Annotated in this window: 54 protein-coding genes (2 of these 54 cut by a window edge); 37 read left to right on the top strand and 17 right to left on the bottom strand. The window is 66.7% G+C overall.

Annotated elements, in window-relative coordinates:
• From sdhA to AC07M1_RS17325, 7 genes are all read left to right on the top strand, one after another.
• Window positions 1–566, top strand: partial view of a succinate dehydrogenase flavoprotein subunit gene (sdhA, locus tag AC07M1_RS17355; protein WP_495163878.1) — the end only. 1,237 nt of this gene lie to the left of the window's left edge; only the last 566 of its 1,803 coding nucleotides appear in the window; its start codon lies beyond the left edge, outside the window; it ends in the stop codon at window positions 564–566.
• Between the two features lie 83 nt (window positions 567–649).
• The gene (locus tag AC07M1_RS17350; RefSeq protein WP_495163877.1) at window positions 650–1,633 is read left to right on the top strand and encodes a C13 family peptidase; all 984 of its coding nucleotides are present in this window, start codon (window positions 650–652) and stop codon (window positions 1,631–1,633) included.
• A 112-nt stretch (window positions 1,634–1,745) separates the two neighbouring features.
• Entirely contained in the window at window positions 1,746–2,528 is a 783-nt protein-coding gene (locus AC07M1_RS17345) for a succinate dehydrogenase iron-sulfur subunit (protein WP_495163876.1), read from the top strand.
• Complete coding sequence (locus AC07M1_RS17340) at window positions 2,525–3,478, top strand: MBL fold metallo-hydrolase (RefSeq protein ID WP_495163875.1); 954 nt, start codon at window positions 2,525–2,527, stop codon at window positions 3,476–3,478. Before AC07M1_RS17345 ends, AC07M1_RS17340 begins: the two co-directional genes overlap by 4 nt.
• Entirely contained in the window at window positions 3,475–3,930 is a 456-nt protein-coding gene (locus AC07M1_RS17335) for a PaaI family thioesterase (protein ID WP_495163874.1), read from the top strand. The genes AC07M1_RS17340 and AC07M1_RS17335 overlap by 4 nt, the downstream gene beginning before the upstream one ends.
• Before the next feature lie 10 nt (window positions 3,931–3,940).
• Entirely contained in the window at window positions 3,941–5,050 is a 1,110-nt protein-coding gene (gene zapE / locus AC07M1_RS17330) for a cell division protein ZapE (RefSeq protein ID WP_495163873.1), read from the top strand.
• 9 nt (window positions 5,051–5,059) lie between these two features.
• Window positions 5,060–5,488 carry a hypothetical protein gene (locus AC07M1_RS17325; RefSeq protein WP_495163872.1) on the top strand — a complete coding sequence of 143 codons (429 nt, stop codon included), beginning with the start codon at window positions 5,060–5,062 and terminating at the stop codon, window positions 5,486–5,488.
• On the opposite strand, the gene AC07M1_RS17320 is transcribed toward AC07M1_RS17325, so the two are convergent.
• A complete protein-coding gene (locus AC07M1_RS17320; RefSeq protein ID WP_495163871.1) occupies window positions 5,478–6,023 on the bottom strand; it encodes a winged helix-turn-helix transcriptional regulator in 546 nt (181 codons plus the stop codon). The two genes, AC07M1_RS17325 and AC07M1_RS17320, sit on opposite strands and share 11 nt — an antisense overlap.
• A gap of 58 nt (window positions 6,024–6,081) precedes the next feature.
• Here AC07M1_RS17320 and AC07M1_RS17315 point away from each other — a divergent pair, with 58 nt between their 5' ends.
• The 10 genes from AC07M1_RS17315 to AC07M1_RS17270 all read left to right on the top strand — a co-directional run bounded on the left by AC07M1_RS17315 (window position 6,082) and on the right by AC07M1_RS17270 (window position 19,093).
• Window positions 6,082–6,495, top strand: a complete 414-nt coding sequence (locus AC07M1_RS17315; protein WP_495163870.1) for a VOC family protein — start codon at window positions 6,082–6,084, stop codon at window positions 6,493–6,495.
• Between the two features lie 232 nt (window positions 6,496–6,727).
• Window positions 6,728–7,690 (top strand): malate dehydrogenase, encoded by a 963-nt coding sequence (mdh, locus tag AC07M1_RS17310; RefSeq protein ID WP_495163869.1) that lies wholly within the window; start codon window positions 6,728–6,730, stop codon window positions 7,688–7,690.
• Window positions 7,690–8,271 (top strand): hypothetical protein, encoded by a 582-nt coding sequence (locus tag AC07M1_RS17305; RefSeq protein WP_495163868.1) that lies wholly within the window; start codon window positions 7,690–7,692, stop codon window positions 8,269–8,271. Before mdh ends, AC07M1_RS17305 begins: the two co-directional genes overlap by 1 nt.
• A complete protein-coding gene (sucD, locus tag AC07M1_RS17300) occupies window positions 8,272–9,156 on the top strand; it encodes a succinate--CoA ligase subunit alpha (protein ID WP_495163867.1) in 885 nt (294 codons plus the stop codon).
• A gap of 88 nt (window positions 9,157–9,244) precedes the next feature.
• On the top strand, window positions 9,245–12,211 hold the full coding sequence (locus AC07M1_RS17295) for a 2-oxoglutarate dehydrogenase E1 component (RefSeq protein WP_495163905.1): 2,967 nt from the start codon (window positions 9,245–9,247) through the stop codon (window positions 12,209–12,211).
• Window positions 12,212–12,231: 20 nt separating this feature from the next.
• Entirely contained in the window at window positions 12,232–13,461 is a 1,230-nt protein-coding gene (gene odhB, locus AC07M1_RS17290; RefSeq protein WP_495163866.1) for a 2-oxoglutarate dehydrogenase complex dihydrolipoyllysine-residue succinyltransferase, read from the top strand.
• 42 nt (window positions 13,462–13,503) lie between these two features.
• Window positions 13,504–14,898, top strand: coding sequence for a dihydrolipoyl dehydrogenase (gene lpdA, locus AC07M1_RS17285; protein ID WP_495163865.1), 1,395 nt, complete (start codon window positions 13,504–13,506; stop codon window positions 14,896–14,898).
• Window positions 14,899–15,036: 138 nt separating this feature from the next.
• On the top strand, window positions 15,037–16,125 hold the full coding sequence (locus AC07M1_RS17280; protein WP_495163864.1) for a serine hydrolase domain-containing protein: 1,089 nt from the start codon (window positions 15,037–15,039) through the stop codon (window positions 16,123–16,125).
• Window positions 16,126–16,311: 186 nt separating this feature from the next.
• Window positions 16,312–17,955, top strand: coding sequence for a GGDEF domain-containing protein (locus AC07M1_RS17275; RefSeq protein WP_495163863.1), 1,644 nt, complete (start codon window positions 16,312–16,314; stop codon window positions 17,953–17,955).
• Between the two features lie 160 nt (window positions 17,956–18,115).
• Entirely contained in the window at window positions 18,116–19,093 is a 978-nt protein-coding gene (locus AC07M1_RS17270) for a CAP domain-containing protein (RefSeq protein ID WP_495163862.1), read from the top strand.
• A 14-nt stretch (window positions 19,094–19,107) separates the two neighbouring features.
• Here AC07M1_RS17270 and AC07M1_RS17265 read toward each other — a convergent pair whose 3' ends face one another.
• Window positions 19,108–19,977, bottom strand: a complete 870-nt coding sequence (locus AC07M1_RS17265; RefSeq protein ID WP_495163861.1) for a sterol desaturase family protein — start codon at window positions 19,975–19,977, stop codon at window positions 19,108–19,110.
• 95 nt (window positions 19,978–20,072) lie between these two features.
• Between AC07M1_RS17265 and AC07M1_RS17260 the strand changes: the two genes are divergently transcribed.
• Entirely contained in the window at window positions 20,073–20,705 is a 633-nt protein-coding gene (locus tag AC07M1_RS17260; RefSeq protein WP_495163860.1) for a trimeric intracellular cation channel family protein, read from the top strand.
• A gap of 34 nt (window positions 20,706–20,739) precedes the next feature.
• Here AC07M1_RS17260 and AC07M1_RS17255 read toward each other — a convergent pair whose 3' ends face one another.
• The 5 genes from AC07M1_RS17255 to AC07M1_RS17235 all read right to left on the bottom strand — a co-directional run bounded on the left by AC07M1_RS17255 (window position 20,740) and on the right by AC07M1_RS17235 (window position 26,339).
• Window positions 20,740–21,126, bottom strand: a complete 387-nt coding sequence (locus tag AC07M1_RS17255) for a hypothetical protein (protein WP_495163859.1) — start codon at window positions 21,124–21,126, stop codon at window positions 20,740–20,742.
• Window positions 21,127–21,198: 72 nt separating this feature from the next.
• Window positions 21,199–21,756: a GNAT family N-acetyltransferase gene (locus tag AC07M1_RS17250; RefSeq protein WP_495163858.1), complete on the bottom strand. Its 558-nt coding sequence runs from the start codon at window positions 21,754–21,756 to the stop codon at window positions 21,199–21,201.
• Window positions 21,753–23,645: a signal peptide peptidase SppA gene (gene sppA / locus AC07M1_RS17245; RefSeq protein WP_495163857.1), complete on the bottom strand. Its 1,893-nt coding sequence runs from the start codon at window positions 23,643–23,645 to the stop codon at window positions 21,753–21,755. Before sppA ends, AC07M1_RS17250 begins: the two co-directional genes overlap by 4 nt.
• A gap of 249 nt (window positions 23,646–23,894) precedes the next feature.
• Entirely contained in the window at window positions 23,895–25,478 is a 1,584-nt protein-coding gene (locus AC07M1_RS17240) for a ShlB/FhaC/HecB family hemolysin secretion/activation protein (RefSeq protein ID WP_495163856.1), read from the bottom strand.
• A 57-nt stretch (window positions 25,479–25,535) separates the two neighbouring features.
• A complete protein-coding gene (locus AC07M1_RS17235) occupies window positions 25,536–26,339 on the bottom strand; it encodes a hypothetical protein (RefSeq protein ID WP_495163855.1) in 804 nt (267 codons plus the stop codon).
• 285 nt (window positions 26,340–26,624) lie between these two features.
• Here AC07M1_RS17235 and groES point away from each other — a divergent pair, with 285 nt between their 5' ends.
• Both groES and groL read left to right on the top strand, forming a co-directional pair.
• Complete coding sequence (gene groES, locus AC07M1_RS17230; RefSeq protein WP_066579595.1) at window positions 26,625–26,912, top strand: co-chaperone GroES; 288 nt, start codon at window positions 26,625–26,627, stop codon at window positions 26,910–26,912.
• 78 nt (window positions 26,913–26,990) lie between these two features.
• Window positions 26,991–28,634, top strand: coding sequence for a chaperonin GroEL (gene groL / locus AC07M1_RS17225; RefSeq protein WP_495163854.1), 1,644 nt, complete (start codon window positions 26,991–26,993; stop codon window positions 28,632–28,634).
• 75 nt (window positions 28,635–28,709) lie between these two features.
• On the opposite strand, the gene AC07M1_RS17220 is transcribed toward groL, so the two are convergent.
• Genes AC07M1_RS17220 through AC07M1_RS17205 form a run of 4 tightly spaced genes read right to left on the bottom strand, consistent with a single transcriptional unit; the run spans window position 28,710 to window position 30,777 of the window.
• A complete protein-coding gene (locus AC07M1_RS17220; protein WP_495163853.1) occupies window positions 28,710–29,417 on the bottom strand; it encodes a PA4824 family protein in 708 nt (235 codons plus the stop codon).
• Window positions 29,414–30,346 (bottom strand): CorA family divalent cation transporter, encoded by a 933-nt coding sequence (locus tag AC07M1_RS17215; protein WP_495163852.1) that lies wholly within the window; start codon window positions 30,344–30,346, stop codon window positions 29,414–29,416. The genes AC07M1_RS17220 and AC07M1_RS17215 overlap by 4 nt, the downstream gene beginning before the upstream one ends.
• A 3-nt stretch (window positions 30,347–30,349) precedes the next feature.
• A complete protein-coding gene (locus AC07M1_RS17210) occupies window positions 30,350–30,529 on the bottom strand; it encodes a hypothetical protein (RefSeq protein WP_075151290.1) in 180 nt (59 codons plus the stop codon).
• Between the two features lie 17 nt (window positions 30,530–30,546).
• A complete protein-coding gene (locus tag AC07M1_RS17205) occupies window positions 30,547–30,777 on the bottom strand; it encodes a hypothetical protein (protein WP_495163851.1) in 231 nt (76 codons plus the stop codon).
• A gap of 327 nt (window positions 30,778–31,104) precedes the next feature.
• On the opposite strand from AC07M1_RS17205, the gene AC07M1_RS17200 reads away from it, so the two are divergent.
• Genes AC07M1_RS17200 through AC07M1_RS17190 form a run of 3 tightly spaced genes read left to right on the top strand, consistent with a single transcriptional unit; the run spans window position 31,105 to window position 34,219 of the window.
• Window positions 31,105–32,301, top strand: a complete 1,197-nt coding sequence (locus AC07M1_RS17200) for a GNAT family N-acetyltransferase (RefSeq protein ID WP_495163850.1) — start codon at window positions 31,105–31,107, stop codon at window positions 32,299–32,301.
• Window positions 32,298–33,182 (top strand): cupin-like domain-containing protein, encoded by an 885-nt coding sequence (locus AC07M1_RS17195; protein WP_495163849.1) that lies wholly within the window; start codon window positions 32,298–32,300, stop codon window positions 33,180–33,182. The genes AC07M1_RS17200 and AC07M1_RS17195 overlap by 4 nt, the downstream gene beginning before the upstream one ends.
• Window positions 33,179–34,219, top strand: a complete 1,041-nt coding sequence (locus tag AC07M1_RS17190; protein WP_495163848.1) for a GNAT family N-acetyltransferase — start codon at window positions 33,179–33,181, stop codon at window positions 34,217–34,219. The genes AC07M1_RS17195 and AC07M1_RS17190 overlap by 4 nt, the downstream gene beginning before the upstream one ends.
• A gap of 41 nt (window positions 34,220–34,260) precedes the next feature.
• Here AC07M1_RS17190 and AC07M1_RS17185 read toward each other — a convergent pair whose 3' ends face one another.
• Window positions 34,261–35,028, bottom strand: a complete 768-nt coding sequence (locus tag AC07M1_RS17185; RefSeq protein WP_495163847.1) for a hypothetical protein — start codon at window positions 35,026–35,028, stop codon at window positions 34,261–34,263.
• Between the two features lie 29 nt (window positions 35,029–35,057).
• Window positions 35,058–37,148, bottom strand: a complete 2,091-nt coding sequence (locus tag AC07M1_RS17180) for a TonB-dependent receptor domain-containing protein (protein ID WP_495163846.1) — start codon at window positions 37,146–37,148, stop codon at window positions 35,058–35,060.
• 194 nt (window positions 37,149–37,342) lie between these two features.
• Here AC07M1_RS17180 and AC07M1_RS17175 point away from each other — a divergent pair, with 194 nt between their 5' ends.
• The 8 genes from AC07M1_RS17175 (at window position 37,343) to AC07M1_RS17140 (ending at window position 48,203) form a co-directional block, all read left to right on the top strand.
• Window positions 37,343–38,959, top strand: a complete 1,617-nt coding sequence (locus tag AC07M1_RS17175; protein WP_495163845.1) for a DUF6311 domain-containing protein — start codon at window positions 37,343–37,345, stop codon at window positions 38,957–38,959.
• 156 nt (window positions 38,960–39,115) lie between these two features.
• Window positions 39,116–40,504, top strand: coding sequence for a TIGR03013 family XrtA/PEP-CTERM system glycosyltransferase (locus AC07M1_RS17170; protein ID WP_495163844.1), 1,389 nt, complete (start codon window positions 39,116–39,118; stop codon window positions 40,502–40,504).
• A 4-nt stretch (window positions 40,505–40,508) separates the two neighbouring features.
• Entirely contained in the window at window positions 40,509–42,545 is a 2,037-nt protein-coding gene (gene prsK / locus AC07M1_RS17165) for an XrtA/PEP-CTERM system histidine kinase PrsK (protein ID WP_495163843.1), read from the top strand.
• Window positions 42,542–43,891, top strand: coding sequence for a PEP-CTERM-box response regulator transcription factor (gene prsR, locus AC07M1_RS17160; protein ID WP_495163842.1), 1,350 nt, complete (start codon window positions 42,542–42,544; stop codon window positions 43,889–43,891). Before prsK ends, prsR begins: the two co-directional genes overlap by 4 nt.
• A complete protein-coding gene (locus tag AC07M1_RS17155; protein WP_495163841.1) occupies window positions 43,875–46,025 on the top strand; it encodes a tetratricopeptide repeat protein in 2,151 nt (716 codons plus the stop codon). Before prsR ends, AC07M1_RS17155 begins: the two co-directional genes overlap by 17 nt.
• 58 nt (window positions 46,026–46,083) lie before the next feature.
• The gene (locus AC07M1_RS17150) at window positions 46,084–46,893 is read left to right on the top strand and encodes an ATP-binding protein (RefSeq protein ID WP_495163840.1); all 810 of its coding nucleotides are present in this window, start codon (window positions 46,084–46,086) and stop codon (window positions 46,891–46,893) included.
• A gap of 30 nt (window positions 46,894–46,923) precedes the next feature.
• Window positions 46,924–47,820, top strand: a complete 897-nt coding sequence (locus tag AC07M1_RS17145; RefSeq protein ID WP_495163839.1) for a diacylglycerol/lipid kinase family protein — start codon at window positions 46,924–46,926, stop codon at window positions 47,818–47,820.
• A 35-nt stretch (window positions 47,821–47,855) separates the two neighbouring features.
• On the top strand, window positions 47,856–48,203 hold the full coding sequence (locus AC07M1_RS17140; protein ID WP_495163838.1) for a gamma-glutamylcyclotransferase family protein: 348 nt from the start codon (window positions 47,856–47,858) through the stop codon (window positions 48,201–48,203).
• Between the two features lie 2 nt (window positions 48,204–48,205).
• On the opposite strand, the gene AC07M1_RS17135 is transcribed toward AC07M1_RS17140, so the two are convergent.
• Window positions 48,206–49,984 carry an ABC-F family ATP-binding cassette domain-containing protein gene (locus AC07M1_RS17135; protein WP_495163837.1) on the bottom strand — a complete coding sequence of 593 codons (1,779 nt, stop codon included), beginning with the start codon at window positions 49,982–49,984 and terminating at the stop codon, window positions 48,206–48,208.
• 132 nt (window positions 49,985–50,116) lie between these two features.
• Between AC07M1_RS17135 and AC07M1_RS17130 the strand changes: the two genes are divergently transcribed.
• The 3 genes from AC07M1_RS17130 (at window position 50,117) to AC07M1_RS17120 (ending at window position 52,578) form a co-directional block, all read left to right on the top strand.
• Window positions 50,117–50,428, top strand: a complete 312-nt coding sequence (locus AC07M1_RS17130; protein ID WP_495163836.1) for a hypothetical protein — start codon at window positions 50,117–50,119, stop codon at window positions 50,426–50,428.
• 22 nt (window positions 50,429–50,450) lie between these two features.
• Window positions 50,451–51,125, top strand: a complete 675-nt coding sequence (locus AC07M1_RS17125) for a response regulator transcription factor (RefSeq protein ID WP_495163835.1) — start codon at window positions 50,451–50,453, stop codon at window positions 51,123–51,125.
• A 145-nt stretch (window positions 51,126–51,270) separates the two neighbouring features.
• Entirely contained in the window at window positions 51,271–52,578 is a 1,308-nt protein-coding gene (locus tag AC07M1_RS17120) for a sensor histidine kinase (protein WP_495163904.1), read from the top strand.
• A 58-nt stretch (window positions 52,579–52,636) separates the two neighbouring features.
• On the opposite strand, the gene AC07M1_RS17115 is transcribed toward AC07M1_RS17120, so the two are convergent.
• Complete coding sequence (locus AC07M1_RS17115) at window positions 52,637–52,804, bottom strand: hypothetical protein (protein ID WP_495163834.1); 168 nt, start codon at window positions 52,802–52,804, stop codon at window positions 52,637–52,639.
• A gap of 123 nt (window positions 52,805–52,927) precedes the next feature.
• Window positions 52,928–53,917, bottom strand: a complete 990-nt coding sequence (locus AC07M1_RS17110; protein ID WP_495163833.1) for an LLM class flavin-dependent oxidoreductase — start codon at window positions 53,915–53,917, stop codon at window positions 52,928–52,930.
• Between the two features lie 128 nt (window positions 53,918–54,045).
• Here AC07M1_RS17110 and AC07M1_RS17105 point away from each other — a divergent pair, with 128 nt between their 5' ends.
• Together AC07M1_RS17105 and dapD are read left to right on the top strand one after the other, a co-directional pair.
• Window positions 54,046–54,711, top strand: coding sequence for a pyrimidine 5'-nucleotidase (locus AC07M1_RS17105; protein WP_495163832.1), 666 nt, complete (start codon window positions 54,046–54,048; stop codon window positions 54,709–54,711).
• Window positions 54,708–55,526, top strand: coding sequence for a 2,3,4,5-tetrahydropyridine-2,6-dicarboxylate N-succinyltransferase (gene dapD, locus AC07M1_RS17100; RefSeq protein WP_495163831.1), 819 nt, complete (start codon window positions 54,708–54,710; stop codon window positions 55,524–55,526). The genes AC07M1_RS17105 and dapD overlap by 4 nt, the downstream gene beginning before the upstream one ends.
• On the opposite strand, the gene AC07M1_RS17095 is transcribed toward dapD, so the two are convergent.
• Entirely contained in the window at window positions 55,523–55,879 is a 357-nt protein-coding gene (locus AC07M1_RS17095) for a VOC family protein (RefSeq protein WP_495163830.1), read from the bottom strand. The genes dapD and AC07M1_RS17095 overlap by 4 nt on opposite strands.
• Before the next feature lie 160 nt (window positions 55,880–56,039).
• Here AC07M1_RS17095 and AC07M1_RS17090 point away from each other — a divergent pair, with 160 nt between their 5' ends.
• Window positions 56,040–56,362 carry the 5' portion of a TetR/AcrR family transcriptional regulator gene (locus tag AC07M1_RS17090; protein ID WP_495163829.1) on the top strand. 187 nt of this gene lie beyond the right edge of the window, so the window shows 323 of its 510 coding nt (coding positions 1–323); its start codon is at window positions 56,040–56,042; its stop codon lies beyond the right edge, outside the window.

Below are 56,362 nucleotides of genomic sequence, written 5' to 3'. Positions count from 1 at the left end.
TGTTCGGCCGCGCCACCGGCCTGCGCCTCAAGGAGACGCTCAAGCCCAACACGCCGCACAATCCGCTGCCCAAGGGTTCGGAGGAGTTCGCGCTCACCCGCCTCGACCATTTCCGCAACGCCAAGGGCGGGTCGTCGACGGCCGATATCCGCAAGGACATGCAGAAGACGATGCAGCGCCACTGCGCCGTGTTCCGCGACAGCGCGCTGCTGTCCGAGGGCGTTACCCACATGGACCAGGTCTACAAGCGGATGGAGGACATCGACGTCACCGACCGCTCGCTGATCTGGAACACCGACCTGATCGAGACGCTCGAGCTCGACAATCTGATCGGCCAGGCGCTGGTGACGATCAAGGGCGCCGAGAACCGCAAGGAAAGCCGCGGCGCGCACATGCACGAGGACTTCCCGGATCGCGACGACGCGAACTGGATGAAGCACAGCGTCGCCACCTTCGAAGGCTGGGGCGGCAAGGGCGGCGCGACGTCGATCGACTATCGCCCGGTCCATGAATACACGCTCACCGACGAGGTCGAGTACATCAAGCCGAAGAAACGGGTATACTGATCGGGCGCGGGCGCCTGTCCGCGTCACCTTGACGATCCCACAGGACGCACTCACTTTCCCCGGAACATCTCCGGGGGAAGTCGATGCGTTCGATGTTGCTGCCGTTGGTCGCCTTGCTGACGCCGCTTTCCGCGGCCTCGCAGCAATATACCCCGCCACAGCACACCGCCCCACCCCCGCCCGGCATCGCCCGCTCGACGCCGTGGGAGGTCGTCCAGCAGGCCGATGGCGGCACCCAGATCGAGCGTGACCGCCCCGCCCGCCATGCACTCGCCGAGCACCGCCGGCTGAGCAAGGCGCTCGCCCCGCTGCTCCCGCAGCGCAAGGGCGTGGTCGACGCCTATGTCCTGTCGGTCGCGCTCGACAGCGATCCGGTGTTCGGGCGGGAGGCGCGGGAAGCAGCCAGGGTATTGGCGCGCCGCTACGACGCCGCGGGCCGCACGATCACGCTGGGCGGCACCGACGGATCGGCACCCAGCCCGCTGCCGATGGGCTCGCCGGTTCATGTCGAAGCCGCGCTCGCCCGCATCGCCGAGCTGATGAACCCGGCCGAGGATGTTCTGATCCTCTATGCCACCAGCCACGGCGCGCCCTATGGCGTAGTCTATAATGACGGGGACCAGGGCTATGGCGCGATCTCCCCCACACGGCTCGCCAGACTGCTGGATACGCTCGGCATCCACCGGCGCCTGCTGATCGTCAGCGCCTGCTATTCTGGCGTGTTCGTGCCCGTCCTGTCCGGTCCGCAGACGATGATCGTCAGCGCAGCCTCCTCCGACCGCCCCTCCTTCGGCTGCGCTGCCGAGAATGACTGGACTTTCTTCGGCGATGCACTGGTCAACCGTGCGCTGCGCAAGCCCCAACCGCTGGGACCGGCCGTCACCGAAGCGCTCGGGCTGATCGCGGGTTGGGAACAGCAGGCCAATCTCCAGCCATCGCTGCCGCAGCAGAGTATTGGCGACGAGGTGAAGCGGTGGCTCGCCCCGCTCGAGGCGCGGATGCCGAAGGCCGCAACCCAACCCGTCGGGCGCCCTTCCGCGGAGGGTTTGGCGGCACTGCGGCGCTGATCTTTGACGGCTCCGCTATCGAAGCGTTTGCAGCACCGCCCCCGCTTATGTATCTGACCCCCAAATTCGAGAGGCAGCACCGCGCCTCCGCAGACACGGTACGGGGTTTCACATGGCTGATTTCGCTCTTCCCAAGAACAGCAGGATCACGAAGGGCAAGAGCCACCCGGCACCGGCCGGCGCGAGCCACACCAAGACCTTCACCATCTATCGCTACGATCCCGACTCGGGCGAGAATCCGCGCTACGACAATTTCACCATCGACCTCGACGATTGCGGCCCGATGGTTCTCGATGCGCTGATCAAGATCAAATCAGAGGTCGATCCGAGCCTGACCTTCCGCCGTTCGTGCCGTGAAGGCATCTGCGGCTCGTGCTCGATGAACATGGGCGGCAAGAACGGCCTCGCCTGCACCACCGCGATCGAGGACATCAAGGGCGACATTCGCATCACCCCGTTGCCCGCGATGGACGTGATCAAGGATCTGGTCCCCGACTTCACCCATTTCTACGCGCAATACGCGTCGATCCAGCCCTGGCTGAAGACCGTGTCGCCCCCGCCCTCGGGCAAGGAGCGGCTGCAGTCGCCGGAGGATCGCAACAAGCTCGACGGCATGTACGAGTGCATCCTGTGCGCCTGCTGCTCGACCAGCTGCCCGAGCTATTGGTGGAATAGCGACCGCTTCCTCGGCCCGGCGATCCTGCTCCAGGCCTATCGCTGGCTGGCCGACAGCCGCGACGAGGCGACCGGCGAGCGTCTGGACGAGTTGGAAGATCCCTTCCGCCTCTATCGCTGCCACACGATCATGAACTGCGCGAATGTATGCCCCAAGGGCCTCTCGCCCGCCAAGGCGATCGCGGAGATCAAGAAGATGGAAGCCGAGCGCATCGTTTGATAGCGCGCGCCGCCCTCGCCCTGCTGGCCGCGTTCGCGGTTCCCGCCGCGGCGCAGGAGGCCAAGCCGGTCGCACCCGGCATCTGGCTGATCGAGGGTGGCTATGAGCCGGGCCGCCAGCCCGACGGCAATTCAGTGCTGATCGAGGGACGGGACGGGTTGCTGCTCGTCGATACCGGCCGCCACGCCAGCCACACGGCGAAGGTCGAGGCCGCAATCGCCGCGCGCAGCAAGCCGCTCAAGCGGATCGTCAACACCCACTGGCACCTCGATCATGTCAGCGGCAACCTCGCCCTCAAGGCAAAACATCCCGGCGTTCGCGTCTCGGCCAGCGATGCGATCGACGAAGCCCTGACCGGCTTCCTCAAGCGCAGCGCCGACTCGGCCCGCCCCGCGCTCGCGTCCGGCAAGATCCCCGAACCGATGGCAAGTGAGGTACGCGGCGATCTGGCGACGTTCGAGCGCGGCAAGGAACTGCGCCCCGACGATGTTGTCCGCCAGGACGGCGCCATCGATGCGGGCGGACGAAAGATCGAACTGCATCTGGCCCGTCACGCCGCCACAGCGGGCGACGTGTGGCTCTACGATCCGAGGAGCAAGGTCCTGATCGCCGGCGATCTGGTTACCGACCCCGTCCCTTTCCTCGACACCGCCTGCCCCGACGGCTGGCGCAAGGCACTCAAGACGATCGGTGCCGTACCATTCACCATGCTGATCCCGGGGCATGGCACACCAATGAACCGCGGCGGCTTCGATGCATGGAAGCAGCGGTTCATTCGCCTTCTCGATTGCGCGCGCGGCAGCGAAAAGGCGACCTATTGCGCCGATCGGTGGCAGGACTGGCACCCCGATGGCACACCGCCTGCCGACAAGCTGCGCGTACTCTCCATGATCCCCTATTATGTCGAGCGCATCCGCAGCGGCGAACTGGACAAGAACTGCCCCAAATGAGCCAAGAGCCGCATTTCACCTTCACCGACGATCCCGAGCATCCCGGCTGGAAATGCTGGGAGCTGCGCGATCCCACCCGGTTCAACGCCTTTCTCGGCCCGATCCTGACGCGGATCGAGGACGGTAAGGCGTTGGTACGGATGGTGCCGGGGCGGGAACATTCCAACCTGCGTGATTCTACCCATGGCGGCGCGCTGCTCGGTTTCATGGACGTGGCGCTGTTCGCGGCGGCGCGCAGCTTCGGCGTGATCTCCGCGGGCGGTGCGGTGACACTCGATCTGTCGGCACAGTTCATCGGCACCAGCACCATCGGCCAGCCGATCGTCGCCGAGGTCGAGCTGCTGCGCGAGACCGGCCGGATGCTGTTCATGCGCGGGCTGGTCAAGCAGGACGCCAATGTCCTCGCCAGTTTCTCCGGTACCGTCCGCAAATCCTCGCCCAAGGCATCATGATCCGCAGCAAATGACCAAGGTTCTCGAAAAATATCACGCTCTCGTCGCCGCGGGCGAGCTTCGCGCCGATCCCGATCAGGCCACCGCCGCGCGCCGGCTCGACCATCTCGCGCACGAGCTGGAAACGGGTCCGCGCAAGGGCAGCGTGCTGTGGCGCCTCGCCCGTCGCGCGCCCGAAGCGCCCAAGGGCGTGTACATGTGGGGCGGTGTCGGGCGCGGCAAATCGATGCTGATGGACCTGCTGTTCCAGACCGTGAAGATCGACCGCAAGCGCCGCGTCCATTTCCACGAGTTCATGATCGAGGTCCACGCCCGCATTGCCGAGGAGCGCAAGAAGGAAGCGGGCGACCCGATCGTACCGGTCGCCAAGGCCCTGACCCATAATCTCCGCCTGCTCGCGTTCGACGAGATGGTGATCAATAATGCCGCCGACGCGATGATCCTCTCGCGCCTGTTCACCGCGATGATGGCCGAGGGGCTGACGGTGGTCGCGACCTCCAATCGCCCGCCCGACGATCTCTACAAGGACGGGTTGCAGCGCGATTCCTTTCTGCCCTTCATCGCGCTGCTCAAGGACAAGCTCGACGTCCTGCCGTTGAACGGCCCGACCGACTATCGCCGTGACCGCCTCGGCCTGATGGACATGTGGCTGGTCCCGAACAGCCCGGCCAACACCGCAACCCTCTCCGCCGCCTTCTTCCGCCTGACCGACTATCCGGTCGAGGACCGCGCCAATGTCCCGTCCGAAGATCTCGAGGTGCAGGGCCGCACGCTGCACGTGCCGAAGAGTCTCAAGGGCGTCGCCGTCTTCTCGTTCAAACGGCTATGTGGCGAGGCGCGCGGCGCGGCCGACTATCTCGCCATCGCGCGTCGCTATCACACCGTGATCATCGTCGGCATCCCGCGCCTGGGGCCGGAGAACCGCAACGAAGCAGCGCGCTTCGTCACGCTGATCGACGCGCTGTACGAGCACAAGGTCAAGCTGCTGGCGATGGCCGATGCATCACCGATGGACCTCTATGCGGAAGGCGACGGCAAGTTCGAATTCGAACGCACCGTCAGCCGCCTGATGGAGATGCAGTCCGAGGATTATCTGGCGCAGGGGCATGGGAGCGCGTAGCATCGCATCATGCTCGGCCGCGCCATTGCGATCATCTCAATGCTGGCGATCCTGACGGGTCTGTCCGGCTGCTCAAAGGCAACGATCGTGCAGGCGCGATTTATCGACGGACGCCTGGCATTCGTCGGCGTCGAACGAGAACTGGGGTGCATCTACGGCATCGAAGTTCGGGAACAATTGACCGGAGAGCTGGTCTGGCAGGTTGAAGAGGACTTCACGGACAGGAAATGCCTCGGCGACGATCCGCACTATTACGGCAAGGCACATCGGCAGGCGAGGACGACAGTCGCTCCGGCGAAGCTTCGCCTCGGCACAGCCTATGAAGTGAACGGCACCGCGGAGGGCTCAGACTATTTCGGCGGCGCGTTCAGGATCACGCGCGACTCACGCTACCGCATCGAGGATCTGCCGATGAAACCGCACGGGCTCACAGAGTAATCGCCGCCGCCAACTCGCCCCCCCGCCCCGTCAGGCCGTAGAGCGGCACCGGCGGAAACCGGTCCTCCAGCCGCCGTCGTACCAGATCCTGCCCGATCATCGTCTGTAGCGTGAGCGATAGCGCACGCGGCGTCACTGGCGACAGCCGCGTCTGCAGCGCGTTGAACCGCGTCCATTCGTCCTCCAGTCCGCCCGCGACCGGCAGCGTCCAGCGAGACAGATCAGGCGCCTCCAGCCCCAGTCGCACCCGCACCCCCTCGATCCGCTCGCACGCCGCGCCGATCGCGCGCCCGGCATCGCTCAGCACATATTCGGGGCGCAGCGGGTGGCCATGGCCGGGATTGGGCATCACCCAGCCCTGTTCGCGCAGATAGGCGAGCGTACGCGTCAGGCTGTTGCGCGACAGGGCGAAACGCCGCTCGATCACCGCGAAGCGCGACCCCTGCTCGCGGCTGAGCAGCGCCAGCACCGGGATCGCCCAACGGCTGGCGCTGAGCAGGTGCAGAACCGCAGGCGAAAGGACCGGATCGTTCACGGGCTTGACCATATCACAATCTACTATACAAATGGAACCATAATCAATGGAGGATGACATGGCAAGTTCCGCAACCGCCGAAACCACGGCCACTTCGGCTATCGCCTATGACGGCGGCCTCGCCTGCGCGATCAACGTCACCAGCTTCGATCGCTCGATCGACTGGTACACCAATGTGCTCGGCATGAAGCTGCTCTACCGCATGGACGAGATCGCCTGGTGCGAGCTGGAAACCAGCGTGGCCCGCGTCACTATTGGCCTCTCCCAGGTCCAGAACGTACCTGCCGGCGGCGGCGCCACCCTCACCTTCGGAGTCGTCGACATCGAGGCGGCGAAGGCGGCACTCGATGCGGCTGGCGTGCGACAGGACGGCCCGATCGCCGACGTCCCAGGCATGGTCCGCTACCTCACCTTCTTCGACCCCGACAATAACGCGCTGATGTTCTACCAAGATATGGCCGGCACCGCCTGAGCGGTCCAAACAACGACCCGACGCGGATCGCGTTACCCCACGCGATCCGCGTCGGGTTTGATCCAGGGGCACAGCCAAACACTCTTTATTGCAACTAATTCGCAAGTGCAAAGATTTCCTTGACAGGGTCGATTCGACGGTTGCCGCACGGAAGCAAAGCGCCTAATGCGCCTGCGTTCCCTGCGGCCCGGAGAGTCATTGGAGCCGCCCAACCTTGTTTAGGGAGGCTCATTTGGCCCGCAAGAAGATCGCCCTTATCGGCGCCGGCAACATCGGCGGCACGCTCGCTCACCTCGCCGCGCTCAAGGGCCTCGGTGATATCGTCCTGTTCGACGTGGTCGAGGGTGTTCCCCAGGGCAAGGCGCTCGACCTGTCGCAGTGCGGCCCGGTCGAAGGCTTCGACGCCAAGATCACCGGTTCGAACGACTATGCCGACATCGCGGGCGCGGACGTCATCATCGTCACCGCCGGCGTCGCCCGCAAGCCGGGCATGAGCCGCGACGACCTGCTCGGCATCAACCTCAAGGTCATGAAGGCCGTCGGCGAGGGCATCGCCGCCAACGCCCCCGACGCCTTCGTCATCTGCATCACCAACCCGCTCGACGCGATGGTGTGGGCGCTGCGCGAATTCTCGGGCCTTCCGCACAACAAGGTCGTCGGCATGGCTGGCGTGCTCGACAGCGCGCGCTTCAGCCACTTCCTCGCGGAAGAATTCCAGGTGTCGGTCAAGGAAGTGAACAGCTTCGTGCTCGGCGGCCATGGCGACACGATGGTGCCGGTGGTCGAGTATTCGACCGTCGCGGGCATCCCGATCCCCGACCTCATCAAGATGGGCCGCTCGACCCAGGAGCGTATCGACGCCATCGTCGCGCGCACCCGTTCGGGCGGCGGCGAGATCGTCGGCCTGCTCAAGACCGGCTCGGCCTTCTACGCCCCCGCCACCAGCGGCATCGCGATGGCCGAGGCCTATCTCTACGACCAGAAGCGTCTGCTGCCCTGCGCCGCACACCTGACCGGCCAATATGGCGTCGATGACCTTTATGTCGGCGTCCCGGTCGTGATCGGCGCCGGCGGCGTCGAGCAGATCGTCGAGATCGAACTGAACGAGGAGGCCAAGGCCAACCTTCAGGTCTCGGTCGACGCGGTCAAGGAACTGCTGGTGGCCTGCAAGAGCATCGACAGCTCGCTCGGCTGATGTCGGCATTCGCCGCCTTTGGAATGATCGCAGCGACGGTCGGAACGGCGCAGGCATTGCCTGCGCCGTCGCCGTTGTTCGGCGCGTTCAGGGCGGCATGCTTCGACGTACAGAAATTCGACGGCGTCGCCGCTGCGGCGACGGCAGCCGGCTGGACCGAAGTCGCAGAGGCTCAGGCCGATCCGCGAGTCATGGCGATCGTCGCCAAGGGCCGGGTCGCGATGCGCAAGGAAGCGCCTGAGGCAAAGCTATCAGGCCAGATGTTCCGCCAACGTCTTGATGGCCGCGACGTGTGGCTGGTCACCAGCCGGATTGAAGCAGGCAAGGACCGGTGGGCCAATGGCTGTCGCGCCTATGATCTCGACGCCCCCGCCGCTCCGTCACGCGAAACGCTCGACGCTTGGGTCGGAAAGGCGCCGACAAGCGTTCAGGCGAACGGCACCGCCAGCAGGCGGCTCTGGCGGCCCTGGCAACCGGGCGTCAGCCTCGAAATCACTTACGTGCCGCGCGGTCATCCGCTCGGCGCATCCTATGGCATCCAAGGGCTGATCTTTGTCAGCCAATCAACCGGAGGTTTCTGAATGTCGATTCTGATCGACCGCAACACCAAGGTCATCACCCAGGGGATGACCGGCGACACCGGCACCTTCCATACCCAGCAGGCGCTGGCGTACGGCACGCAGATGGTCGGCGGCGTCACCCCCGGTAAGGGCGGCACCACCCATATCGGCCTGCCCGTGTTCGACACCGTCGCCGAGGCGAAGAGCAAGACCGGCGCCGATGCCTCGGTCATCTATGTTCCGCCGCCCTTCGCCGCCGACTCGATCCTCGAGGCGATCGACGCCGAGATCCCGCTGGTGGTCTGCATCACCGAAGGCATTCCCGTGCTCGACATGGTCAAGGTCAAGCGCGCGCTCAGCGGCTCGAAGACGCGCCTGATCGGCCCGAACTGCCCCGGCGTGCTGACCCCGAACCAGTGCAAGATCGGCATCATGCCAGGCAGCATCTTCTCTGAAGGGTCGGTGGGCGTTGTTTCGCGCTCGGGCACGCTTACCTATGAAGCCGTGTTCCAGACCACCAATGCGGGCCTTGGCCAGACGACCGCGGTCGGCATCGGCGGCGACCCCGTCAACGGCACCAACTTCATCGACGTGCTCGAGCTGTTCCTGGCGGACGAGGCGACCAAGTCGATCATCATGATCGGCGAGATCGGCGGCGACGCCGAGGAGCAGGCCGCCCAGTTCCTGATCGACGAAGCCAAGCGCGGCCGCAAGAAGCCGATGGCTGGCTTCATTGCGGGCCGCACGGCGCCTCCGGGCCGCCGCATGGGCCATGCCGGCGCGATCGTGTCGGGCGGCAAGGGCGATGCCGAGAGCAAGATCGCGGCGATGGAAGCTGCGGGCATCCGCGTTTCGGCCAGCCCGTCCGAGCTCGGCTCGACGCTGGTCGAAGTGCTGAAGGGCTGACGAACACGCCGGCGCCCCGGTTCGCGCCGGGGCATCGTGCGGTTGAAGATCCCGGCACCGGCCGGGTGACGAAGGAATGAAGAAGATGGTGGGCGCTGAAGGCCTGGATTTCGCAGACATCGCCGGGGGCGTGAGCCCCGCGTTCGTCGAGACGCTGTACGCCAAGTGGAAGGCGGACCCCGCGTCCGTCGAAGCCGGCTGGCGCGAGTGGTTCGACGGACTCGAAGGCACCGTCAACGGTCCGAGCTGGGAGCGTCCCAACTGGCCGCTCAGCGATACCGACGCGCTCACCGCGGCGCTCGACCCCACCCAGATGGAGCCGGCGCCCAAGCCCGCTCGTGGCGGCGCGGCCCCTGCCCCGGCTCCGGCGCCCGCCGCCTCGTCGGCCGACATTGCGCGCGCCGCGAACGATTCGATCCGCGCGATGCTGCTGATCCGCACCTATCGCGTGCGCGGGCACCTTGCCGCCAATCTCGATCCGCTCGGCCTGTCGCATCAGAACCTGCCCGCCGATCTGACGCCCGAGTATCATGGCTTCACCGCCGCCGATCTCGACCGTCCGATCTATCTTGGCGGCACGATGGGGCTTGAGAAGGCGACGATCCGCGAGCTGGTCGAGATCCTGCGCCGCAATTACTGCGGCAATGTCGGCCTTGAGTACATGCACATCGCCGATGTCGAGGAGCGCCGCTTCCTGCAGGACCGCATGGAAGGCAAGGACAAGGCGATCGAATTCACGCCCGAGGGTAAGAAGGCGATCCTGTCCAAGGTGATCGAAGCCGAGCAGTGGGAGAAATTCCTGGGCCGCAAATATGTCGGCACCAAGCGCTTCGGTCTCGACGGCGGCGAATCGATGATCCCGGCGATGGAAGCGATCATCAAGTACGGCGGCGCACAGGGCGTGCGCGAGATCGTTTATGGCATGGCGCATCGTGGCCGCCTCAACATGCTCGGCACGGTGATGGCAAAGCCCTATCGCGTCATCTTCCACGAATTCGCCGGCGGCTCGGCAAACCCCGACGACATCGGCGGTTCGGGCGACGTGAAATATCACCTCGGCACCAGCACCGACCGTGAGTTCGACGGCATCAACGTCCATATGTCGCTGGTCGCCAACCCCTCGCACCTCGAAGCGGTCGACCCGGTCGTGCTCGGCAAGGTCCGCGCACAGCAGACCAACCGCAACGACCTTGAGGATCACGAGCAGGTCCTTCCGGTGCTTATCCATGGCGACGCGGCATTCGCGGGCCAGGGTATCGTGTGGGAGTGCCTCGGCTTCTCGGGCATCCGCGGCTACAATACCGGCGGCTGCATCCACTTCATCATCAACAACCAGATCGGCTTCACGACCAGCCCGCAATTCGCGCGCTCGTCGCCCTATCCGTCGGACGTAGCCAAGGGCGTCCAGGCGCCGATCTTCCACGTCAATGGCGACGATCCCGAAGCCGTGACCTTCGCGTGCAAGATGGCGATCGAGTTCCGCCAGACATTCAAGCGCGATATCGTCATCGACATGTGGTGCTACCGCCGCTTCGGCCACAATGAAGGCGATGAGCCGTCATTCACCCAGCCGCTGATGTACGCCAAGATCAAGGGCCATCCGGGCGTCGCCGACGTCTATGCCAAGCGCCTCGAGGGCGAAGGCGTGATCGACGGCGAATTCGCCAAGGCTCAGGCAGCGGCCTTCACCGCGCATCTCGAGGACGAGTTCACCGCGGGCGCGAGCTACAAGGCGAACAAGGCCGACTGGTTCGGCGGCCGCTGGCAGGGCCTCAGCGCGCCGATGGACGCGGAGACTGCACGCCGCAACGTCGAGACCGGCATCGACAAGAAGCTGTTCGACAGCCTCGGTCGTACGCTAACCACCGTCCCCGGCGACCTGACGCCGCACAAGACGCTCAACCGCGTACTCGACGCCAAGGCGGCGATGTTCAAGTCGGGCGCCAATTTCGACTGGGCGACCGGTGAGGCTCTGGCCTTCGGTTCGCTGCTGTCGGAAGGCTATGGCGTGCGTCTGTCGGGCCAGGATTCGGGCCGCGGCACGTTCAGCCAGCGTCATGCCGTCTGGGTCGACCAGACCGACGAGCACAAGTACGTCCCGCTGAATGAGATTCCGCACGGCCGCTTCGAGGTGCTCGACAGCCCGCTGTCCGAGTACGGCGTGCTCGGCTTCGAGTACGGCTATGCGCTCGCCGATCCCAAGACCCTGGTGCTGTGGGAGGCGCAGTTCGGCGACTTCGTCAACGGTGCGCAGATCATGATCGACCAGTTCATCTCGTCGGGCGAAGCCAAGTGGCTGCGCGCCAACGGCCTCGTGATGCTGCTCCCGCACGGCTATGAAGGCCAGGGTCCCGAGCACAGCTCGGCACGCCCCGAGCGCTTCCTCCAGTCGTGCGCGGGCGACAATATGCAGGTCGCGAACGTCACCACGCCGGCCAACTACTTCCACCTGCTGCGCCGGCAGATGCACCGCAACTTCCGCAAGCCGCTGGTCATCATGACGCCGAAGTCGCTGCTCCGTCATAAGATGGCGGTCTCGACGGCGGCCGACTTCCAGGGCGATACGCACTTCAAGCGCATCCTCTCGGATCCTTCGGCTCCGGCGGACAAGGATGTGAAGCGGGTCGTGCTGTGCACCGGCAAGGTCGCCTATGACCTGATCGAGGCACGCGACGCCGCGGGCGACAAGAACACCGCGATCATCCGCATCGAACAGCTCTACCCCTTCCCCGGTGAGCCTCTGGTCGCACGCCTCGCGCGCATGACCAATGTCGAGGAAGTGGTGTGGGCGCAGGAAGAGCCGAAGAACAACGGCTACTGGTTCTTCGTCGAACCCTATGTCGAGGCGTGCATGGTCGAAGCGGGCATCACACCGCAGCGTCCGCGCTATGCGGGCCGCGCCCCGGCGGCATCGCCCGCCACGGGCCTGATGAAGCGCCACCAGGCCGAGCAGGGCGCACTTGTCGCCGACGCGCTGGGCCATAATGTGCGCAATGAAATCCGCCGCGCACGCAAGACCGAAGACCAAAAGACCGCCGGCAAGGCCGGCGCGTGATCGCCAGGAAGGACTGAACCATGGCCACCGAAATCCTCGTTCCCGTTCTGGGCGAATCCATCACCGAAGCCACGATCGGCGAATGGCTGAAGCAGCCGGGCGACGCCGTCGCCGCCGATGAGCCCGTCGCATCGCTCGAGACCGACAAGGTCTCGGTCGAGGTCGGCGCACCCGTCGCCGGCGTCATGGGCGCCCACGCCGCCAAGGTCGGCGACACCGTCAATGTCGGCGCGCTGATCGGCACGATCGAAGCCGGCGCCGGCGCCGCGGCAGCCCCGGCTGCTGCCCCCGCCACCGCGGCTCCCGCCGCCCCGGCCACCGCTCCCGCCGAACCGGCGCAGGATGTCGAGGCCGCCGCGCTTTCGCCATCCGTCCGCCGCGCGATCCTCGAGCACGGCGTCGATCCCGCAACCGTCACCGGCTCGGGCAAGGACGGCCGCATCACCAAGGAAGACGTCGTCGCCGCCGCTTCGGCCAAGCCCGCCGCGCCTGCCGCGACCCCGGCTCCGGCAGCCGCTGCTCCAGTCGCGGCGCCCGCAACGGGTGGCGCCCGCAACGAAGAGCGCGTGCGCATGACGCGCTTGCGCCAGACCGTCGCCCGCCGCCTTAAGGAAGCGCAGAACACCGCGGCCCTGCTCACCACCTTCAACGACGTCGACATGACGGCGGTGATCGAGGCGCGCACCAAGTACAAGGACCTGTTCGAGAAGAAGCACGGCGTCCGCCTCGGCTTCATGGGCTTCTTCGTGAAGGCCGCGACGATGGCCCTCAAGGACATCCCCGCGGTCAACGCCCAGATCGACGGCGAAGAGATCGTCTATCACGACTATGCCGACATCTCGGTCGCGGTCTCCGCGCCGCAGGGCCTGGTCGTCCCGGTGATCCGCGACGCCGACAAGATGTCGGTCGCGCAGGTCGAGCGCACGATCGGCGACTTCGGCAAGCGCGCCAAGGACGGCACGCTCAAGATGGAAGAGATGAAGGGCGGTACCTTCACCATCTCCAACGGCGGCGTGTTCGGTTCGCTGATGTCGACCCCGATCATCAACCCGCCGCAGTCGGCCGTGCTGGGTCTCCACCGCATCGAGGACCGCCCAGTCGTCCGCGACGGCCAGATCGTCATCCGCCCGATGATGTATCTCGCGCTGTCCTACGATCACCGCCTGATCGACGGCCGTGAGGCGGTCACCTTCCTCGTCGCGCTCAAGAACGCGATCGAGGATCCGACCCGTCTGCTGATCGACCTGTAATTTACCCGAACACGTCCACCCCCCGGACGAACGGAGCAAGAAATGGCTGAATACGACTTCGACGTCCTCGTGATCGGTTCCGGACCCGGCGGCTATGTCGCCGCGATCCGCGCGGCGCAGCTGGGTCTCAAGACCGCCTGCGCCGAAGGGCGCAAGACGCTGGGCGGCACCTGCCTCAACGTCGGCTGCATCCCGTCCAAGGCGCTGCTCCACGCGTCGGAGCTGTATGAGGAAGCCGCCAGCGGCGCGCTCGCCAAACTCGGCGTCAAGCTCGGCAAGGTCGAACTCGACCTCGACGCGATGCACGCCCAGCGCCTCGACGCGGTCAAGGGCCTGACCGGCGGCATCGAATTCCTGTTCAAGAAGAACAAGGTCGAATGGCTCAAGGGCTATGGGACCTTCACCGGCAAGGACAGCGTCAAGGTCGGCGACCGTGAGGTCCGCGCGAAGAACATCATCATCGCCACCGGCTCATCGGTCACGCCCCTGCCCGGCGTCGAGATCGACCAGAAGATCGTCGTCGACTCCACCGGCGCGCTCGAGCTGGCCAAGGTTCCCGAGCATCTCGTCGTCATCGGCGGCGGCGTGATCGGGCTTGAGCTTGGCAGCGTGTGGCGCCGCGTCGGGGCCAAGGTCACCGTGGTCGAATATCTCGACCAGATCCTGCCCGGCTTCGACGCCGATGTCCGCAAGGAAGCCGCGCGCCTGTTCAAGAAGCAGGGCATCGAGTTCAAGACCGGCACCAAGGTCACCGGCGTTGCCGTGAAGGGCAAGAAGGCTACCATCACCGTCGAGCCCGCCGCCGGTGGCGCCGCCGAGACGATCGAGGCGGACAACGTCCTCGTCGCGATCGGCCGCAAGCCCAACACCGACGGCCTCGGCCTCGAGGCCGCCGGCCTGACCGTCAACCAGCGCGGCCAGATCGAGACCGATCACAGCTTCAAGACGTCGGTCCCCGGCATCTGGGCGATCGGTGACGTCATCCCCGGCCCGATGCTCGCGCACAAGGCCGAGGACGAGGGCATCGCGGTGGCCGAGAACATCGCCGGCCTCACCGGCATCGTGAACCACGACGTCATCCCGTCGGTCGTCTACACCATGCCCGAAATCGCGGGTGTCGGCCTCACCGAGGAAGCGGCAAAGGCCAAGGGCGAGGTCAAGGTCGGCAAGTTCCCGATGGCCGGCAACAGTCGCGCCAAGACCAACCATGAGCCCGACGGCTTCGTGAAGGTCATCGCAGACGCCAAGACCGATCGCGTACTCGGCGTGTGGATCATCACCAGCGTCGCCGGCACGATGATCGCCCAGGCCGCGCAGGCGATGGAGTTCGGCGCGACCAGCGAGGACATCGCCTATACCTGCCACGCCCATCCGACGCACAGCGAGGCAATCAAGGAAGCAGCGATGGCGGTGACCGGCAAGCCGATCCATATCTGACCTGATAGATCGGCGGGCGCGGCTAGCAACCGCGTCCGCCGTCACGGCTTGGCCGCAATGGCCGTCCCCTCGCCCATCCCACTTGCGCTCCCCCAATCTGTTGTACCATAGCAATTATACAACATATTGGAGAGTTTGATGCTCAGATACGCCGCCGGCCTCGCACTCGTCTTGGCCGCGCCTGCCGCCGCGCAGCAGGCCGCGAAGCCGGACCCCGCCCGGATGGACACGGTCGTCCGCGCCGATGCCGACAAGGGCGAGTTCATGGGCGTCGTCCTAGTCGCGCGCGACGGCAAGATCCTGTTCGACAAGGGCTATGGCTCGGCGAACCTCGAATGGAAGATCGCCAGCGACGGCGACACCAGGTTCCGCATCGGATCGCTGACCAAGCAGTTCACCGCCGCCGCCATCCTGCTGCTTCAGGAACGCGGCAAGGTAAAGCTCGACGCGCCGATCAAGACCTATCTGCCCGATGCGCCCGCGGCGTGGGACCAGGTAACGGTCCGCAACCTCCTCACCCATACCGGCGGCATCGCCAATTTCACCTCGTTCCCCGATTATGCGAAACTGCAGACGCTGGAGACGACACCCGCGAGCCTGATCGCGCGCTTCAGCGACAAGCCGCTCGATTTTCAGCCGGGCGAGAAATACGCCTATTCCAACTCGGGCTATGTCCTGCTCACCGCGATCGTCGAAGCGGCGAGCGGCCAGCCCTATGCGAGCTTCCTGACGGACAATATCTTCAAGCCGCTGGGCATGGCCGACACCGGCTATGACAACCACGCCACGATCATCCCGCGCCGTGCTGCGGGCTACACACCTTCGCCCAAGGGCGTGGTCAACGCCGACTATGTCGCGATGACGGTTCCCCAGGGCGCGGGCGCGCTCTATTCGACGTCGCACGACCTGCTCAAATGGCAGCGCGGCCTGTTCGGCGGCAAGCTGCTCACGCCGGAATCGCTCAAGGCATATCTGACGCCGTTCAAGAACAATTACGCTTTGGGGGTCAACGTCGTCACGGCCGACGGCAGCACCACCATCTCGCACAGCGGCGGGATCAATGGGTTCAACACCTGGCTGGGCTATGATCCCGATCGCAAGCTCACCGTCGTCGTGCTCGCCAACCTCAATGGCGGCGCGGCCAGCCGGCTGGGCAAGGCGATGCTCACATTGGCGCGGGGCGGCAATGTGACGCTGGCGAGCGAAGCGCAGTCGAACAGCAAATAGGCGACTCGGGTTTGGGCGGCGGCGGATTGATCATCGCGCCGGCGCCCAAACCCCGCATTAACCATCGCCGTTAGCCTGTTCTCATCCATATCCCCGCTATGTCGTCCGCTGCCGGAATCCCCTCCGGCCTGTACGACTATGCGGATGACAGCGACCACCACACCTTCTCCAGCCGAACCGTCGGCCATGGCCCGTCCGGGAAGCACCAACACGATCATCGCGCTGATGCTGCTGATGATCGCCGTCATGATCGCCAGCTTCGCCTATGTCTCCAGCCAGGAGGCGGAACTGCGCAACGGCCGTATGGAAAGCCGCCATATCCGCGTCGCGCGACAGGCGTTGATGGAAGCCGACGTCGCGGTGCTCAACGCGATGGTCGATGGCGGCATCGCCCATGCCGGGCATTATCGCGCGGCGATCGAGAAACTCGACGCGCAACCCGTCACCCACTTCCCCGCAACGCTCCGCATCCAGGGGCGCGAGGTTCGCGGTATCGACGCGGTCACCGGCGTTCGGCGCAGCTGGAACGCGATCATGGCACGCATCGAGGCCAACGATCTCGCCGGTGCCCGCGCCCTGCATGATGCGCAGAATGTCCAGCAACGGGCCAAGGCGGTGGTCGATTCGATGATCGGCCAGATCGAACAGCTCGACGCGCATAACGACCGTGCGCAGGGCAATATCGACTTAACGATCAAGGCGGTCGTCATCCTCCAGCTGGCGAGCGGCCTGTTCTGCATCGCGGTGTTCCTGTTCGCGGCTCGGCGCGGTGCGGTGGAGGCTGAGGCCCGCGCACTCGCGGTTACCAACGCCACCCGGTCGCGCGAAGAGGTGATGCGCCTGTTCGAGATGACCGACATGCTCCAGAGCGCCCAGGATCAGAGCGACGCCAACATGGTGCTGCGCGCGACCGCGATGGAGCTGCTGCCCGACCTCACCGGAACACTCTACGTCTTCAGTAATTCGCGCGATCGGCTCGTGCTGTCGGCCAGCTGGAATCTCGGCGACGGGCCCGCGCCCGCCGATACGATCGGCCTTAGTCAGTGCTGGGCACTCAAGCGCGGCAAGCCGCACCTCAACCACCCCGGCGGCGACAAGCTGCGCTGCGAACATCATGCCGACGGCGCCTTCGTGCTCGAAATCCCGATGGCCGCGCGCGGCGAGGTGCTCGGCCTGTTCTGCATCCAGACCACCCGCGCCGACGGGGACGTTCGCCTTCAGGAGATCGCCGGGCTCGGCACCGCGCTCGCCGACGCGATGTCGCTGGCGCTCGCCAATCTCGCGCTCGGCGCCAAGCTGCGCAGCCAGGCGCTGCGCGATCCGCTGACCGGCCTCTACAATCGCCGGTATATGGAGGACACGCTCCAGCGCGCGGTTCAGCTTGCCCAGCGCGAGAAGCAGGAAGTGTCGATCGTGATGATCGACCTCGATCATTTCAAGCGGCTCAACGACCAGCACGGCCACGCCAAGGGCGACACCGTGCTGCGCGACGCGGCATCGGTCATCACCCATCAGCTGCGCGAAAGCGACGTCGCCTGCCGCTATGGCGGCGAGGAGCTGCTGGTCGTGATGCCCAATTGCAGCCTGGAGGACGCCGCGCACAAGGCCGAACGGCTGCGCATCGGTATCGCCGCGCTGTCGCAGCCGGGGATCGATGTCTCCGCCTCGTTCGGCGTCGCTTCCATCCCGATCACCTCGTCCTCGGTGCATGACCTGATGCAGGCCGCCGACGCGGCGCTCTATGCCGCCAAGGAACAGGGCCGCAATCGCGTCGTGACCGCGCCGCCGCTGATCGATCCGATCCGCGACCAGCTCCTCGCGGCCGAATAGGATGATCGGGCGGGCTGGCATCCGGCTCGGGCAGACAGCCGCAAAATCGCGGTTAACCGCGCGCCAACCGGGACCCGGTCCGAAACCGGGGCGTTCTGCGCGAATGCTCCGTAACCGATCCGTTTCGTCCGCGCCTGTTGCGTCGGTCCTCGTTCTCGCCATGCTCGTTGCGGGTTGCGGCGGCGGGGGTGGCGGCAGCAGCGGTGTGATCGTCGCTCCGACGCCTACCCCCTCTCCGGTCACGCCAACCCCGAGCCCCTCGCCAACCGCTTCCCCTTCGCCGCTTCCGACGACTTGGGCGGGCGTCGCCGGCTATTACGATGTGCAGCCGGATATCGGGGGATGCCGCGCGGGAACGCTCAAGGCGGCGGTGAAGACCGAGTTCCTCGACCGGCTGAACGAGATCCGCGCGCGGCACGGCCTGGCACCCGTCGTCTATTCGACCGACGAGGACGTTCAGCAAGCCGATTCCTCGCTCATGATGGCCGCCAACGTCGCGCTCAGCCATACGCCTCCGACAAGCTGGCGCTGCTATACCGCCGGCGGCTCGACCGGAGCCGGGTCGAGCAACCTGATCGGCGGCTGGGGCACCGGCCTCGGCTTCGACAGCGAAGACGGGCTGCTCGCAGGCTGGCTGCGCGAAGGCGGCACCGCCTCGCTCGGCCATCGCCGCTGGATCCTCCACCCCTTCCTGCGCAAGACCTCCTATGGTCGGGTCTCGGGAACGCTTCCCGATGGTCGGCGCGCCACCACCGCGTCGATGCGCGTCTTCGGCTTTGTGAGCGCCGGACCCGCGCCCTCGACGGTCCCGCCCTATGTCGGTTTCCCGCAGGGCGACTATCCGTCGCGCTACTTCGCGCTGACCGACTATCTCTCCTTCTCGGTCGTCCCGAGCACGAGCGACAACGGCGCCGACCGCTCGGTCGACTTCTCGGCCGCCACCGTCACCGTGCGCGGCCCCTCGGGCGACCTGCCCATCACCAATGTCTCACGCGACAATGACGGATACGGGATCGCCAACAACATCCAATGGCGTGTCACCGGCCTCGCCGCCAATACCGGCTACACGGTGACGGTCGCGGGGGTGCGCGGCGCGCCTCAGTCCAGCTATTCCTACGGTTTCCGGATCGTCCCCTAGGGGTTGCCGCGGGCTCAGGCCGGGGCCGGAACCTGCCCATCCGCCGTTGCGCTGGACTCCGGCGACACCATTGATGCCGTGTGAGCCTGTACGGGATCTGCGCCGAGGCGCCACGGCATCCGCACCCATTCCCCAAAGCCGCGCGGCTGGCGCGCTTCGGCGATTCCCACCACCGGCCATTCGTCGCGCGCCGGCATGTGACAGGTACCGAACAACCGGTCCCACAATGTGGTGAAAGCGCCGAAATTCTTATCGAAATGCCGCTCTTCCACCGAATGATGGATGCGATGGAATCGGTTGTCGACGATCAGCGCACGCAACGGCCCCAACGTGATCCGTGTCGGCGAATGGATCCACACGATATGGCACCACAGCACCAGATTGACGATCGGCGAAACCGGCCCATGCATCCCGATCAGCAGCGACATCGGGATCTGCATCACCACCAGCGAGACCATCGCCTCACTCGGGTGATGATAGGAATTCACCGCGTTCAGCTCTTCGATCGAATGATGCACGGCGTGCCACCGCCACAGCCAGCGATGCTGGATGCGATGGAACCAGTAGAAGAAGAAGTCATGCGCGACCGCCGCGATCAGCGCGGCGACAAGTCCACCGATGATCGGCCCGCCGACGACCGCCAGCACGCTGGGGATCGTGAACAGCGGCCGCACACCCAGCTTCTGCCAGGCCAGCGCCAGCATCAGCGTCGCCACGAACGAGATCAGCAACGACACCATCCAGAAGCCCGCACCCAGAAGCCGGGCCTTGAGCCGATGGTCCTCACGCGGATTGAACACCTCGAAACAGGTGAGAATCCCGAACACCACCCCCCAGGCGATATAATGGTGTTTCAGATCGGCGAGGAGGGCAGGCGTGTCCATTGACCGGTGATTAGGGGGGCAATGGCAAATGCCAGGTAAATGCTCCGCGCATTGGCGGGATTGATCCGCCGCCCCGGCAATGAGACATGAACCCGATGACACCCCCCGCTCTCGCCCAGCTCGGCACCGTGCTGCCGCTGCTCGACCTGCTCGGCATCGCGCTGTTCGCCGCCACCGGCGCGCTGGCAGCCGCGCGGCACGGGCAGACGATGGTCACCGCCGCCTTCTTCGCGCTGATCACCGGCGTTGGCGGTGGCACGATCCGCGACCTGCTGATCGGCGCGCCCGTGTGGTGGGTCCATCACCCCTATGTCTCCGCGCTCTGCCTCGGCGTCGCGCTGCTGATCTGGGTGACGCCCCAGAAATGGTGGCACGGCGCCGCGCTCGACTGGCTCGATGCGCTGGGGCTTGCCGCCTATGCGGTGTTCGGCGCCGCCAAGTCATTGAGCTTCGGCATCCCGCCCGTTCCCGCCGCGCTGATGGGCGTGCTGACCGCCTGTTGCGGCGGCATCATTCGCGACGTGCTCGCGGGCGAGCCGTCGATCCTGATGCGGCCCGAACTCTATGTCACCGCCGCTGCGCTGTCCTCGGGCCTCTATGTCCTGCTGATGCTCGCCGGACTGCCCTTGCTGGTCGCCGCGGTGATCGCCGCCGTCGCCGGTTTTGCCCTGCGCGCCGCCGCTATCGCATGGAAGATCAAGCTGCCCGCCTATCGCGGACGCCGCTGAGCCGAACGAGCAGGCCGCCGCCCGGCCCGCCCCTCTAAGGCGAGACCAGCCACTCGATCGCGGAGGCGCGATCGCCGAAGACGCCGAAATCGGGCCGCACCTTCTGCAGGCGCTTGGCCTGCATCCGGCCCGTCGCATTGGTCACCACGAACGCGACCTTGCGCGCCCATAGCGCGCGTACCGCCGGATGGTCGAACGACTCCATCATCATGTCGATCGTCGCGGTCGGCACGGCGGGAACGCCACTCACGTCATAGAGCGTGACATGCTGGCCGACCTCGTCCCCGAACGTGCGGATCGCGGCGCGCAATTCCTCCCCGACCCAGCTCGAATCCTCGGGCGACAGCACCGTATAGGCTTCGACGATCACCAGCTTGCGCGGGCGATCGACGATGATCCGGTGCGTCAGGGGGGCGGACATGGTGCGCCAAGTCTAGCGCACCGCTACCGCCAAGTCATTCTTAACGTAGAAATAATATGACGAATCTTGCGGTCAGTCGCGCACCACGCCCGTCTCACTGAACGGCTTGGGCTCGACCGGTGGAGTCACCGCGTTGTTGAGCTCGCACTGCCAGATGCCGATATCGACCCAGCGGCCTTCCTTGAACCCGATCTCGCGCAGCTGTCCCGCGCGGCGGAAGCCGACCTGCTCGTGGTTGCGGATCGAGCTGTCATTGGGCAACGAAATCACCGCGATCGCCTGGGTGAAGCCCTGCGCGCGCAGCGTGTCGATCAGCGCCTCATAGAGCAGCCGCCCGATCCCCTGCCCCTGCACCGCGCCTGCGACATAGACCGACGTCTCGACGACATAACGATACGCCGCCCGCTCGCGGAACCGCGTCGCATAGGCATAGCCCAGCACGCCCTTGCCCTCGCCATTGGTCGCGACGATCCATGGCAGCAGCCCGTCCGACGCCTCCATCCGGCTGCGCATCTGACGCGCATCGGGCGGGTCGAATTCGAAGCTCACCGTCCCGGTCAGCACATAGGGGGCATAGATGGCGGCGATCGCCGCGGCATCGGCGGACTCGGCGGCGCGAAGCTGGATCACAGGCCGACCCTCGCCAGGATCAGGTCGATCAGCTTGGCATCCGCCCGGCTATTGACCGCGCCGGGGCCGAACGCGCCGCACTCCAGGCAGCGCGCCTGCATCGACGATCCCATCGCCAGCCGCTTGGCGTCGCCCAGCGCCTGTCCGAACACCGCGCGCCGCTCCGCCGCGATGCGCGCATAGATGTCGCCGCCGCTTTCCGGCTCGACCCCCTCTTCCTCTTCACCGCTCGCGGCGAAGCTCGCGAACAGCGCCTCGAACCAGCCCGGCTGCTTCTCGAGATAGGCGGCATGGACCTTCGCAGGGTCGAGATTGGCGCGCTTCGCCGCCTCGGCGACCGCGTCGTTGAGGTTGCCGAACCGATCGACGAGCCCAAGCTGGCGCGCGGTACCGCCGTCCCACACCCGGCCCTGGCCGATCTCGTCGACTCGCGCCGGCGTCATCTTGCGCGACTGCGCGACCAGGTTGATGAACCGGCTATAGCCCTGTTCGATCCCCGACTGCAGGACGCGTCCGGTCGTATCGTTGATCCCCGCGAACACATCGGGCTGCCCCGTCAGCGGCGTCGTCTGTACCCCGTCGCTGGTCACGCCGATCTTAGCGAGCGTATTCTCGAAGCTCGGGATGATGCCGAAAATGCCGATCGATCCGGTGATCGTATTCGGCTCGGCAAAGATCACGTCGCCCGGGGTCGAGACCCAGTATCCGCCCGATGCGGCCAGGCTGCCCATCGAGACCACCACCGGCAGCTTCTGCGCCTTGGCCTGCAGGATCGCCTGACGGATCCGCTCCGATGCCAGCGCAGATCCGCCCGGTGAGTCCACACGCACCACCAGCGCCTTCAGCTTCTTCTCGGCCAGCCCCTTGAGCAGCAGCGCGGAAACGGTGTCGCCGCCCGCCGTGCCCGGCCCGGCCTTGCCGTCGACGATCTCGCCCGCGACGGTGATCACGCCGATCGCGTCGCCGCTCGTCGGTGCCGGATTGGCTTCCAGCCAGTTGGCCAGCTTGATCGACTTATAGTTGCCCGCCGGCTTGCTCGCATCGGCGCCCGCGATCTCCGCGACGCGCTTGCCGAACGCCAGCCGATCGCCCAGCTTGTCGACCAGCCCCGCATTCAGATTCGCCTTGGCGATGTCGCCATTGGCCGCCGCGACCACCACGTCGGGCTGGGTGATCGTCTGCGCCAGCTTCGCCTTGGGCCGCGCCTTTGCGACCGCTTCCTGCCACTGGCTGAAGATCGTGCCGTAGAGCGCCTCGTTCGCCGCCTTCGCCTCGGGCGACTGGCCGGTCAGGATATAGGGCTCGACCGCCGACTTGAACTTGCCGACCTTATAGACGTGCGCGGTGACGCCAAGCTTGTCGATCAGCCCCTTGTAATAGAGGCGCGACCCGCCCGGCCCGCTGAACAGCGTGCCGCCCATCGGATCGACCCAGATCTCGCTGGCATTGGCTGCGAGCAGATAGCTGCTGTCGCTATAGCCGGTGGCATAGGCCAGCACCGGCTTACCCGCGGAACGCACCCGCGCGATCGCCTGCCCCACCTCGGCCACCGCGGCGGGGTATCCACCCATGAACCGGTCGAGATCGAGCACCACCGCCTTCACCCGCGCGTCGCCCTTGGCGGCATCGAGCGCCCGGACCAGGTCGCGCGTGCGATGCTCGCGGATCGTCTCGCCGCCGCTGAGCGATGTGAACGGATCGGATTCGGAAGGCTGTTCGACGATCATGCCCTCAAGATTGAGCACCAGCGCGCCATCCTTCACCGCGCCCGGATTGGGTCGCGCCGACAGCACCATGAACAGGCCGGCGAAGAACAGCAGCATGAACAAAAGGACCAGGCCGTCCTTGATTCCGACGAGCAGCTTCCATGCGCCGCGTACCAGTTTCACGTCTTCTGCTCCTCGGATGCCCCGCGCCAGTTGACGCACAGGTAAGTCGTCGGAGCAAGCCCTAACCGGCCTGTGTTAATGAAGCAATACAGAGAGGGGTCGGTCGCCGGCATCCTCGGAGAACGAGGCATCTCCCAACCGTCATCCCGGCCTTGTGCCGGGATCCATCGGAAGGCAGCGCATGAAGCAGAAGCTCAAGCCCCGCCGGTGCGGCACCACGGATCCCGCAACAGGGCCGGGATGACGCCCCTACAACGACAATCTCCACATCACCGAAATCCGCCAATCCTCGTCGAACGCCGGATAGGGATCGTCGATCGCGGTCGCCGCTTCCAGTCCGATCTCGGCCTTCTCCCTGAACTTGATCCGCCCGCCGATCCCGGCGGACGCCATCGACAGGTCGATCCTGGAATCGATCCCGCGCGCCGCGATGCCGATCCAGGCGCGGTCGGCAAAGGCATAGAGTTCGCTCGCCGCGAACGCCCCGCCCTTCGCCGGGCGCACCGCCAGCTCGCCCAGCGCTCCCGCCCCCTTGTCGGCGGTCAGGAATGCGGTGTCGAACGCGCGACCCAGCGCCTCCCCGCCGACCGAAAACCGCTCGGCCGCGGGCAGCCGGTCCCCGCTATACTGGCCCGACAGATTGAACCGCAGCGCCACGCGCTTGCCCAACGCCTGCGCCACGCTCGCCGCGCCGCTGACCTTGCGGAACCTTTTCTGCGCGAACGGCTCGATCACCCGCGCACCGAGCATATCGATCCCCTGCGATACCGCCGCGCTCACCGCCCATGACCGTTTCTCGCGCGTATCGCTGATCCCCGCGGCCACCCGTACCGCGCGCGTCCGCTCGGTCGCGATCAGATTGCCCAGCACGGCATTGTCGCTGTTGATCCCGTCCACGCCCAGGCTGAGGTCGGCGGCCCGGTGAAAGCTGCGCACCAGCGGGTAGCTCAGCGTCACTCCGGCCAGCTTCGCCACGCCCTTGCCGGCAAAGCCGCGCGGCCGCGTCTCCAGCCAGGCGGCATTCGCGGCGAAGGTCAGCCCGCTCGCCGTCAACGGCGCCTGATAACCAGCGGCGGCGTAGCGATAGCGTCTGAAATCGCTCGCGGCGGACAGGCCGAGCGTCAGCTGATCGCCCTCCCCGGCCAGGCCATAGAATTCGGCGTTGAGGTCGAACTGCCCGCGCCCGGTCAGATCGATCCCGCGATTGCTGAACCCGGCGGTGATCTTGCGGCGCTTCTGCCTTGGAGTCAGCGTCAGGTTGAGCGCGCCATCGTTCCGCGGATCCTTGAACTCCGGCTCGATCGTCAGCCCGGGGATCGCCCGCATCAGCGTGAACTGGCGCTCGAACGTCGCTCGGCTCAGCGGGGCCTCCGTCGTCATCCGCCCCGCCCGCGCCGCGAGCAACCGGTGCTGGCCGCGCGGCGCCTTGATCTCGACCTGCGCGATCCGTCCCTCGGTCAGCAGCACCTCGACCACATCATTGGCGAAATCCTGTTCGGGGATGGCGATCGTGTAGAGTGCGATGTCGCTCTTGCCATAGGCACGCGACAGACTGCCCGCGAGTTCGGCAAGCGCTTCGCCCGTCATCGGACGCCCCAGAAACCCCTCGGCCGCACGCGCCACCGGACGCGGCGCCTCGGCCCCGCGAAAGCGAATGCCGCGGATCGGCCGCCCGGTACCATGCGCCTTCACCGCCGCGCGTTCGATGACGGGCGCGGATTTGAGTTCGGGCGCGGGGGGGCGGGGCCGGTCGATCCGGTTTCGGTCGATCAGGCGGGTGCCGTCCTGCGGGTCAGCAGCGGCGGCCAGCGCCATCATGGCTGCCAGCATCATGTTTCCATCCTCGCCATGGAAAAGGCGCCCGCGCACGCAGACGCGGGCGCAGGTGGCTCAGTCGTTCTTGGGCGCGAGGCCGCCGAGCAGTCCGGCACTCTGTCCGGTCTTGCCCAGCACGCCACCGACCGTGCCGGTGGTCGTCTGCACCACATTCTTGGTGGTTCCGACCAGGCCGCTCGTGGTGCCGCTCAGCAGCCCGCCGGTCGTGCCATTGACATCGAGCGCGACGAGCTTGCCCCCGGTCGCCGTACTCACCGTCGCGAGCGACCCGGTCCCCGGGTTCTGTGCGAGCACGTTGAGCCCAATCAGCGGTTTCGAACCCTCCGGCGCGGCGACTACCTTGCCCTTGCCCAGGTCGATCGCGACCAGCGCGCCGAGCTTCCCGCCGACCCCGTCCAGGATCAGTCCGCCGGTGCCGCTGCCTTCGCCCAGATTGACCAGGGTTTGGCCGGTGCGGTCGAGCACGCGGGTGACGGTGCCGGTGACAATGCCCGTCACGGGAAGCTTGCCGTTCACCACTTGCGCCAGCTGGTCATGCTTGCCCGCGACGCCGATCACCGTGTTACCCGCGGTGACGATCAGATCGCCGACTAGCCCGCTGGCGCCGCCCGAGCTTCCCGTGCCACCCGACGAACTGCTCGACCCGCCGGAAGAGCTGCTCGATCCGCCCGATGAGCCGCCCGAGCCGCCGGACGAACTGCTCGATCCACTTCCGCCCGAACTGCTCGAACTCGATGGTGGCGGATTGTCGCCAACCCAGCCGACCCGATAATTTCCGGAACTTTCGCACGCCGCCAAAGCCAGTGCCGCCGTGGAGGCGAACACCAGCGCCGGCCAAATGGCCGTTTTGCTAGTCATGACACATCTCCTATCTTATGGATATCTACCGATATCGATAATATCGCGAAATTCTATTCACCTCAGTTGGTTCCATGAATTTGAAATGAATCGTAGTTACTGAAATATTTATTTGTAGCTTACTTGTATTTTACTGAATGACTTGGAGCACCTCTGCCCGTCGGATTCTTTTCCGGACTCGCCGCTCGTGCGGTTGACGATGCCGGACCCCACATCCATATGCCGGGCGCTGGCACTCGCTTCAGGGGAGTGCCAACAATTTCAACCCGCGTTCAGGAGAGCTCCATGAACTTTCGTCCGCTGCACGACCGCGTGCTCGTTCGCCGCGTCGAGGCAGAAGCCAAGACTGCCGGTGGCATCATCATCCCCGACACCGCCCAGGAAAAGCCGCAGGAAGGCGAAGTCGTCGCCGCCGGTTCGGGCGCCAAGAACGAGAAGGGCGAAGTGACCCCGCTCGACGTCAAGGCCGGCGACCGCATCCTGTTCGGCAAGTGGTCGGGCACCGAGGTCAAGGTCAACGGCGAAGACCTGCTGATCATGAAGGAAAGCGATATCCTCGGGATCATCGCCTGACCTCATTCACCGCACCGCCTCGCGCACGCGTGGCGGTGTGACTTTTGAGACTTTCCAGATTTTGAAAGGGTAGCCACCATGGCAGCCAAGGACGTAAAATTCGGCCGTGACGCGCGTGAGCGCATCCTGCGCGGCGTCGACATCCTCGCCGATGCGGTGAAGGTCACGCTGGGCCCGAAGGGCCGCAATGTCGTCATCGACAAGAGCTTCGGCGCGCCGCGCATCACCAAGGACGGTGTGTCGGTTGCGAAGGAAATCGAGCTCAAGGACAAGTTCGAGAACATGGGCGCCCAGATGGTGCGCGAAGTGGCCTCGAAGACCAACGACGTCGCCGGCGACGGCACCACCACCGCGACCGTTCTCGCCCAGGCGATCGTGCGCGAGGGCATGAAGTCGGTCGCGGCCGGCATGAACCCGATGGATCTGAAGCGCGGCATCGACCTCGCCGTCGGCAAGGTGGTCGCAGACCTCCAGTCGCGTTCGAAGGCCGTCAGCGGCTCGAACGAGATCGCCCAGGTCGGCATCATCTCGGCGAACGGCGACCGTGAAGTCGGCGAGAAGATCGCCGAAGCCATGGAGAAGGTCGGCAAGGAAGGCGTGATCACCGTCGAAGAGGCGAAGGGTCTCGAATTCGAGCTCGACGTCGTCGAGGGCATGCAGTTCGACCGCGGCTATCTGTCGCCCTACTTCATCACCAACCCCGAGAAGATGGCCGTCGAGCTGGCCGATCCGTACATTCTGATCCACGAGAAGAAGCTGTCGTCGCTCCAGGCGATGCTGCCGATCCTCGAGGCGGTTGTGCAGTCGGGCCGTCCGCTGCTGATCATCGCCGAGGACATCGAGGGTGAGGCGCTCGCCACGCTCGTCGTGAACAAGCTGCGCGGCGGCCTTAAGGTCGCAGCGGTCAAGGCACCGGGCTTCGGCGATCGCCGCAAGGCGATGCTCGAGGACATCGCGATCCTGACCAAGGGCGAAGTCATCAGCGAAGACCTCGGCATCAAGCTGGAGTCGGTTACCCTCGGCATGCTCGGCACCGCCAAGCGCGTCACGATCGACAAGGACAACACCACCATCGTCGACGGTGCGGGTGAAGCCGATGCGATCAAGGGCCGCACCGACGCGATCCGTCAGCAGATCGAAGTCACCACCAGCGATTACGACCGTGAGAAGCTCCAGGAGCGTCTCGCCAAGCTCGCCGGCGGCGTGGCCGTGATCAAGGTCGGCGGCGCTTCGGAAGTCGAAGTGAAGGAGCGCAAGGACCGCGTCGACGACGCGCTGCACGCGACCCGCGCTGCGGTCGAAGAGGGCATCGTCCCCGGTGGCGGCACGGCGCTGCTCTATGCGACCAAGGCGATCGACGGCCTCGAAGGCGCCAACGAAGACCAGACCCGTGGCGTGGACATCGTCCGCAAGTCGCTGACCGCGCTGGTTCGCCAGATCGCCAGCAACGCGGGCCATGACGGCGCGGTCGTCTCGGGCAAGCTGCTCGACCAGACCGACACGTCGTTCGGCTTCAACGCCGCGACCGACACCTACGAGAACCTCGTGGCTGCCGGCGTGATCGATCCGACCAAGGTCGTCCGCACCGCGCTGCAGAACGCAGCGTCGGTCGCCGGCCTGCTCATCACCACCGAAGCCGCTGTCTCGGAACTGCCCGAAGACAAGCCGGCGATGCCGATGGGCGGCGGCGGCATGGGCGGCATGGGTGGGATGGACTTCTAAGTCCTGTCACCCGGCCACTCGGCTGGAACAAGCAAGGGGCCGGCGGAGCGATCCGCCGGCCCTTTCTTTTTCGGCTCATCGCCGCAACGTCACCCCCAGCGTCACCGCCCTTGCGCTGCTCCCATCCACGCGCCGCCCGCCGAGCAGATCGACGTCGATCCACGTCTTCGGTGTCCAGCGCACCCCGGCCTGGAACCCGGGCTTGCCGCCGTCACGAACGAACCCCTCTGCCATCACGGACAGGGTGCCGCCGACCCGCGCTTCGACCTGCGCCCCGGCGACAAACCCATGACGATCCCCGGTCCGCGCCCATTGGTAACTCAGGTTGAAGTTGGTTCTGACTCGCGGCGTCAGGTCGATCGTCAACGGCACCAGCACCGCAGCGCTCTCGACCTTTCCGGTGGAGGTATCCACCGCCGCCGACATCGCCACGCCCAGCCCGAAGCCGCGCGACGGCCTGCGCAACGCCAGCTTCACCGCTGGCCCCACCAGCGTATGCCGGTGCCCCCGCTCCCAGCCATACTGGATCGCCGCGCCGAACTCGATCGAGGGCAACGCATGAAAGGTACAGGCGGGCGACAGGTTCATCAGCCGCCGCCCACCCTCGAACCCGGTCAGCCAGCTTTCGGCGTGGCACAAGCCCGGCGTCTCGACCTCGGCATCGTCGACGACATGCGGTCCGCCCGACGCGCGCGCCTCCTCGGCCGCCACGAACATCGCGGCGAGACCGAGACCGGCGGCACTCCAGCCGCGGGGGGCAACCCCGCGCCGGAGCCGGATCACCGAAGCCACCCCTTGCGCTTGATGTACCAGAGCGGCAGCAGCGCCGCGAGCAGGGTCAGCAGGATGGTGGCGGTGAACCCCCATTCCCACGACAGTTCGGGCATCACCGCGAAGTTCATGCCGTAAAAGGTCGCGATCAGCGTCGGCGGCAAGAACACCGCTGTGATGATCGTGAACACCTTTACCACCTGGTTCTGCCGCACATTCAGGCTCGTCATCACCGATTGCTGGAGATAGCGGACCTTGTCGTGCTCGAACCCGGCATGTTCCTTGATGCTCTGGATGTCGGAAATCAGCGTCTCGATCTGGCCACGCAGCTCGGCATCGTCGACTTCCGCCCGCAGATACCGCGCCGCCCGCGCCAGCAACAGCTGGCTCTCCAGGATGCGCGAGACCAGTTCCTCGCGGTCGTTGAGCTCGGCCAGCGTCTCACCGATGTCGTCGGTGGTGAGTTCGCGTCCGGCATCGTCATAGCCCTCGGCGATCTGGCGGATCTTGCGGTTCATCCCCTCCAGCGCCGCACTGGCGAGCTCGAGGATCTGGTTCGACGCCGAGTTCACCGCCTGGAGCAGCACGTACATCACGCCCTGCGCGGTGCGCGGGATGCCCGGCCGCCGGCGCAGGATCGCGAGCGCCCGGTCGAACGGTACGAACCCCTCGGCCGGCTCGCGCGTCACCAGCACTGTGTCGCCCAATGCGAAGGCGATCTGGTCCTGCCGCACCTCATGCCCCTCGCGCGCCAGCACGCTGACGGGCAGGTAGATGAACGCCGCGTCCTCCTCATAGCCCTCCTCGGGTGGTGGAAAACGACAGCCGAGATCGGCCGCCGCGCGGCCAAGCTCCGCCACATCGTCGCTGCGCAGCCGCCACCATACATGGGCAAGGCTCGCCTGCTCGGGGGCGAGCCCCGCCTGATTTACATGTGCCATCGCCTATTCCTTTCCGGCGCGGTCGGCGTGCGAGGGCGAAGAGGACGACGTTACCGTCGCCGTCCCGCCCGGCTGCAGATAGTGGATTCCGATCATCGCGGCGCAGATCAGGACGTAGAGGATGATCACCGAAAGGATCACCTCCCGCTCCAGATCCGCGGACGAGTTCCTGCGCTTGCGCATGGCTCAGCCCTCCCGTGTCAGGCGGCGAGACGGAAGACGCGGTGGGGTGACACGCATCGCGGCGCCACCTCCCCTTCGTCGCGGACCCAGCATGCGACGGGCACGCCGGTCACCGGGTCGGGCGACCAGTCGAGCCGCAGCGGCGCAGGCCGCACGACGACAGGGGCGACCCGCACGGGCAGGCGATAGACGCACGCGGCCGGACGGCCGGGCGCCAGCGTGAAACGGCGATTGTTCAGATTGGTCATGCTCACCTCCATCGGCCCGTCATGGGCCTCCGGGGCGAGCGGGGACGCGACTAGCGGCCGGCGCTCGCCCGGCGATCCGTGCCGGGCGCGTTCCTCGGTTTCGATGCGGCGGCGGGCATGCCCGTCACCGCGTTGCTACTAGAGTCGCTGTCCATGGTTCCTCTGGTTGCGATTCCCGCGCCCCGGATTGGGCGCGGCCGGGCGTCTGCGCCTCTCCGCCGGTAAGGTCAACCCGTTAGGGGCATCCGCCGGCGCGCGATTCATGATATCGCTTCCCGAAATTTAACGCTTCACCGCTATCGCCAGATCAGGGGGTTCAGGAGCGGCATGAACGCGGCAAAGGCCATTGATCGATCGACTGTCCGTGAGGCGGCGTCCGCGCTGCGCCTCGCGCCGGCTGCTATGTCCGCCGATTTCCTGCCGCTCGGCCTGACCGATCCCGCTCTTGCCGCCGAGTGGGACGATCTCGCCGCGAACGCCTCCGAACCCAACGCCTTCATGGAACGCTGGTTCGTCTCCGCCGGTGCCATGCACCTCCCGCCGCGCCACGGCCGCCTGCTTACCGTCCGCGCCGGCGATCAGCTGATCGGCCTGCTCCCGCTCACCACCGAGCCGCGCTATGGCCGCCTGCCGATCGCGCATGTCGAGAACTGGCTCCATTATCATTGCTTCCTCGGCGGCCCGCTGCTCCGCAGCGGCCATGAAGCGGCAGCCTGGACCGCAATCCTCGACGCGCTCGACGCCGATCCGCAATCGTCCGGCCTGCTCCACCTCACCGGCCTGGTCGAGGACGGCCCCGTCCACAACGCCCTGCTCGCCGTCGCGAACCGCCCCTGCGACACCGTCCACCGGATCGAGCGCGCACTGCTCGAAAGCGACCTCTCGCCCACCGCCTATTACGAAACCACGGTACGCAAGAAGAAGCGCAAGGAGATCAAGCGCCTCCAGTCGCGCCTCGCCGAGCTGGGCGCCGTCTCCACCACGCGCCTAACCGATCGCGCCGACCTCCCCGCCTGGGTCGACACCTATCTCGCGCTCGAGCAATCGGGCTGGAAGGGCCGCGCCGGTTCCGCGCTCGCCAGCGAGCCGCATACCGCCGCCTTCTTCCGCGATGCCCTCACCGGTGCGTTCGACGCGGGCAAGCTCGAGCTCCTCCGCCTTGACCTCGACGGCAAGCCGCTCGCGATGCTGGTCAACTTCCTGACCGCACCCGGCTCCTTCTCGTTCAAGACCGCGTTCGACGAGGAGTTTTCCCGCTACTCCCCCGGCGTGCTGATCCAGCTCGACAATCTCGCCATTCTCGACACCCCGGCTATTGCCTGGATGGACAGCTGCGCCGCCGCGGATCACCCGATGATCGACAGCCTGTGGGGCGAGCGCCGCGCCATCGTCCGCGTCACCCTGCCCCTCGCCGGCTGGCGCAGCCGCGCCCTGTTCCGCGTCGCCCGCGCCGTCGAGCGCGCGGCCGAAACCATCCGCAACCGCCGCACGCGCCCGCAAGCGCCTCCGGAGACCGAAGAATGACCGCCACCCGCCTCGCGCCCGCGACCGTGTTCGACAGCGACGCCCGCGCCCGCTTCGCCACCCTCTATCCCGAACAGCCGGGCAAGATCGCGCACGACCTTTCCGGCCACAAGCTGTTCGAGCTCGAGTCGCTGGTCGAGCTGTCGCAGCGCATCCGCCCCGTCGATGTCGAGCAGAACCTCGCCAATCTTCCGATCGAGGTCGATCCCTCGACCGTCCAGCATAACGGCCTGTCGGTCGCGGACTCGATCCGCTCGATCGAGCAGAACGGCTCGTGGATGGTGCTCAAGTTCATCGAGCAGGACGCCGTCTACCGCCAGCTGCTCGACGAGATTCTCGACGAGTTGGAGCCGGTCGTCACCGCCCGCACCGGCGCGATGATCAAGCGCGAGGCGTTCGTCTTCGTCTCCTCGCCCGGCGCGGTCACCCCTTTCCACATGGACCCGGAGCACAACATCTTGCTCCAGATCCGGGGTGAAAAGACGATGACGCTGTTCCCCGCTGCCGATCCCGAGCTGACGCCGGGTTCGTTGCAGGAGGAATTCCACCGCGGCGCCCACCGCAACCTCCCCTATCGCGACGAATTCCTGCCCAAGGGCCAACCGATCAGCCTCACCCCAGGCGAGGGCCTGTACGTGCCCGTGAAGGCGCCGCACTGGGTCCGGAACGGCCCCACCACCTCGGTCTCGCTCTCGGTCACCTGGCGCTCCGAATGGAGCTATCGCGAGGCCGACGCGCATGCCTTCAACCGGCTGTTGCGCGGCGCAGGCCTCAGCCCCGGCATGCCCGCCCGCTATCCGCATCAGAACATGTTCAAGGCCTATGCCTGGCGTGCCATCGCCAAGGCGAAGCGGCTGACGGGGAATCCCGATCCGCAATGAGCGCAGCGCTGCCCCTGACCGCCAGCCATGACTCCGCGCGACTCCATGAGTCGCTCGACGGCATCGCGCGCGATGCGGCCCGGGCAGCTCAACCCGGCTTCTACGATCGCCACGACTGGCTCGCACTCACCCGCGCGCACATCTATCCCGACGACCCGCTCGCCATCGCCAGCGCGCATGAGGGCGACGCCACCGCATGGCTTCCGCTGCGCGATTGCGGCGGCGGTCACGGCCGCGGCCTCGCCAGCTGGTACACGCTCGCCTTCGCCCCGCTCTTCACGCCGGACACCGATCCCGGCACCCGCTCCCGCCTGCTCGCCGAACTCGCCCGCATCCTGCGTCGCCGCTTCGATACGCTCAGCCTCTGGCCGCTCGAAGCCGATGTCGCCGCGCAGCTTCAGGTGGCGTTCCGCGCGCAGGGCTGGCTGCCGCGCCTTCAGTTCGAAACCGCCAACTGGGTCGCCGACACCGCCGGCCTCGATTTCGACGCCTATTGGGCCGCCCGTCCCTCGAAGCTGCGCAACACCGTCCGCCGCCGCACCAAGAACTCACCCTTCACCGCGCAGGTGCTCGACCGGTTCGACGATGCCGCCTGGGACGCATACGAGGCCGTCTACGCACACAGCTGGAAGCCCGATGAGGGCGCCCCGACCTTCCTCCGCGCCGCCGCAGCGGCTGAGGGCGCCGCCGGTACGCTACGCCTCGGCATCGCCCGGCGCGACGGCGTTCCGGTTGCCGCGCAATTCTGGACGGTCGAGAACGGCCACGCCACGATCCACAAGCTCGCCTATCTCGAAAGCGAGCGCGAGCATTCGCCCGGCACCCTGTTGTCGGTGGCGATGTTCCGCCATGTCCTCGACCAGGATCGCCCGGCGGTGATCGACTATGGCAATGGCAACGAGCCCTATAAAGCCGAATGGATGGACACACGCCGCGAACGCTTTCGCCTGCGCCTGTTCAACCTGCGCAGCGTCGGCGGCTTGTCCCAGGGCGTCAGCCGCGCCGCCCGTGCCGCGCTCCGCCGCATCACCGGCTGAATTGGCTTGAAATGCGACCTTTGGCGCACTTCCAAATCAACTCAGGTCGGCTCCGCCGCAATTGTATAGTCAAATCCGTGAAGCAGCCCGCCCTGTCGCGCTGACAGGCTGAGCGCGCGCTCGCGGATTTCCTCGCCTTGCGCCTCAAGCGCCATCGCCAGCAACCGATCGGGCATGGCCTCCAGCCGGCGCCGGCACATGTCGATCTGGCTGTTCACGAACCGCGCGCCGTAACGGATCGGGAAGCGCGCAACGTCGGTCACCCGCCAGCCATTGGTCTCCAGCCGCTCCACCACCCATTCCAGCGGAAACTCGCGATAGGGCCGCTCGGCTGACAACAGCAGCACCGCGTCGCGATAGCGTCCGATCTCCCAGATGATCCGCCCCGCCTCGGTCCCCGGGTCCTGGCTGACATAGGGTTCCAGCCCGACCAGATAGAGCCGCCCCGCCGTCACCCCGTGCAGCCGCGCGAACATCCGTTCCTGGAAATAGGGGGCAAAGCCCTCGACCGCGCCGATCAGATAATCGGCCAGCACCGTGTCGAACCGCTCGCCCGCTAGCAGCGTGGGGTCGGCCCAGTTGCCGACGATGATGCGGTCCTGCGGCCGCCGCACCGGCTCGGCGACGTCGCGCACCTGCGCAGCATGCGCCACCGCGCCGCTCACCGCGACCCAGCGTTCGGTCGGAATCGACGTCACCCAGCCGATCGAATTGGTGCCCGTCCCTGCGTCGAGCACGGCGCCCCAGGGCCGTTCGCCCTGAAGCGCCTCGATATGCCGGAACAGTGCGGACGGCTGTCGCGTCCGCACTGCCCCTGCTCGGGCGGACAGGAGCCCGCTCAGAACGCCGCCCTCAACCCGAACACGATGTTGCGCCCGCGCAGCGGCGCCGCATTCTTGATGAAGGACGCATGGTTGAACGCCAGGTCGTTGGTCAGGTTGGTCCCTCGCACGAACAGCTCGGCGCTGCGGTTCGCGCCAAGCTCCAGCTTGTAGGCGACCGTCGCGTTGACCATGTCATAGCCCGGCGTGCGCGTCTCGTACGACGCGACCTTCCCCTGTTCGAACACATGATAATATTCGGCGTCCGCCGTGAACGGCCCGAGATGCGCGTCGGCGCGTGCGCCCAGCCGCCCGGCGGGAATGCGCGGCAGATTGCCTTGCCCCTCCTTGAATTTGGCGCGGACATAGTCGCCGAACACCGACGCCGCGAATTGCGGGGTAAACTGGTACCGCATTTCGCCGTCGATGCCGGTAAAGGTCGCGCCGCGCCCGACATAGCGGATCAGGCGGAAATCCTCGAACCGGTCGATCGTGTCGCCATAGATATAGTTGGCGAAATCCTGATGATAGGCGCCGATGGTAAAGGTCGCCGCGCCCTTGGTCTTGCGCAGCGTCAGGTTGATCGAGTTCGATTTCTCGACATCGAGCGAGACCTTGTCGCGCAGCCTGGTGTTGCCCGTGACCATGCCGATCTCGAACGTGTTGGTCGCCAGGTGGACGCCATAGGCGTAGAGTTCCTGCACCGACGGCGCACGCTCGGCATGGGCAAAGGACAGCGCCACCGAATAGCTGTCGTCGAGGCTCCACACCGCCGCGGCCGATGCCGAGAACGGGCTGTGGCTGATCGAGGGATAGCGCGCGGCGTACGACTTCACGTCCTGCCATTCCTGCCGCACCGCGCCCTCCAGCCGCACCGGGCCAAGCTGGAGCGATTCCATCAGGAACAGCGCCGTGTTCTTGGTCTTGGTGTTGATCAGGAACGCCTCGGCGCCGGTGGCTGAGAAATCGCTTTCCCAATGCTGCACGCCGAACACGCCGCGCAGCCCGCCGATCGGCTTGTGCGCCAATTCCAGCCGCACGTCGGTCGCCTTGTTCTTGAAGGTCGTGGCGACAACGCCCTCGTCCAGCTCGTCATGCTCGTAATCGGTGAACGACATGCGGAACCGCACGCGTTCGAACCCGGGCAGCGGATCGCGCCAGTCGCTGCGGATGTCGAACCGGTCGCTGCGCAGTCTCACTTCGGGCGGATCCTCATGGCCGTGCCCGTGATCGTGGTCATGATCGCCATCGTCATGGCTGTGTCCGCCGCAATGCAGCTTGGTGCCGTGCGGATGGCAATCCTCATATTCATGGCTGTGGCCGGGCAGGCCATAGGTGCTGCGCTGGCGGGTATAGGCGACGCCCAGATAGCCATTGTCGCCGATCCACGACGCGCCGGCGCTCAGCGTGTTGGTGTCGTTGTACGATCCGTCGACATGATCCTCGCCGAACTTGCCGGGCACGCGATAGTCGTTCGACTTGCGCTTCACGCCTTCGATACGAAGCGCGAACGGACCGAGGCCTGCGGTCACGCCGCCGACGACCGCGCGTTCGTCATCGCCTGTGCCCAGCCGGCCCTCGATCGCACCGGTGATCCCGCCTTGGGGGAACGATGTCGGCACCTTCTCGTCCAGCAGGTTGATCGCGCCGCCGCTCGCGCCGCTACCGTAAAGCAGGGTCGCCGGACCGCGCAGCACCTCGATCCCGCGCAGCAACAGTGGTTCGGCGGAAATATTATGGTCGGGCGAGATAGCGGAGGCATCCTGGATGCCGACGCCGTCGGTCAGCGCCTGCACGCGCGGCGCGGTCTGGCCGCGGATCACCGGACGGCTCGCACCCCCGCCAAAGCTCTCGAAATTGATGCCGGGCTGGCCGGCCAGCGTCTCGCCGATCGTCGCCGCGCGGCGGTGCACCAGTTCGTCGCCGCTCAACGTGATCACCGGGGTCGCGGTCTCGTCGACGGTCTGCTGCAGCGGGGTCGCGGTGATGACGATCTCGCCTTCGGCATGGCTGCCCGCCTGCCCGGCCGCATTGGTGTTGCTGTTCGCATAGGCCGCACCCGGCAGGATCGCGACCGCCGACACGGCGCAGAGAAGATGATGACGCACGCTGTTACCCCTTTGACGCTTACTGATGCGGGCCGATTAAGTGATGATGTATCATCACGCAATAGGGTTGTTCCGCTTGCAATGTTGGAATTGCTTTGCTTGCCTCGTCCTCATGCGCTCCGCTTTGCCTGCCCTGTCCGCTCTTCCCCTTCGCGGCCAGGCTGTGGCAGGGGGCAAGTCAAGGGGGAGCTAGTGTGGGTTTTGACGGTTTCCGCGGCGGCCTGACATCATTTGCCACGCTCGCCGCGCTGGCGCTCGTGCTGTTCAGCGCGTTCTTTCACTGGCAAATTCTCGATACCTCCAACGTCGCCTGGCTGCTGCGCGGCACCGATAATGGCGAAAACGCGCTCGGCCTTCACGCTTGGCTGCACGATCCCGCGCCGGGCTTCCTGCGCACCACCCTGCTCAACGCGCCCGAGGGGACCGGACTGCTGTTCACCGACAGCAACCCCTTGCTCTCGGCGTTGGTCTTCCCGTTCCATGGCCTGCTACCCGCCGATGCTCAGGTGATCGGCTGGTGGCTGCTGCTCTGCCTGTTCCTCCAGCTCTTCTTCGCGTGGAAGCTGCTTCGCCGCCACGCGCCCAATGAAGTCGCGCTCTGGTGCGGCGTGCTGCTGCTGGCGGCGCTGCCCACCTTGTTCAACCGCATCGTCCATGTGAATTTGATGGCGCACTGGCTGATCCTGTGGGCGCTATGGCGCTTCACGGACCCGGATCGAGCGGGCGAGAACAAGGGCTGGGCGGTGCTGATCGCGGTATCCGCCTTCATTCACTCCTATCTGCTGGTGATGGTCGGCGCGATCTGGGCGAGCGCAATGCTCGAACGGCTCTGGAAAGCGCCCAGGACTGCCCCCCGCCTCTTCGCCGAAGGTCTCGCGATCCTGCTCATGGTCGGCGCCATCGCCTGGAGCCTCGGCGTGTTCGAACCGCACTGGCCTTCGGGCAATTACGGCGCGTTCGCGATGCCGCTGGATGCGCTGTGGAACCCCGGCGTCGCGACCCATTCGACCTTCCTTCCCGCGATCGAGCAGCGACCCGGTCGCGGGTTTGAGGGGTTCCAGTATCTCGGTCTCGGCCTGCTGATCCTGCTCCCCCTCGCCGCGTTCCTCGCCCCGCGCCTGCCACGCCCAGCGGCGGACACCGGCGACAGCCTCGCTCGGCTCAAATGGCTGATCCCGGCGCTGATCGCCCTCACCCTGATCGCGATCAGCACCTATCCCGACTTCGCCGGCCAACGCCTGCCGCGCTATCAGCTGCCCGGCAACGTCGCGGTCGCGCTCGACGCGGTGCGTGCTTCGGGCCGACTGTTCTGGCCGGTCGCCTATGTCCTGGTGTTCGCCGGCATCCGCATCTTCTATCGCTTGGAACCGCGCCGGGCCGGGCTAGCCTTAATGGCACTTACGGTTGTGCAGATCGCGGATCTGACGCCGATGGCCGTTTCGATCCGCGCCCAAAGCGCCGAAGCGCGCGGCGCGCCTCTCTATGTCCGCACTGTCTCCCCCGAATGGGACCGGCTGGTCGCACAGGCAAAGGATATCGCCTTTGTCCCGGGTGACGTCACCAAGGGCCTCGGCGTATTCCAGGAGATCGCATGGCGCGCCGCCAAGCGGCAAGTGCCGGTCCGCGCGGTCTATGCCGCCCGACCGTCGCTCGCCAGCAACGACCGTCAGAATGCGGAGACCGACGCCTTCCGCCGCGGTGAGGCGGTTCCAGGGCGCCTCTACATCCTGATCGACGGCGAACCGATCCCGCCACCGCTAATGAACCGCGTCCGTCTGCTCGACGGTGTCACGATCCTGTTTGAACCCTAGGTCCACCCGCGCCTCAGAAACCGTTCGCACCGCCCCGGCAATGCGGGTTGACGAGCGCTTCGCGGCCGTGCGCTCAAGATCATTCGTCAAATTTACCGACATCAGGTTAGACCGTGTCGGTTTTGTTTACAGTTTCAGGGTAAGAGTGGCACCGCCATGATCCGCCTGTTCAAACACTATATCCCGAACGCGGTGCTGTTGCTCGCGCTGTTCGACATCATGCTGCTGTTCGCGGCGGCCGAATTCGGCTGGATCTATCGCGCATATCAGATCGGGATGAAGGTGGAGCCGATCCACACCCGCATCCTCCAGATGACCAGCTTCGCCCTGTGTCTCGAGCTCGCGATGATCGCGGTCGGCGTCTATGGCGCGGACGCACTCCAGTCGATCCGCGTCGCCGCGGCGCGATTGCTGGTCGCGGTATCGCTCGGCACGATCTTCCTGTCGGTGGTGTTCTTCGTCGTCCCGGCATTCACCTTCTGGCGCTCGAACCTGCTCTACGCGATGCTCGCCGCCACGGTGATGCTGTTCATGCTCCGCTTGTTGCTGGGCAAGACATTGGGCAGCCAGGTGTTCAAACGCCGCGTCGTGGTACTCGGCGCAGGCGCGCGTGCCGAACGCCTGAAGGTACTCTCGAAAAAGCCCGGCGCCGGGTTTGTCGTGGTCGGCTATGTCGCGATGAGCGAGGCGAACCGCGTGATCCCCGAGGCGATCGCGCGCGACGCGATCTACAGCCTCGCCGATCATGTCGTGTTGCTCAACGCCAGCGAAGTCGTGCTCGCGCTTGAGGAACGCCGCAACGCGCTTCCGCTCAAGGATCTGCTGCGGATCAAGACCACCGGCGTCCATGTCAACGATACCTCGACCTTCCTTGAACGCGAGACCGGCCGGGTCGATCTCCAATCGGTCAATCCCAGCTGGCTGATCTTCTCCGACGGTTTCTCGTCAGGCCGGATGCTGTCGAGCATCTTCAAGCGCTTCTTCGACATCGTCGCCAGCCTGATCCTGCTCATCCTCACGCTGCCGGTAATCCTGCTCGGCGCGATCGCCGTGAAGCTGGAGAGCCGCGGCCCCGCCTTCTACCGCCAGCGCCGCGTCGGCCTGTACGGCCAGGGGTTCGACATCATCAAGCTGCGCTCGATGCGCCAGGATGCCGAAGTCGCGGGCAAGGCGGTCTGGGCGGAGAAGGACGATCCGCGCATCACCCGCGTCGGCTGGTTCATCCGCAAGGTTCGGATCGACGAGCTGCCGCAATGCTGGTCGGTGCTGAAAGGCGAGATGAGCTTCGTCGGACCGCGCCCCGAGCGTCCCCAGTTCGTTGAGGATCTCGAGGCCAAGCTGCCTTATTATGCCGAACGACACATGGTGAAGCCCGGAATCACCGGCTGGGCGCAGATCAACTACCCCTATGGCGCCTCGATCGAGGACAGCCGCCAGAAGCTCGAATACGACCTCTATTACGCCAAGAACTATTCACCCTTCCTCGACGTGTTGATCCTGCTCCAGACGATCCGGGTCGTGCTCTTCCCGGACGGCGCGCGCTAATCCCATGGTTCCCGCGCTGATCCTCTGGGGCCACGCCCTGGCGGCCCTGCTGTTTGGCGCTCTGGGCCTCTGGACGCTGCGCCGGGTCGAATCCGGGGTACCGCGCAAGCCGCTTGCCGCGGCGCTGACGATGACCGCGCTCTGGGCTCTTGCGGTTGCCGGAATCGGTGAGACCGACCTGACCACCCGCGTCGCCGAAGCCGCGCGGAACCTCGCCTGGCTCGGCTTCATGATTGCGCTCCACCGCCGCAACGGGTCGGAGCGGCCGCCGGCGGCGATCGGCACCGTCTATGGCGTGGTCGCAATCGTCATCCTGATCGCGCTCGCGCTCAATGTTGTCGCTGCGACGACACCCAGTATCGCGTCCGAAGTCGTTCAGGCGGCACTGCTGCTGCGGATGATGGCGGCGATCGCCGCCCTCGTCCTTGTCCAGAGCCTGCATGGTGCCATCACCGCGCCCGGAACCGCCGGAATGCGCCCCGTCGTGCTGGCGATCGGCGCGATGTGGCTGGTCGATACCAATGTGCTCAGCGTCGCGTGGCTCACCATGGACTGGCCGGACCAGCTCGTCGCGGTGCGCGGCGGTGCGATGACGTTGATCGCCGCGGCGATCGCGATGGGCCTCCAGCGGCGCGGCGAATGGCCGATGCAGCTTTCGCGCACCGTCGCCTACCAGTCGCTCTCGCTGGTCGCGATCGGCCTCTATTTCGCGTTGCTCGCGCTCGCCACCTCGGCGCTTGCCGCGATCGGCGGCGACAATGCACGGCTGCTCCAGACCGCGTTCGTCTTCGGCTCGACCGCCGCGATCCTCACCGTCGTCTCCAGCCCTTGGCTGCGCGCCTGGACCAAGGTGAAGCTCGCCAAGCATTTCTTCGCCCACCGCTACGACTATCGCGCCGAATGGCTGCGCTTCACCGAGACGCTGGGCGAACCGGAGGGCAGCGCCCCGCTCGACGAGCGCATCGTCAAGGCGCTGGCGGACCTCACCGACTCTCCCGCCGGCGTGCTGCTCGTACCGCAAGGCGACACCCTCGGCGTCAGCGCCGGATGGAATGTCGCGCGCGGCGGCTTGCCGACTGCCTATGGCGAGGACTGGTCACATGCCGCGCTCGATCCGGCATTGATCCTCGAGCTCGACACCACCGACCCCGACGCCACGGTACCCGCCTCTATTCGCGCCTGGGACCAGGCATGGGTCGTCGTGCCGCTCGCCCACCACAACCGCCTTGCCGGTGCGATCGTGCTCGCCCGCCCGCCGATCGCACGCGCGCTCGACTGGGAGGATTTTGACCTGCTCAAAGCCGCCGGCCGCCAGCTCGCCAGTTACCTCGCGGAGGAACGCGCGCAGGAGGCCTTGGCCGAGGCGGAACGCTTCGAAGAGTTCAACCGCCGCTTCGCCTTCATCATGCATGACATCAAGAATCTGGTCAGCCAGCTCACTCTCGTCGCGCGCAATGCCGAGCGTCACGCCGACAACCCCGCCTTCCGCGCCGACATGATCGCGACGCTTCAGGATTCGGCAGGGCGCATGAACGACATGCTCGCCCGTCTCTCACAGCATCATCGCGCTCGCACCGAAGCGCCCGTCGCGGTGCCGCTCGCCCCGCTCGCCCGCCGGGTGGCGAAAGCACGCCGCGCGCAGCATCCGGTTGAGGTGTCGAGCAGCGGCGACCCGCTCGCCATCGCCGATCCGGCACGGCTCGAAACCCTGCTCGGCCACCTCATCCAGAATGCGATCGAGGCGAGTAGCCCAGGCACACCGATCACGATCGAGGTGCGCGCAAACGCAAGCGAGGCGCAGCTGGACGTGGTCGATCGCGGCACCGGCATGTCCGCCGCCTTCATTCGCGATAAGCTCTTCAAGCCTTTCGTTTCCTCCAAGCCCGGGGGCTTCGGCATCGGTGCGTTCGAGGCACAGAAGCTCGCCGCCGAAATGGGCGGTCGGATCGAGGTCGAGAGCAGCGAGGGCAAGGGATCTCGGTTTCGCGTCGTACTGCGTGCAGCGGGCGGCGCCGGTAACGAAGTTGGACAGGCGGCATGAACGACAAACCCAAATTGCTGATCGTCGAGGACGATGCCGGACTGCAGCGTCAGCTGCGCTGGGCCTATGAGGGCTATGAGATCCTCACCGCGGGCGACCGTGAGAGCGCCATCGCGATGCTGCGTGCCGAGGAACCCGCCGTGGTCACGCTCGACCTCGGCCTGCCGCCCGATCCCGACGGCACGACCGAGGGGTTCGCCGCTCTCGAAACCATCCTCGCGCTCAAGCCCGATACCCGCGTCATCGTTGCCTCGGGCCATGGCGAGCGCGAATCGATGCTGCGCGCCATCTCGATGGGGGCGTGGGACTTCTACCAGAAGCCGATCGACATCGACGCGCTCGGCCTGATCGTCGCGCGCGCCTTCCACGTCCATGCGCTGGAGGCGGAGAATCGCCGTCTCGCGGCGCGCGCCGAAAGCGGCACCGCCTTGGGCGGCATCGTCACCGGCTCCGCCGAGATGCTCAAGGTCACGCGCACGATCGAGCGAGTCGCCCCTGCCGATGTATCGGTGATGCTGCTCGGCGCCAGCGGCACCGGCAAGGAACTGCTCGCCCGCGGCCTTCACGACGCCAGCCGCCGCAAGGGCGAGTTCGTCGCGATCAACTGCGCCGCCATCCCCGAAACGTTGCTCGAATCCGAACTGTTCGGGCATGAAAAGGGCGCCTTCACCGGCGCGGTCAAGACGACCGAGGGCAAGATCGAACAGGCGCAGGGCGGTACCCTGTTTCTCGACGAGATCGGCGACGTGCCGCTCCCGCTCCAGGTCAAACTGCTCCGCTTCCTCCAGGAACGCGTGATCGAGCGCATCGGCGGCCGCAAGCCGATCGCGGTCGACACCCGCGTGGTTTGCGCGACACATCAGGATATCGACGCGATGGTCGCCGCCAGCACGTTCCGCGAGGATCTCTATTACCGCCTTGCCGAGATCGTCGTGCGCATCCCCAGCCTCGCCGAACGGCCGGGCGATGCTGGCCTGCTCGCGCGCCACCTGCTCCATAAGCACGTCACGGCGATGAAGCTCGGGTCCAAGAGCTTCGCCCCTGACGCGATCGACGCAATCGATGCCTGGCACTGGCCGGGCAATGTCCGCGAGCTCGAAAACCGGGTAAAGCGCGCCGCGATCATGGCCGACGGCAAACTCGTCACCGCTGCCGATCTCGATCTGTCGCCCGCCGAGGGTGCCGATCCGATCAACCTCAAGGCCGTACGCGAGGCCGCGGACCGGCGCGCGATCGTCCAGGCATTGTCACGCAGCGACGGCAATATCTCCGGCACCGCGCGCCTGCTCGGGATCAGCCGCCCCACCCTCTACGATCTGATGAAGGCCTATGACCTCCAGCCCTGAGATCACCCAACCCGTTGCCCAGCGGCGCAAATGGCGCAGCGGCGGCGCTCGCCTGTCCGGCAAGGGCCGCATCAACCTGCGCCGGATCGTCGTGTTCGCGCTGTGCCTCGGCGCGTTCGGCGTTGCCCTGCTCGCCTTCCGATCCGTCGTCGCCAACCGGGTAGACCCGGATGCCGCGCGCGCGGCGGTCGCGCGCAGCCAGCAATATCTCAAGGCAAGCAACGCATCCGCCGCCCGCAGCCAGGCCTTCGGCGCCGTGCGCGCCGATCCGCAATGGGGCGAAGCGCATCTCGCGCTCGCCCGCGCCTCGCTTGCGCTGGATGAAGGGATCGCGGCCGAGGCGTCGCTTCGCCGCGCGCTCGACAATGGCGTCGCCCCCAAGCGCATCCATGCGCTGATGGCACATGCGATCCTGTTGCAGAGCGACCCCCGCCGCGCGCTGGTGGAGGCGAACAAGGCACTCGCCGCAAACCCGTCCGGGCCTGACCATCTCTACGCGATACGCGTCCGCACCCGCGCCTATCTCGCCGGCGGCAACCTCGCCGCCGCACAGGAATCCGCTCTCGCTGCGGTCCACCTCGCCCCCGACGACGCCAATGTCTGGACCGATCTCGGGCGCTTCCGCGCCAACGCGGGCGACATGGTCGGCGCGATCGAGGCTGCCGGCAAGGCGACCCAGCTCGACAGCGGCAATACCGATGCGCTGATCCTGCGCGGCGAGCTTGTCCGCAGCCAATATGGTCTGGTCGCATCGCTCCCGTGGTTCGAGGCGGCGCTCAAGCGCGATCCCTATCGCCACGGCGCCCTGATCCAATACGCCTCCACCCTCGGTGACGCCGGTCGCACCCGCGAAATGCTCGCGGTCACGCGCAGGGCGATGGAGGTGCGTCCGCGCAGCCCGCAGGCGCTCTACCTCCAGGCCGTCCTCGCCGCCCGTGCCGAGCAGTTCGACCTCGCGCGCCAGCTGCTCCAGCGCGCCGGCAGCGGAATCGCTTCGCTCCCCGGCGGCCTGCTGCTCGGCGGCACGCTCGATCTGGAGGAAGGCAGCTACGAGCGCGCGGTCGAGAAACTGCGCAACCTCGTCAACGCGCAGCCGATGAACATCACCGCGCGCAAGCTGCTCGCCACCGCGCTGTTGCGGTCCGATGCATCGAAGAACGGGATCGAGCTCCTCCTGCCCGTCGTCGCCCGCGGCGACGCGGATGCCTATGCCTTGAGTCTGGTCGCGCGCGGCTACGAACGCATCGGCCTGCGCGCCGAAGCCGCCAGCTATTTCGACCGCGCCGCCTCGCCCGCACGCGACGGCGCCGCCTGGTTCAGCTCCGACGACGCGCTCCCGATGCTGACCGCCGCCGCGCAAAAGGCGCCTACCGACGACCCGCGTGCCGCGATCCCGCTGATCCGCGGCCTCATCGACGGCGGCGACACCGGCACCGCGCTCGCCCGGGCGCAGGAGATCGCCCAGCGCAATCCCGGCGCCCCCGCCGCCCATACGCTGGTCGGCGACACGCTGATGCTGCTCAAGCGCCCCGCCGACGCGGTCCGCGCCTATAAGGACGCGGCCAATATCCGCTTCGACGAACCGGCGATGCTCCGCCTGGTCGAGGCACTCGACCGCTCCGGCCAGCGGCAGGAGGCGTCCACCACGCTGGCGCTGTTCCTCTCACAGAACCCGCTCAACCTTGCCGCGCTCCGCCTCTCGGCCAGCTGGCAGGCCGCGGCGGGCGACTATGACGCCGCGATCGATTCGCTCGAAGCGGTCCGCCTGCGCACCGGCAATCGCGACGCGGCGCTGCTCGCCGAGCTCGCGCTCGCCTATGCCGGCGCCGACGAACCCGAGCGCGCCGCCCGCTATGCCGAGGCCGCCTATCACCTCGCCCCGTCCAACCCGGCGGTCGTCGGCGCGATGGGCTGGACGCTCACCGAAAGCGGCGATGTCGAAGGCGGAATCGAGCTGCTGCAAAAGGCGGTCTCGATCGCCCCGCGCCATCCGGTGCTACGCTGGCAGCTCGCCCAGGCCTATGCCGAAGCTGGTCGCAACGCCGAGGCAACGGCGGAAGCCAAGGCCGCGATCGCCACCCCCGGCTTCGCCGACCGCAGCGCCGCCGAAGCCCTGATCGCGAAGCTGGCCTGAATCGCCCGCAAGCACAGAATCATTGCCAATCCGCCCGGCGCGCCATAGCGCGCTGGGCATGAGCGACCCGCTGGACCGTATCGCCGCCGCGCTCGAGCGCCTGGCCCCGCCGCCGCCGCCCGTGCCGGACCTTACCGCGCATCCCGCCTATGTCTGGCACCGCGGTTTCCTCCAGCCCGCCCGCGCCTTCGCACCGCTGCCGCTCGCCGAGCTGGTCGGGATCGATCGGCAGAAGGAGACGTTGCTCGACAATGTCCGCCGCCTCGCCGCCGGCCTACCCGCGCACGACGTCCTGCTCTGGGGCGCACGCGGCACCGGCAAGTCCGCGCTCAGCAAGGCCGCGGTCGCCACAGTCCAGGCCGAAGGCGGTGCGGTCGCGCTGATCGAGGCTCAGGCCGACGCGCTCGACACGCTGCCCCAGCTGTTCGCGCTCATCGCAGCCAGCCCACGCGCCTTCGTCGTCTTCCTCGATGATCTCGGCTTCGACGCCGCCTCGGACGGCCGCGCGCTGCGCTCGCTGCTCGAGGGCGGAGCCGAAGCACGCCCCGTCAATGCCCGCCTGTTCGTCACCTCGAACCGCCGCCATCTGATCCCGCGCGACATCGCCGAGCAGTCGAGCGCGATCAATCCGCGCGACAGCATCGACGACAACCTCGCGCTCGCCGACCGATTCGGCCTATCGCTGGGCTTCCACGCGATCGACCAGGACACCTATGTCGAGATCGTGCGCACCTATGCCGCGGACCACGGCCTGCCCTTCGATGCCGCCGAGGCGATCAACTGGGCGACCCGGCGCGGGAGCCGCTCAGGCCGCGTCGCCTGGCAATATGTCGTCGAGCTGGCCGGTCGGAACGGCAAGCGGCTCTGAACCTCCGCCCGCCTCGCCCGTTGTGACGCCGTGACAACGAACCTTCCCGTCCCGCGCGAAGCGGTGCTCATCGTCAACGCCCGCTCGCGCCGTGGCGCGGCGCTGTTCGAGCAGGCGCGCGCCAAGTTCGAGGCGGAGGGCATTCGCCTCACCGCCGCCTGGCCGATCCGCGATCCCTCGCGCCTCAACGACGCGGTGCGTGGCGCCGTGCGGTCCGGCGCGAAGATGGTCATCGTCGGCGGCGGCGACGGATCGCTGTCGGGCGTGGTGGACGATGTCGTGGGCAAGGACGTCGTGTTCGCCGTTCTGCCGCTGGGCACCGCCAACAGCTTCGCGCGCACGCTCGGACTGCCGCTGGACCTCGACGGCGCGATCAAGGCGATCGCCACCGGCAAGCGCCGCCGCGTCGATCTCGGCATGATCGATCACGACTATTTCGCCAACGCCGCCGCGATGGGCCTGTCGCCGATGATCGGGGAGAGCGTGCCCCATAACCTCAAGAAATATCTCGGCCGTGTGGGTTACCTGACCTGGGCGGTCTGGTGCTTCGCACGCTTCCGCCCGTTCCGCGTGTTCATCGACGACGGCCAGAAGACCCACCGCATGTGGGGCAGCGAGGTCCGCATCCTCAATGGCAAGTTCCATGGCGGCGTGGTGATGAGCGACGAGGCCTGCGTCCAGAGCGGCGAGATGATGATTCAGGTCGTCACCGGCCGCAACCGCTGGCGCCTCGCCTGGGACTGGTATGCCCGCTTCTTCCGCCTGCGCTCCCGCGACCAGACCGTCAGCGAGTTCCGCGGCGCCGAATTGAAGCTCGACACCCGCCCCCACCACCGCATCTCGATCGACGGTGAGGTGCTCGCCCGTACGCCAGTGACGGTGCGGGTGGCCGAGCGCGCCATCGACGTCGTGGTCCCCGCCGACTAACAGCCCCTACGGAAGCGATGAACGGAGATCAGGCGATGAGCGAAACCCCCTGGCTATTCTCCTATGGCACGTTGCGTCAGCCCGAAGTCCAGATCGAGCTGTTTGGCCGCACGCTCGAAACCGTCGAAGACAGCCTGCCCGGCTTCAGGGTCGAGCGGCTCCGGATCACCGATCCGCAAGTCATCGCATTGAGCGGCTCGGACGAGCATCCCGTCCTCCGGCGCGGCGCCGATGGCGATGTGGTGAACGGCTCGGCGCTCGCGGTCACCGGCACCGATCTCGAGCACGCGGATCGTTATGAGGTCGACGACTATGTGCGGATCGCGGTGACCTTGGCCTCAGGTCGCGACGCGTTCGTCTATATCCACCGCGACGACCAATAGGCTCACCCCAGCCCCTCGACCATCTCCGCCAGCTCCAGCCAGCGCAGCTCGGCCGCATCCTTCTCGTCGCGCGCCTTGGCGATCCCCGCCATCAGCGTGTCGAACTTGCCCGGGTTCTTGGCGTAGAGGTCGGGATCGGCCAGCGCCGCCTCATCCTTCGCGATGCCTGCATCCAGCTCCTCGATCCGCTTGGGCAACAGGTCGTAGTCGCGCTGGTCCTTGTAGCTGAGCTTGGTCTTCGGCTTCGGCGCTTCGGCGACCGGCGCGGCCTTGGCCGCTGCCTTCTTGACCTCGGTGCGGACCTTCCGCTTCGCTTCCCAGTCGGCATAGCCGCCGACCACCATGTCGACCGTGCCCGATCCGTCGAGCCCGATCGTCATCGTCACCGTGCGGTCGAGGAAGTCGCGGTCGTGGCTGACGATCAGCACCGTGCCGTCATAATCCGCGATCACTTCCTGCAACAGGTCGAGCGTCTCGAGGTCGAGATCGTTGGTCGGCTCGTCGAGCACCATCAGGTTCGAAGGACGGGCGAACTCGCGCGCCAGCAACAGGCGCGAGCGCTCGCCGCCCGACAGCGTGCCGACCTTAGCATCGACCATGTTGGGCTCGAACAGGAATTCCTTGAGATAGCCGTGGATGTGCTTGCGCACGCCAAGCACATCGATCCACTCGCCGCCGTCCGCCACCACCTCGCGCACCGTCTTCTCGGGCTGCATCCGGCTGCGCTGCTGGTCGATGATGACCGGGTCGAGCGTCTTGGCGAGCTTCACGCTCCCCGTGTCCGGTTCGATCTCCCCGGTCAGCAGCTTGAGCAGGGTCGACTTGCCCGCGCCGTTCTTGCCGACGATGCCGATGCGGTCGCCGCGCGTCACGCGCAGCGTCAGGTCGCGGATGATCGTGCGGTCACCGTACGACTTGGACGCGCCCTTGGCGTCGATCACCACCTTGGTCTTCGAATCGTCCGACGCCGTGGCCAGGTTGGCCGCGCCCGCCGGGCCGGTCATCGCCGCCCGCTCGGCGCGCATCTCGAGCAGCTTGGTCAGCCGTCCCTGGTTGCGCCGCCGCCGGCCGGTGACGCCGCGCTGCAGCCAATGCTCCTCCAGCTTCAGTCGCGCGTCGAGTTTCTCGGCCGCGCGCTGCTCCTCGGCATAGACCTGCTCGGTCCAGGTCTCGAATCCGCCGAAACCGATCTCGGCGCGGCGCATCGATCCACGGTCGAGCCACAGGGTCTGCCGCGTGAGGCGCGTCAGGAAGGTGCGGTCGTGGCTGATCACCACGAACGCGCCGCGATAGCGGTTGAGCCACTCTTCCAGCCACTCGATCGCATGGATGTCGAGATGGTTGGTCGGCTCGTCGAGCAGCAGCACGTCGGGATCTTGCGCCAGCGCCCGCGCGATGCCCGCGCGGCGGCGCTCACCGCCGCTCGCCGTCGCCGCCTCACGTGTCAGGTCGATGCCCAGCTGATCGGCGATCGCCTCCGCCTCGTGCCGCTGCGGCGCGTCGTCGCCCGACAGGACATAGTCCATCAGCGTCGTGCATCCGGTCATGCGCGGTTCCTGCTCCAGCATCACCACGCGCGTGCCCGGCTGGATCGTCCGCCGCCCCTCGTCCGCGTCGACCTGTCCGGCCAACAGCTTGAGCAGCGTGGTCTTGCCCGCGCCGTTGCGCCCGATCAGCGCCAGCCGGTCGCGTGCGCCGACATAAATGTCGAGATCGCGGAACAGCCAGCCGGATCCCTGGACCAGACCGAGTTTTTCATAGGAGAGGACAGGAGCAGCCATAGCGCCGCGCAGGTAGGCGGACCGGCTTCCCGGAGCAAGCCCGCCGCGCCCATGGATCGCGATCAGCAGCTTTCGGGAGGCTTACCGGCATATTCACCGGCTGTTCAACGGTTCGCACCTATGCCAAGCCGCATGAAGATGTTCGGGTTTCTCTGTCTCGGGGCAATTCTTGCCACCGCTGCGCTCCCCGCGCATGCCTCGCCGCAGGTGCGGGCGGACCAGGAGGCTGCGCGCGAAGGCCGCCAGCAGGGCCGCCTGTTGCCGCTGCGCGAGATCGAATCGCGTGTCGTTCCCGCGATGACGCGCAAGGGCGCCCAATATCTCGGCTTCGATTTCGATTCGGGGACGATGATTTACACGCTAAAGTTCCTGCGCAATGGATCGGTCCTCTGGGTCGATGTCGATGGCCGTTCGGGCCAGATCGTCGGACAGTCGGGCCGCTGAGCGGAACAAGAAGGATAACAAGATGCGCGTTCTGATCGTCGAGGACGAACCCAATCTCCGCAATCAGCTTCAGGCAACGCTCGAAGGCGCGGGCTATGCCGTGGATACCGCCGGCGATGGCGAGGAAGGCCATTATCTCGGCTCGACCGAAAATTACGACGCGATCGTCCTCGACCTCGGCTTGCCCGAAGTCGACGGGCTGACCGTGCTCGACCGCTGGCGCAAGGAAGGCAAGACCACGCCGGTGCTCGTCCTCACCGCGCGCGACAGCTGGTCGGACAAGGTCGCCGGGCTCGATGCCGGCGCCGACGATTATGTCGCCAAGCCATTCCAGTCGGAGGAGCTGATCGCCCGCCTGCGCGCGCTGATCCGCCGCGCTTCGGGCAACGCCTCGGCCGAGTTGATCGCGGGCGACATCCGCCTCGACACCCGCTCGGGCAAGGTCACCAAGGGCGGCGACCCGGTCAAGCTCACCGCGCAGGAATACAAGCTTCTCTCTTACCTGCTCCATCACAAGGGCAAGGTGGTCAGCCGCACCGAACTGATCGAGCATATCTACGATCAGGATTTCGACCGCGATTCGAACACGATCGAAGTGTTCGTGACGCGCATCCGCAAGAAGCTCGGCCCCGACGTGATCACCACGATCCGCGGCCTTGGCTATAGCCTCGAGGAACCGGCGGAGGCCGGTGCCTGATCTCCCCTTCGGACTGACGCTCGGCCGCCGCTTCCCGTTCGTCCGCCGCGCGGAGAGCGAAGCGGCGCCGGTGGAACTTGTCCTGCAACCCGGCGATCCCGCGCCGCGGCCCTATGTCCGCACGACCGGATCGCTCAGCCGCCGCATGATCCTGATCGCGGCGGCGTGGATCACCCTGCTGCTCACCGGCGGCGGCTTCGCGCTCGATCGCGTGCTGACGGGTGCGATCACGCGCAACTTCGACGACGGACTCGAATATCTTCTCACCTCGCTCGTCGTCTCGGCCGAGATCGGGCCTGAGGGGGAGATCGCGTTCAACCGCCAGCTTTCCGATCAACGCTTCCTCGAACCCTATTCGGGCCTGTACTGGCAGGTCAGCGGCAAGGGCTACGAGCCCTTCCCTTCACGCTCCCTATGGGACCGCCAGTTGCGCATCGATCAGGCGCATCAGGATCAGGAGGTCCACACCTACGATTCGAACCAGTTCACCGACCACCGCCTGCGCGTGGTCGAGCGCGATATCGTCCTTCCCGGCTCTCCGGTCCGCTGGCGCTTTCAGGTCGCGCAGAGCCGCGACATGCTCGACGCGCAGATCGAGGCATTGCGCAAGACGCTGGTCCGCAGCTTCCTGCTGCTGGCCGCGGGGCTGATCGGCATGGCCGCGCTCCAGACCTGGTATGGCCTGCTCCCGCTGCGCAAGCTGCGCGCAGGCATCCAGCAATTGCGCACCGGCGAGGCGCCGCGAATCGAGGGCGCGATGCCCGCCGAGGTCGCGCCGATGGTCGAGGAGCTGAACGCCCTCGTCGCGCACAACGACAAGCAGGCGGAAGAGGCGCGTCGCCACGCCGGCAACCTCGCCCATGCGCTCAAGACGCCGTTGACGGTGATCATGAACGCCGCGACCGCCCATTCCGACGATTTGCCGGCCACGGTGGTGCGCGAGGCGCGGACGATGCGCCGTCAGGTCGATCACCATCTCGCCCGCGCCCGCGCCGTCGGCAGGCGCGGCTCGGCGCACAGCCGCGCGCCGGTCTGGCCCAGCGTCGAATCGGTCGAGCGCGCCGTCTCGCGCCTCTATCCGCATGTCCGCATCGACACCGACGGCCCCAAGGACCTGGTCGCGCATATCGAACGGCAGGATCTCGACGAGATCATGGGCAATCTGGTCGAGAACGCCGCCAAATATGGCGGCGGCAGCGTCTTCATCACCGTCAGCGTGCAGGCCGGGTTCGTCGAGATCATGATCGAGGACGACGGCAGGGGTATCCCCGAAGCCGACCGTATCCGCATCTTCGACCGCGGCGTCCGGCTCGACACCGGCAAGCCCGGCACCGGCCTCGGCCTCGCCATCGTCCGCGACGTCGCCGAAATCTACGACGGCACGGTCACGCTTGAGGAGAGCGAGGATCTGGGCGGATTGCTGGTCCGGCTGAGGCTGCCGGCGGCGGGTTAGAGCCACGTCATTCTTCGTCATTCCCGCCTTCGCGGGAATGACGGGGCTAGTTTGATCTTCAGCCCATCACGCCCGAAAAGCGCCATCGTCCGGTGACGGGGCTCAGCACCAGATCGCAGCCGCAATCGCGGCACGTCGTCTCGAACTCGCCGCGGCCGGGCCGGTCGCGGCGGCGTGGCCGGTGGATGCCGATATGGCATCGTATCGCAGGCTTTGGCGCTGACATCGCCGTCTGCTCCCTCGTTCAGCCCCCTGAACGTGCCCCTGTCAGCGCGGTTGGTGCCCCCCGATCAAGGCAGCTTTCGGGCAAGCATGGGGTAGATTGCGGCGCAAACCCGAAATGGCGCCTTTAGAGCCCTTGCATCGCCTCCGCCGCGATCGACAGGCTCTTCTTGCGCGCCTGATGGTCATAGATCGAGCTGACCAGCATCACCTCGTCCACGCCCGTCCGCGCGATGAACTTGGCCAGCCCGTCACGCACTGCCTCCGGCCCACCGATCGCGGTGCACGACAGGACATGGTCGAGCATTGCCCGCGCCTGTCCGGGGATCGTGTCGAGATAGCCCGGCACAGGCGGCGGCAGCTTGATCCCGGTGCCGGTGGTCCGCAGCGCGACGAACGCCTGCTGCATCGACGTCGCGAGCAGCGCTGCCTCGTCGTCGGTGTCAGCGGCGAACACGTTGAACCCGGCCATCGCGTGCGGCTTGTCAAGTACCGCGGACGGCCGGAACTGCCGACGATAGACATCCAGCGCTTCTTCAAGCGATCCCGGCGCGAAGTGCGAGGCAAAGGCATAGGGCAGCCCCAGCGCCGCGGCGAGCTGCGCGCCGTACAGGCTCGATCCCAGAATCCACAGTTCGGGCCGCGCTCCGCCGCCCGGCACCGCATGGATGCCGGTCTGGCCGTCGTCCGCGAAATAGCTCTGCAGCTCGACCACATCCTGCGGGAAGGCGTCCGAACTGGTCTCGAGGTTGCGCCGCATTGCCCGCGCCACACGCTGGTCGCTGCCCGGCGCACGGCCAAGCCCCAGGTCGATCCGCCCCGGGAACAGCGCGTCGAGCGTGCCGAATTGCTCGGCGATCACCAACGGCGCATGGTTGGGCAGCATGATCCCGCCCGCACCCACGCGGATCGTCGAGGTCGCCGCGCCGACATGCGCGATCACCACCGCCGTCGCCGCACTCGCGATCCCCGGCATGCCGTGATGCTCGGCGACCCAGTATCGGCTGAACCCCTCCGCCTCGGCGTGCTTCGCCAGATCGGCGGCGTTGGCGAAGGATCGGCTGGCGTTGCCGCCCTCGAGGATCGGGACGAGATCGAGCAGGGAATAGGCTGTCATGCCCGGCCAGATGGGAAGCCATCGCCGCCGCCGCTACCCAAGCAAGCCTTGGCAACGCCCAATCAATTCCTCCCCAAGCAATCCTATCCTTCCCCTCCGCCCGCATCCCTCCTAAACGCCGCTGCACGATGCGCCCTGATCTCGCCCATATCGACGCCTGGCTGTTCGATCTCGACAACACGCTCTATCCCAAGAGCGCGGACCTGTTCGCCCAGATCGACGAGCGCATCGGCGCCTATGTCGCCCGCCTGCTGGGTCTCGACCCGGTCGAGGCGCGGCGCGTGCAGAAGGCATGGTTCATCTCGCACGGCACCACCCTCGCCGGGTTGATGGCCGAGCACGGCGTCGACCCGCACGAGTATCTGGCGGACGTCCACGACATCGAGATGGATGTGCTCGAGCACAACGCCCCGCTCGTCGCCGCGATCGCCAAGCTGCCCGGCCGCAAGCTCGTCTTCACCAACGCCGACGCGCCCTATGCGGAAAAGGTCCTCGGCCGCCTCGGCCTTGCCGAAAGCTTCGAGGCGATCCACGACGTCCACGCCAGCAACTATGCGCCCAAGCCGCACCCCGACGCCTATCGCAGCGTGTGCGAGGCATGGAACATCGATCCGAAGACCGCCGCCTTCGTCGAGGACATGGCCCGCAACCTCGCGCCGGCCAAGGCGATCGGCATGACCACCATCTGGGTCGATAACGGCTCCGAACAGGCGCCCGACAGCGACCGCAGCTATATCGACCACACCACCCACGACATCAGCCACTGGCTCGAAACCATCCTGGAGCACGCATGACCGACCTCGCCGCCACGATCGACGCCGCCTGGGAAGACCGCGCGAACATCTCCCTCGCCACCACCGGCGCGGTGCGCGAAGCGGTGGTCGAGGCATTGAACCTGCTCGACAGCGGCACCGCGCGCGTCGCCGAGCCGGTGGGTGACGGCTGGCAGGTCAACCAGTGGCTCAAGAAGGCGGTTCTCCTCTCCTTCCGCCTCAACGACAACGCCGTGATCGGCACGCGGAATGGCGACTGGGGCTTCGACAAGGTGCCGCTCAAGACCGCGGGCTGGGACGAGGCGCGCTTCCGCGCCGCCGGTTTCCGCCAGGTGCCCGGCAGCGTCGTGCGCCATGGCGCGCACATCTCGAAGAATGTCGTGCTGATGCCCAGCTTCGTGAACATCGGCGCCTATGTCGGTGAGGGCTCGATGGTCGATGGCTGGGCCACCGTCGGCAGCTGCGCGCAGATCGGCAAGAACGTCCATCTCTCGGGCGGCGTCGGCATCGGTGGCGTGCTCGAACCGCTCCAGGCCGATCCCGTCATCATCGGCGACGGCGCCTTTATCGGCGCGCGCGCGGAAGTGGCCGAGGGCGTCCGTGTCGGCGAGGGCGCGGTGCTGTCGATGGGCGTCTATCTCGGCGCCAGCACCAAGATCGTCGACCGCGCGACCGGCGAAGTCCATCGCGGCCATGTCCCGCCCTATTCGGTGGTCGTCCCCGGCACGCTGCCCGGCAAGGATGGCGGCCCCGGCCTTTACTGCGCGGTGATCGTCAAGACCGTCGACGCCCAGACCCGCAGCAAGACCGGAATCAACGAGCTGCTGCGCGACTAGTCGACAGCGCGGCCGATCCGCACGAGCACGCCGCTCGGGTCGCTCACCGCGAACTCGTAGCAGCCCCATGGCTTGAGGCTCGGCGTGCCGGGCTCGATGATCAGGTCGCGCACGCGATCGGCGACGGCATCGACATCCTCGACATAGAGGTACAGGCCGAACGGATTGTCCTCGATCCGCTTCGGCCAGCCGGGCATGCGGTTGAGGTGCAGATGCCAGCCGCGCCCATCGGCGAGGATGCGGTAATGCCCCCAGTCGCTGACCGCCTCGAACCCCAGCCGCCGGTAAAAGGCCTCGCTGGCGTCGAGATCGCTGCTCGGCACGATCGCTACGACGCGGTGTTCTTCGCTCATTGCTTCACTCCTGTCCGGCCCCGTCATGCGCAGCTTTGGCGGCCCGGGCGAGAGGCAAAGCGCCCCAAATGCCCGTTTCCGGACAGCCGGCCCGACATGTCCGGAACCGAGCAGCGAATCCCGTCTCCCCGCCGCGCCATCGCGGGGCTAGTCTTCGTGGATGGCAGACAATCTTGACCCACGAACCGCCCGCACCCGCGAAGCCATCGTGTCGGCCTTCCGCCAGCTCGCGCTCGATCGCCGCTACGATGCGATCCGCGTCACCGATCTGATCGCCATGGCCGGGATCGGCCGCGCCACCTTCTACGAGCATTTCCGCGGCAAGGACGATGTCCTGCTCGCGGCAATGCAACCGGTCCTTGATCCGATGGCGCGCGCGGCGCTCGGCCGCCCGGTCGAAGCGCATCTGCGCGCCACGCTCGATCATGTGTGGCGGCAACGCTTCGTCGGCCGGATCCTTCTCGCTTCGTTCGCCGGGGGAAA

The organism is Sphingomonas sp. GW821-FHT10C01 (assembly GCF_059415525.1).
Note: the sequence above shows the minus strand (reverse complement) of the source record. Positions and strands in the feature narration are given on the sequence as shown.

What these genes read in the sequence shown, in the direction of transcription:
- AC07M1_RS17350 (WP_495163877.1), top strand. Translation starts at nt 650, where the DNA reads ATGCGTTCGATGTTGCTGCCGTTGGTCGCCTTGCTGACGCCGCTTTCC.
- AC07M1_RS17345 (WP_495163876.1), top strand. Translation starts at nt 1,746, where the DNA reads ATGGCTGATTTCGCTCTTCCCAAGAACAGCAGGATCACGAAGGGCAAG.
- AC07M1_RS17335 (WP_495163874.1), top strand. Translation starts at nt 3,475, where the DNA reads ATGAGCCAAGAGCCGCATTTCACCTTCACCGACGATCCCGAGCATCCC.
- zapE (WP_495163873.1), top strand. Translation starts at nt 3,941, where the DNA reads ATGACCAAGGTTCTCGAAAAATATCACGCTCTCGTCGCCGCGGGCGAG.
- AC07M1_RS17325 (WP_495163872.1), top strand. Translation starts at nt 5,060, where the DNA reads ATGCTCGGCCGCGCCATTGCGATCATCTCAATGCTGGCGATCCTGACG.
- AC07M1_RS17315 (WP_495163870.1), top strand. Translation starts at nt 6,082, where the DNA reads ATGGCAAGTTCCGCAACCGCCGAAACCACGGCCACTTCGGCTATCGCC.
- AC07M1_RS17305 (WP_495163868.1), top strand. Translation starts at nt 7,690, where the DNA reads ATGTCGGCATTCGCCGCCTTTGGAATGATCGCAGCGACGGTCGGAACG.
- sucD (WP_495163867.1), top strand. Translation starts at nt 8,272, where the DNA reads ATGTCGATTCTGATCGACCGCAACACCAAGGTCATCACCCAGGGGATG.
- odhB (WP_495163866.1), top strand. Translation starts at nt 12,232, where the DNA reads ATGGCCACCGAAATCCTCGTTCCCGTTCTGGGCGAATCCATCACCGAA.
- lpdA (WP_495163865.1), top strand. Translation starts at nt 13,504, where the DNA reads ATGGCTGAATACGACTTCGACGTCCTCGTGATCGGTTCCGGACCCGGC.
- AC07M1_RS17280 (WP_495163864.1), top strand. Translation starts at nt 15,037, where the DNA reads ATGCTCAGATACGCCGCCGGCCTCGCACTCGTCTTGGCCGCGCCTGCC.
- AC07M1_RS17275 (WP_495163863.1), top strand. Translation starts at nt 16,312, where the DNA reads ATGGCCCGTCCGGGAAGCACCAACACGATCATCGCGCTGATGCTGCTG.
- AC07M1_RS17270 (WP_495163862.1), top strand. Translation starts at nt 18,116, where the DNA reads ATGCTCGTTGCGGGTTGCGGCGGCGGGGGTGGCGGCAGCAGCGGTGTG.
- AC07M1_RS17265 (WP_495163861.1), bottom strand. Translation starts at nt 19,977, where the DNA reads ATGGACACGCCTGCCCTCCTCGCCGATCTGAAACACCATTATATCGCC.
- AC07M1_RS17260 (WP_495163860.1), top strand. Translation starts at nt 20,073, where the DNA reads ATGACACCCCCCGCTCTCGCCCAGCTCGGCACCGTGCTGCCGCTGCTC.
- AC07M1_RS17255 (WP_495163859.1), bottom strand. Translation starts at nt 21,126, where the DNA reads ATGTCCGCCCCCCTGACGCACCGGATCATCGTCGATCGCCCGCGCAAG.
- AC07M1_RS17240 (WP_495163856.1), bottom strand. Translation starts at nt 25,478, where the DNA reads ATGATGCTGGCAGCCATGATGGCGCTGGCCGCCGCTGCTGACCCGCAG.
- AC07M1_RS17235 (WP_495163855.1), bottom strand. Translation starts at nt 26,339, where the DNA reads ATGACTAGCAAAACGGCCATTTGGCCGGCGCTGGTGTTCGCCTCCACG.
- groES (WP_066579595.1), top strand. Translation starts at nt 26,625, where the DNA reads ATGAACTTTCGTCCGCTGCACGACCGCGTGCTCGTTCGCCGCGTCGAG.
- groL (WP_495163854.1), top strand. Translation starts at nt 26,991, where the DNA reads ATGGCAGCCAAGGACGTAAAATTCGGCCGTGACGCGCGTGAGCGCATC.
- AC07M1_RS17215 (WP_495163852.1), bottom strand. Translation starts at nt 30,346, where the DNA reads ATGGCACATGTAAATCAGGCGGGGCTCGCCCCCGAGCAGGCGAGCCTT.
- AC07M1_RS17210 (WP_075151290.1), bottom strand. Translation starts at nt 30,529, where the DNA reads ATGCGCAAGCGCAGGAACTCGTCCGCGGATCTGGAGCGGGAGGTGATC.
- AC07M1_RS17205 (WP_495163851.1), bottom strand. Translation starts at nt 30,777, where the DNA reads ATGACCAATCTGAACAATCGCCGTTTCACGCTGGCGCCCGGCCGTCCG.
- AC07M1_RS17200 (WP_495163850.1), top strand. Translation starts at nt 31,105, where the DNA reads ATGAACGCGGCAAAGGCCATTGATCGATCGACTGTCCGTGAGGCGGCG.
- AC07M1_RS17195 (WP_495163849.1), top strand. Translation starts at nt 32,298, where the DNA reads ATGACCGCCACCCGCCTCGCGCCCGCGACCGTGTTCGACAGCGACGCC.
- AC07M1_RS17190 (WP_495163848.1), top strand. Translation starts at nt 33,179, where the DNA reads ATGAGCGCAGCGCTGCCCCTGACCGCCAGCCATGACTCCGCGCGACTC.
- AC07M1_RS17170 (WP_495163844.1), top strand. Translation starts at nt 39,116, where the DNA reads ATGATCCGCCTGTTCAAACACTATATCCCGAACGCGGTGCTGTTGCTC.
- prsK (WP_495163843.1), top strand. Translation starts at nt 40,509, where the DNA reads ATGGTTCCCGCGCTGATCCTCTGGGGCCACGCCCTGGCGGCCCTGCTG.
- prsR (WP_495163842.1), top strand. Translation starts at nt 42,542, where the DNA reads ATGAACGACAAACCCAAATTGCTGATCGTCGAGGACGATGCCGGACTG.
- AC07M1_RS17155 (WP_495163841.1), top strand. Translation starts at nt 43,875, where the DNA reads ATGACCTCCAGCCCTGAGATCACCCAACCCGTTGCCCAGCGGCGCAAA.
- AC07M1_RS17150 (WP_495163840.1), top strand. Translation starts at nt 46,084, where the DNA reads ATGAGCGACCCGCTGGACCGTATCGCCGCCGCGCTCGAGCGCCTGGCC.
- AC07M1_RS17140 (WP_495163838.1), top strand. Translation starts at nt 47,856, where the DNA reads ATGAGCGAAACCCCCTGGCTATTCTCCTATGGCACGTTGCGTCAGCCC.
- AC07M1_RS17135 (WP_495163837.1), bottom strand. Translation starts at nt 49,984, where the DNA reads ATGGCTGCTCCTGTCCTCTCCTATGAAAAACTCGGTCTGGTCCAGGGA.
- AC07M1_RS17130 (WP_495163836.1), top strand. Translation starts at nt 50,117, where the DNA reads ATGAAGATGTTCGGGTTTCTCTGTCTCGGGGCAATTCTTGCCACCGCT.
- AC07M1_RS17125 (WP_495163835.1), top strand. Translation starts at nt 50,451, where the DNA reads ATGCGCGTTCTGATCGTCGAGGACGAACCCAATCTCCGCAATCAGCTT.
- AC07M1_RS17120 (WP_495163904.1), top strand. Translation starts at nt 51,271, where the DNA reads ATGATCCTGATCGCGGCGGCGTGGATCACCCTGCTGCTCACCGGCGGC.
- AC07M1_RS17115 (WP_495163834.1), bottom strand. Translation starts at nt 52,804, where the DNA reads ATGTCAGCGCCAAAGCCTGCGATACGATGCCATATCGGCATCCACCGG.
- AC07M1_RS17110 (WP_495163833.1), bottom strand. Translation starts at nt 53,917, where the DNA reads ATGACAGCCTATTCCCTGCTCGATCTCGTCCCGATCCTCGAGGGCGGC.
- AC07M1_RS17105 (WP_495163832.1), top strand. Translation starts at nt 54,046, where the DNA reads ATGCGCCCTGATCTCGCCCATATCGACGCCTGGCTGTTCGATCTCGAC.
- dapD (WP_495163831.1), top strand. Translation starts at nt 54,708, where the DNA reads ATGACCGACCTCGCCGCCACGATCGACGCCGCCTGGGAAGACCGCGCG.
- AC07M1_RS17095 (WP_495163830.1), bottom strand. Translation starts at nt 55,879, where the DNA reads ATGAGCGAAGAACACCGCGTCGTAGCGATCGTGCCGAGCAGCGATCTC.